The 53,719-nt window shown below is 67.3% G+C and carries 54 protein-coding genes (1 of these 54 running past the window's edge); 25 read left to right on the plus strand and 29 right to left on the minus strand.

Translation table 11 applies throughout. The annotated features are described in order from the left end of the window. From GGQ61_RS14920 to GGQ61_RS14930, 3 genes are all read left to right on the plus strand, one after another. Positions 1-120: the 3' end of an ATP-binding protein gene (locus GGQ61_RS14920; RefSeq protein WP_183774267.1), read on the plus strand. Its footprint begins 1,281 nt before the window's first position; only the last 120 of its 1,401 coding nucleotides appear in the window; its start codon lies off the left edge, out of view; its stop codon occupies positions 118-120. Next, a complete protein-coding gene (locus tag GGQ61_RS14925; protein ID WP_183774270.1) occupies positions 117-635 on the plus strand; it encodes a dihydrofolate reductase in 519 nt (172 codons plus the stop codon). The genes GGQ61_RS14920 and GGQ61_RS14925 overlap by 4 nt, the downstream gene beginning before the upstream one ends. A 61-nt stretch (positions 636-696) precedes the next feature. Further along, a complete protein-coding gene (locus GGQ61_RS14930) occupies positions 697-1,608 on the plus strand; it encodes an SMP-30/gluconolactonase/LRE family protein (protein WP_183774273.1) in 912 nt (303 codons plus the stop codon). A gap of 119 nt (positions 1,609-1,727) precedes the next feature. On the opposite strand, the gene GGQ61_RS14935 is transcribed toward GGQ61_RS14930, so the two are convergent. Beyond that, positions 1,728-2,828: an NADH:flavin oxidoreductase gene (locus tag GGQ61_RS14935; protein ID WP_183774867.1), complete on the minus strand. Its 1,101-nt coding sequence runs from the start codon at positions 2,826-2,828 to the stop codon at positions 1,728-1,730. A 167-nt stretch (positions 2,829-2,995) separates the two neighbouring features. Between GGQ61_RS14935 and GGQ61_RS14940 the strand changes: the two genes are divergently transcribed. After that, the gene (locus GGQ61_RS14940) at positions 2,996-4,273 is read left to right on the plus strand and encodes a cytochrome P450 (protein ID WP_183774276.1); all 1,278 of its coding nucleotides are present in this window, start codon (positions 2,996-2,998) and stop codon (positions 4,271-4,273) included. Positions 4,274-4,381: 108 nt separating this feature from the next. Beyond that, entirely contained in the window at positions 4,382-5,233 is an 852-nt protein-coding gene (locus tag GGQ61_RS14945) for a hypothetical protein (protein ID WP_183774279.1), read from the plus strand. A gap of 1 nt (position 5,234) precedes the next feature. Here GGQ61_RS14945 and GGQ61_RS14950 read toward each other — a convergent pair whose 3' ends face one another. Together GGQ61_RS14950 and GGQ61_RS14955 are read right to left on the minus strand one after the other, a co-directional pair. Beyond that, positions 5,235-6,422: an OprO/OprP family phosphate-selective porin gene (locus tag GGQ61_RS14950; RefSeq protein ID WP_183774282.1), complete on the minus strand. Its 1,188-nt coding sequence runs from the start codon at positions 6,420-6,422 to the stop codon at positions 5,235-5,237. 141 nt (positions 6,423-6,563) lie between these two features. Further along, positions 6,564-7,511: a LysR family transcriptional regulator gene (locus tag GGQ61_RS14955; protein WP_183774285.1), complete on the minus strand. Its 948-nt coding sequence runs from the start codon at positions 7,509-7,511 to the stop codon at positions 6,564-6,566. Between the two features lie 150 nt (positions 7,512-7,661). Between GGQ61_RS14955 and GGQ61_RS14960 the strand changes: the two genes are divergently transcribed. The 3 genes from GGQ61_RS14960 to GGQ61_RS14970 are packed head-to-tail and all read left to right on the plus strand — an operon-like array spanning position 7,662 to position 11,717. Beyond that, entirely contained in the window at positions 7,662-8,741 is a 1,080-nt protein-coding gene (locus GGQ61_RS14960) for an HlyD family secretion protein (protein ID WP_183774287.1), read from the plus strand. Then, a complete protein-coding gene (locus GGQ61_RS14965) occupies positions 8,738-10,270 on the plus strand; it encodes a DHA2 family efflux MFS transporter permease subunit (protein ID WP_183774290.1) in 1,533 nt (510 codons plus the stop codon). Before GGQ61_RS14960 ends, GGQ61_RS14965 begins: the two co-directional genes overlap by 4 nt. Continuing rightward, positions 10,254-11,717, plus strand: coding sequence for an efflux transporter outer membrane subunit (locus tag GGQ61_RS14970; RefSeq protein WP_246370941.1), 1,464 nt, complete (start codon positions 10,254-10,256; stop codon positions 11,715-11,717). The genes GGQ61_RS14965 and GGQ61_RS14970 overlap by 17 nt, the downstream gene beginning before the upstream one ends. 36 nt (positions 11,718-11,753) lie before the next feature. On the opposite strand, the gene GGQ61_RS14975 is transcribed toward GGQ61_RS14970, so the two are convergent. Next, positions 11,754-12,281: a VOC family protein gene (locus GGQ61_RS14975; RefSeq protein WP_183774293.1), complete on the minus strand. Its 528-nt coding sequence runs from the start codon at positions 12,279-12,281 to the stop codon at positions 11,754-11,756. Between the two features lie 187 nt (positions 12,282-12,468). Here GGQ61_RS14975 and GGQ61_RS14980 point away from each other — a divergent pair, with 187 nt between their 5' ends. Then, positions 12,469-13,311, plus strand: a complete 843-nt coding sequence (locus GGQ61_RS14980) for a class I SAM-dependent methyltransferase (RefSeq protein ID WP_221221057.1) — start codon at positions 12,469-12,471, stop codon at positions 13,309-13,311. A gap of 32 nt (positions 13,312-13,343) precedes the next feature. Here the strand turns inward: GGQ61_RS14980 and GGQ61_RS14985 are convergent, their stop codons facing one another. Beyond that, positions 13,344-14,324, minus strand: coding sequence for an NAD(P)H-dependent flavin oxidoreductase (locus GGQ61_RS14985; protein ID WP_183774297.1), 981 nt, complete (start codon positions 14,322-14,324; stop codon positions 13,344-13,346). 114 nt (positions 14,325-14,438) lie between these two features. On the opposite strand from GGQ61_RS14985, the gene GGQ61_RS22050 reads away from it, so the two are divergent. Both GGQ61_RS22050 and GGQ61_RS14995 read left to right on the plus strand, forming a co-directional pair. After that, positions 14,439-14,612, plus strand: coding sequence for a hypothetical protein (locus tag GGQ61_RS22050; protein WP_221221058.1), 174 nt, complete (start codon positions 14,439-14,441; stop codon positions 14,610-14,612). 109 nt (positions 14,613-14,721) lie between these two features. Continuing rightward, entirely contained in the window at positions 14,722-15,504 is a 783-nt protein-coding gene (locus tag GGQ61_RS14995; RefSeq protein ID WP_183774300.1) for a DeoR/GlpR family DNA-binding transcription regulator, read from the plus strand. Between the two features lie 268 nt (positions 15,505-15,772). On the opposite strand, the gene GGQ61_RS15000 is transcribed toward GGQ61_RS14995, so the two are convergent. The 5 genes from GGQ61_RS15000 to GGQ61_RS15020 all read right to left on the minus strand — a co-directional run bounded on the left by GGQ61_RS15000 (position 15,773) and on the right by GGQ61_RS15020 (position 21,715). After that, the gene (locus GGQ61_RS15000) at positions 15,773-17,386 is read right to left on the minus strand and encodes a long-chain fatty acid--CoA ligase (RefSeq protein WP_183774303.1); all 1,614 of its coding nucleotides are present in this window, start codon (positions 17,384-17,386) and stop codon (positions 15,773-15,775) included. Positions 17,387-17,590: 204 nt separating this feature from the next. Next, positions 17,591-18,313 (minus strand): ATP-binding cassette domain-containing protein, encoded by a 723-nt coding sequence (locus tag GGQ61_RS15005; protein WP_183774306.1) that lies wholly within the window; start codon positions 18,311-18,313, stop codon positions 17,591-17,593. Then, on the minus strand, positions 18,310-19,515 hold the full coding sequence (locus GGQ61_RS15010; protein ID WP_183774309.1) for an ABC transporter permease: 1,206 nt from the start codon (positions 19,513-19,515) through the stop codon (positions 18,310-18,312). Before GGQ61_RS15010 ends, GGQ61_RS15005 begins: the two co-directional genes overlap by 4 nt. Positions 19,516-19,519: 4 nt before the next feature. After that, entirely contained in the window at positions 19,520-20,518 is a 999-nt protein-coding gene (locus tag GGQ61_RS15015) for an efflux RND transporter periplasmic adaptor subunit (protein ID WP_183774312.1), read from the minus strand. 183 nt (positions 20,519-20,701) lie between these two features. Next, positions 20,702-21,715 (minus strand): hypothetical protein, encoded by a 1,014-nt coding sequence (locus GGQ61_RS15020; RefSeq protein ID WP_221221059.1) that lies wholly within the window; start codon positions 21,713-21,715, stop codon positions 20,702-20,704. A 443-nt stretch (positions 21,716-22,158) separates the two neighbouring features. Here GGQ61_RS15020 and GGQ61_RS15025 point away from each other — a divergent pair, with 443 nt between their 5' ends. Then, the gene (locus GGQ61_RS15025; protein WP_183774318.1) at positions 22,159-22,740 is read left to right on the plus strand and encodes a hypothetical protein; all 582 of its coding nucleotides are present in this window, start codon (positions 22,159-22,161) and stop codon (positions 22,738-22,740) included. 393 nt (positions 22,741-23,133) lie between these two features. Continuing rightward, the gene (locus GGQ61_RS15030) at positions 23,134-24,018 is read left to right on the plus strand and encodes a LysR family transcriptional regulator (RefSeq protein WP_183774321.1); all 885 of its coding nucleotides are present in this window, start codon (positions 23,134-23,136) and stop codon (positions 24,016-24,018) included. Positions 24,019-24,078: 60 nt separating this feature from the next. On the opposite strand, the gene GGQ61_RS15035 is transcribed toward GGQ61_RS15030, so the two are convergent. From GGQ61_RS15035 to folE2, 4 genes are read right to left on the minus strand one after another with little or no spacing between them, the layout of a single operon-like run. Next, complete coding sequence (locus GGQ61_RS15035; RefSeq protein ID WP_183774324.1) at positions 24,079-24,816, minus strand: SDR family NAD(P)-dependent oxidoreductase; 738 nt, start codon at positions 24,814-24,816, stop codon at positions 24,079-24,081. Next, a complete protein-coding gene (locus GGQ61_RS15040) occupies positions 24,813-25,256 on the minus strand; it encodes a DUF3429 domain-containing protein (RefSeq protein ID WP_183774327.1) in 444 nt (147 codons plus the stop codon). Before GGQ61_RS15040 ends, GGQ61_RS15035 begins: the two co-directional genes overlap by 4 nt. Then, complete coding sequence (locus tag GGQ61_RS15045; RefSeq protein WP_183774330.1) at positions 25,253-25,660, minus strand: thiol-disulfide oxidoreductase DCC family protein; 408 nt, start codon at positions 25,658-25,660, stop codon at positions 25,253-25,255. Before GGQ61_RS15045 ends, GGQ61_RS15040 begins: the two co-directional genes overlap by 4 nt. Continuing rightward, positions 25,639-26,427 carry a GTP cyclohydrolase FolE2 gene (folE2, locus tag GGQ61_RS15050; protein ID WP_246370967.1) on the minus strand — a complete coding sequence of 263 codons (789 nt, stop codon included), beginning with the start codon at positions 26,425-26,427 and terminating at the stop codon, positions 25,639-25,641. The genes GGQ61_RS15045 and folE2 overlap by 22 nt, the downstream gene beginning before the upstream one ends. Positions 26,428-26,532: 105 nt before the next feature. Between folE2 and GGQ61_RS15055 the strand changes: the two genes are divergently transcribed. After that, a complete protein-coding gene (locus tag GGQ61_RS15055; RefSeq protein WP_221221060.1) occupies positions 26,533-27,447 on the plus strand; it encodes a MerR family transcriptional regulator in 915 nt (304 codons plus the stop codon). Positions 27,448-27,651: 204 nt separating this feature from the next. Here the strand turns inward: GGQ61_RS15055 and GGQ61_RS15060 are convergent, their stop codons facing one another. Genes GGQ61_RS15060 through GGQ61_RS15070 form a run of 3 tightly spaced genes read right to left on the minus strand, consistent with a single transcriptional unit; the run spans position 27,652 to position 31,675 of the window. Beyond that, a complete protein-coding gene (locus GGQ61_RS15060) occupies positions 27,652-27,849 on the minus strand; it encodes a hypothetical protein (RefSeq protein WP_183774336.1) in 198 nt (65 codons plus the stop codon). Then, the gene (locus tag GGQ61_RS15065) at positions 27,846-30,257 is read right to left on the minus strand and encodes a YbcC family protein (protein WP_183774339.1); all 2,412 of its coding nucleotides are present in this window, start codon (positions 30,255-30,257) and stop codon (positions 27,846-27,848) included. Before GGQ61_RS15065 ends, GGQ61_RS15060 begins: the two co-directional genes overlap by 4 nt. After that, complete coding sequence (locus GGQ61_RS15070) at positions 30,254-31,675, minus strand: proton-conducting transporter transmembrane domain-containing protein (protein WP_183774342.1); 1,422 nt, start codon at positions 31,673-31,675, stop codon at positions 30,254-30,256. Before GGQ61_RS15070 ends, GGQ61_RS15065 begins: the two co-directional genes overlap by 4 nt. A 297-nt stretch (positions 31,676-31,972) precedes the next feature. Here GGQ61_RS15070 and uraH point away from each other — a divergent pair, with 297 nt between their 5' ends. Continuing rightward, positions 31,973-32,419, plus strand: a complete 447-nt coding sequence (gene uraH, locus GGQ61_RS15075; protein WP_221221061.1) for a hydroxyisourate hydrolase — start codon at positions 31,973-31,975, stop codon at positions 32,417-32,419. Positions 32,420-32,784: 365 nt separating this feature from the next. On the opposite strand, the gene GGQ61_RS15080 is transcribed toward uraH, so the two are convergent. From GGQ61_RS15080 to GGQ61_RS15100, 5 genes are all read right to left on the minus strand, one after another. After that, on the minus strand, positions 32,785-34,008 hold the full coding sequence (locus tag GGQ61_RS15080; protein WP_183774345.1) for an acyl-CoA dehydrogenase family protein: 1,224 nt from the start codon (positions 34,006-34,008) through the stop codon (positions 32,785-32,787). A gap of 5 nt (positions 34,009-34,013) precedes the next feature. Then, positions 34,014-34,304, minus strand: coding sequence for a putative quinol monooxygenase (locus GGQ61_RS15085; RefSeq protein ID WP_183774348.1), 291 nt, complete (start codon positions 34,302-34,304; stop codon positions 34,014-34,016). A 73-nt stretch (positions 34,305-34,377) separates the two neighbouring features. After that, positions 34,378-34,845, minus strand: a complete 468-nt coding sequence (locus GGQ61_RS15090; protein ID WP_183774351.1) for a GNAT family N-acetyltransferase — start codon at positions 34,843-34,845, stop codon at positions 34,378-34,380. A gap of 11 nt (positions 34,846-34,856) precedes the next feature. Further along, the gene (locus GGQ61_RS15095; RefSeq protein ID WP_183774354.1) at positions 34,857-35,150 is read right to left on the minus strand and encodes a hypothetical protein; all 294 of its coding nucleotides are present in this window, start codon (positions 35,148-35,150) and stop codon (positions 34,857-34,859) included. Between the two features lie 102 nt (positions 35,151-35,252). Further along, a complete protein-coding gene (locus tag GGQ61_RS15100; RefSeq protein WP_183774356.1) occupies positions 35,253-35,948 on the minus strand; it encodes a J domain-containing protein in 696 nt (231 codons plus the stop codon). A gap of 70 nt (positions 35,949-36,018) precedes the next feature. Between GGQ61_RS15100 and GGQ61_RS15105 the strand changes: the two genes are divergently transcribed. The 4 genes from GGQ61_RS15105 (at position 36,019) to GGQ61_RS15120 (ending at position 44,459) form a co-directional block, all read left to right on the plus strand. Then, entirely contained in the window at positions 36,019-39,642 is a 3,624-nt protein-coding gene (locus tag GGQ61_RS15105) for a hydantoinase B/oxoprolinase family protein (RefSeq protein WP_343056150.1), read from the plus strand. Positions 39,643-39,663: 21 nt separating this feature from the next. Further along, positions 39,664-40,263 (plus strand): hypothetical protein, encoded by a 600-nt coding sequence (locus GGQ61_RS15110; protein WP_183774361.1) that lies wholly within the window; start codon positions 39,664-39,666, stop codon positions 40,261-40,263. A 230-nt stretch (positions 40,264-40,493) separates the two neighbouring features. Further along, entirely contained in the window at positions 40,494-41,177 is a 684-nt protein-coding gene (locus tag GGQ61_RS15115) for a ParA family protein (RefSeq protein WP_183774363.1), read from the plus strand. 399 nt (positions 41,178-41,576) lie between these two features. Further along, entirely contained in the window at positions 41,577-44,459 is a 2,883-nt protein-coding gene (locus GGQ61_RS15120; RefSeq protein WP_183774366.1) for a TonB-dependent receptor, read from the plus strand. Positions 44,460-44,525: 66 nt separating this feature from the next. On the opposite strand, the gene GGQ61_RS15125 is transcribed toward GGQ61_RS15120, so the two are convergent. Next, the gene (locus tag GGQ61_RS15125) at positions 44,526-45,455 is read right to left on the minus strand and encodes a LysR family transcriptional regulator (protein ID WP_183774368.1); all 930 of its coding nucleotides are present in this window, start codon (positions 45,453-45,455) and stop codon (positions 44,526-44,528) included. A 111-nt stretch (positions 45,456-45,566) separates the two neighbouring features. On the opposite strand from GGQ61_RS15125, the gene GGQ61_RS15130 reads away from it, so the two are divergent. Further along, entirely contained in the window at positions 45,567-46,172 is a 606-nt protein-coding gene (locus GGQ61_RS15130; RefSeq protein WP_221221062.1) for an FMN-dependent NADH-azoreductase, read from the plus strand. A 71-nt stretch (positions 46,173-46,243) separates the two neighbouring features. Here GGQ61_RS15130 and GGQ61_RS15135 read toward each other — a convergent pair whose 3' ends face one another. Beyond that, positions 46,244-46,744 carry a GNAT family N-acetyltransferase gene (locus tag GGQ61_RS15135; protein WP_183774373.1) on the minus strand — a complete coding sequence of 167 codons (501 nt, stop codon included), beginning with the start codon at positions 46,742-46,744 and terminating at the stop codon, positions 46,244-46,246. 157 nt (positions 46,745-46,901) lie between these two features. On the opposite strand from GGQ61_RS15135, the gene GGQ61_RS15140 reads away from it, so the two are divergent. Next, positions 46,902-47,555, plus strand: coding sequence for a DsbA family protein (locus GGQ61_RS15140; protein WP_183774376.1), 654 nt, complete (start codon positions 46,902-46,904; stop codon positions 47,553-47,555). On the opposite strand, the gene GGQ61_RS15145 is transcribed toward GGQ61_RS15140, so the two are convergent. From GGQ61_RS15145 to GGQ61_RS15155, 3 genes are all read right to left on the minus strand, one after another. Next, positions 47,542-47,751, minus strand: coding sequence for a dodecin (locus GGQ61_RS15145; protein ID WP_183774379.1), 210 nt, complete (start codon positions 47,749-47,751; stop codon positions 47,542-47,544). The two genes, GGQ61_RS15140 and GGQ61_RS15145, sit on opposite strands and share 14 nt — an antisense overlap. Positions 47,752-47,834: 83 nt before the next feature. Next, positions 47,835-48,596: an outer membrane protein gene (locus tag GGQ61_RS15150; protein WP_183774382.1), complete on the minus strand. Its 762-nt coding sequence runs from the start codon at positions 48,594-48,596 to the stop codon at positions 47,835-47,837. Positions 48,597-48,863: 267 nt separating this feature from the next. Next, positions 48,864-49,226 (minus strand): nuclear transport factor 2 family protein, encoded by a 363-nt coding sequence (locus tag GGQ61_RS15155; RefSeq protein WP_183774385.1) that lies wholly within the window; start codon positions 49,224-49,226, stop codon positions 48,864-48,866. Between the two features lie 135 nt (positions 49,227-49,361). Here GGQ61_RS15155 and GGQ61_RS15160 point away from each other — a divergent pair, with 135 nt between their 5' ends. Then, positions 49,362-50,081, plus strand: coding sequence for a dienelactone hydrolase family protein (locus GGQ61_RS15160; RefSeq protein WP_183774388.1), 720 nt, complete (start codon positions 49,362-49,364; stop codon positions 50,079-50,081). Position 50,082: 1 nt separating this feature from the next. Next, positions 50,083-50,445 carry an EthD domain-containing protein gene (locus GGQ61_RS15165; protein WP_183774391.1) on the plus strand — a complete coding sequence of 121 codons (363 nt, stop codon included), beginning with the start codon at positions 50,083-50,085 and terminating at the stop codon, positions 50,443-50,445. A gap of 240 nt (positions 50,446-50,685) precedes the next feature. On the opposite strand, the gene GGQ61_RS15170 is transcribed toward GGQ61_RS15165, so the two are convergent. Next, entirely contained in the window at positions 50,686-51,126 is a 441-nt protein-coding gene (locus GGQ61_RS15170; protein ID WP_183774394.1) for a DUF983 domain-containing protein, read from the minus strand. Positions 51,127-51,206: 80 nt separating this feature from the next. Between GGQ61_RS15170 and GGQ61_RS15175 the strand changes: the two genes are divergently transcribed. Continuing rightward, positions 51,207-52,580, plus strand: a complete 1,374-nt coding sequence (locus tag GGQ61_RS15175) for an aminotransferase-like domain-containing protein (RefSeq protein WP_343056151.1) — start codon at positions 51,207-51,209, stop codon at positions 52,578-52,580. Positions 52,581-52,582: 2 nt separating this feature from the next. Here the strand turns inward: GGQ61_RS15175 and GGQ61_RS15180 are convergent, their stop codons facing one another. After that, entirely contained in the window at positions 52,583-52,966 is a 384-nt protein-coding gene (locus GGQ61_RS15180; protein ID WP_183774398.1) for a hypothetical protein, read from the minus strand. 242 nt (positions 52,967-53,208) lie between these two features. Between GGQ61_RS15180 and GGQ61_RS15185 the strand changes: the two genes are divergently transcribed. Continuing rightward, positions 53,209-53,463 (plus strand): DUF3297 family protein, encoded by a 255-nt coding sequence (locus GGQ61_RS15185; protein ID WP_183774401.1) that lies wholly within the window; start codon positions 53,209-53,211, stop codon positions 53,461-53,463. Positions 53,464-53,719 lie beyond the last annotated feature (256 nt).

Genomic DNA, 53,719 nt, shown 5'->3' on the forward strand with positions numbered 1-53,719 from the left:
AAGCTGCATGGCGGCGCCCTCGAACTGGAAGACGCCCATCCCGGCCTGCGCGCGGTGATCGGCCTGGCCGACAATCGGCTGGCTCGCCCACATCCGGACTCTGCTATGACCGGGGCATGAGCACTCCGATCCTCACCGCCGGGCCCATCGCCCGCGACCGCAACGGCGTCATCGGCAAGGACGGCGCCCTGCCCTGGCGGCTCAAGACCGATCTCGCCAACTTCCGGGCCGTGACCATGGGCAAACCGGTGATCATGGGTCGCAAGACCTGGGAGAGCCTGCCCAATAAGCCGCTGCCCGGCCGCACCAACATCGTGCTGACCCGCGACGGCTCGTTCGAGGCCAAGGGCGCGGTGGTCTGCGACAACTTCAGCGAGGCGGTCGCAATCGCCCGCGAACAGGCGGCCGAGGACGGCGTCGACGAGTTCTGCGTCATCGGCGGCGCCTCGCTGTTCGAGCTGGCCCTGACCCGCGCCCAGCGCATCTACCTGACCGAAGTCGACGCCGAGGTCCCCGGCGACGTCACTCTCTCGCCCATCGACGAGAGCCGCTGGACCGAGGTCGCCATCACCTCGCACCCGGCCGGCGAAGGCGACGAACACGCGTTTAAAATTCGGGTGTTGGAACGCCGCTGATCGGTCATAGTCGCCTCCTCAACGCCACCGATGCGAGTGGCGAGCCGCAGGAGGGACGACCATGGACATGCAGCTTGTCGCCGAAGGCTTCGAGTTTCCCGAGGGCCCCATCGCCATGAACGACGGCTCGGTGATCCTCACCGAGATCAAGGCCGGGCGCCTGACGCGCGTCCATCCAGACGGCCGCAAAGAAACCGTGGTCGAGACCGGCGGCGGCCCGAACGGCGCGGCCATCGGCCCGGACGGCGCCATCTACATCACCAACAACGGCGGCTCGTTCACCTGGCCGACCCAGGACGGCCTGACCATTCCCGGCCCGACCCCGGACACCCACAAGGGCGGTTACATCCAGCGCTTCGACCTCGCCACCGGCGAACTGAAGACGCTCTACGACAGCTGCGACGGGCGCCCCTTCGTCGGCCCCAACGACTTGGTGTTCGACAAGCAGGGCGGCTTCTGGTTCTCCGACCACGGCGCCAGCACGCCTGACGGCCGCCGCTTCGGGGCCCTTTACTACGCCAAGATCGACGGCAGCCACGTAAGCCGCCAGCGCGACCACCTGATCGCCCCGAACGGCGTCGGCCTCTCGCCTGACGAAAAGACCGTCTATCTCGCCGACACCCAGCTCGGCCGCCTCTGGGCCTTCGACGTGGTCGAGCCCGGCGTGCTCGCCCCGCCCCAGGGGTTCGCGCCCGGCCGCTCGATCTGCAATCTGCCGGGCGTGCAGTTCCTCGACAGCCTGGCGGTCGAGGCCTCGGGCAAGGTCTGCGTCGCCACCATCCTCAATGGCGGCATCACAGCCTTCGACCCGAACGGCACGGTCGAGCACTATCCCGTGCCGGACTTCATCACGACCAACATCTGCTTCGGCGGGCCGGATATGAAGACGGCCTGGATCACAGCCTCCTCGACCGGCAAGCTCTACAAGACCACCTGGCCGCGGCCGGGTCTGAAGCTGAACTTCAACGCCTAGTTTAAGTCGTCATCCCCAGCCTTGTACCGGGGCCCCATACGCTCGATGCACTCAAGCAAATCCTGAAGCCCCGAGCGTATGGGTGGCCGGGACAAGCCCGGCCACGACGAGCCTCGAGGTCAGTAAAGCTTCGCGAGCGCCTCGCGTTCGAAGTTCTTCAGCTCGCTGGTGCGGCCCTCGCGGATCTTCACGACCCACTCGGGATCCTGCAGCAGCGCGCGGCCGACGCCGACTAGGTCGAAGTCGCCCCGGTCCAGACGGCGCTCCAACTCTTCGAGGGAGGCCGGCTTGGAGCCCTCGCCCGCGAAAGCGGCGATGAACTCGCCCGACAGACCCACCGAGCCGACGGTGATCGTCGGCACGCCGGTCAGCTTCTTGGCCCAGCCCGCGAAGTTCAGGTCCGAACCCTCGAATTCCGGCTCCCAGAAGCGGCGTTGCGAGCAGTGCAGGATGTCGGCGCCGGCGTCGACCAGCGCGCCGAGCCAGGCTTCCAACGCCTTCGGGTCCTGGGCCAGCTTCACCTCGTAGTCCTGCTGTTTCCACTGGCTGATGCGGATGATCACGGGATAATCCGGTCCGACCGCCTTGCGCACCGCCTTCAGGATGTCGGCGGCGAAGCGAGACCGGCCCGGCAGGTCTTTCGAACCGTAGGCGTCCTCGCGCAGGTTGGTGCCTTCCCAGAAGAACTGGTCGATGAGGTAGCCGTGCGCCCCGTGCAGTTCGATGGCGTCGAAGCCCAGAGCCTTGGCGTTGGCGGCGGCTTCGGCGAAGGCGCGGATGGCGTCGGCGACCTCTTCTTCGCTCATCGGCGCGCCGAATTCCTTGCCCGGGCGCGACAGGCCGGACGGGCTGTCGTAGGGGCCGGGCGGGTTCCATTCTGGGTCGCGGGTGCGCACGTTGCCGACGTGCCAGAGCTGCGGCGCGATCAGGCCGCCGACCGAATGAACCTCATCGACCACATGCTTCCAGGCGGCGAGCTCCTTTTCGCCGTGGAAGCGCGGAACATTCTTGTCGTTCAGCGAAGCGGGCCGGTCGACCCCGGTGCCTTCGGTAACGATCAAGCCGACCTGCGCCGCAGCGCGCCGCTTGTAGTATTGCGCAACCTCGTCGGTCGCCACGCCGCCCGGCGAGAATGAACGGGTCATCGGGGCCATGACCACTCGGTTGGGAATACGCAGACCCTTGAATTCAAAGGGCTTGAAGAGGACTTCGGCCGACATGGTCGCTCCGGTTTCAAACAGGTGTTCGTAGCGCTCGGATTTACGCACGACCGGTCGTTTTGTCAGTTCAGATTTTCTGTTGCACGCCAGCAACTTCCCCTGAAGCCATTCCGGCGCCATTGTCAGGTGAACAGCGGTCACTCAAGGCCGGACTCGGAGGAAATGTGATGAGCGACGGCGCCGTCGATCTTAAGTCTGAAGCTCGCGCCAAGGCCTACGCCCTGCCGCTTGACGAGTTCCATGTGGCCGACCCGGAGCTGTTCCGCTCCGAGACCATGTGGCCCTACTTCGAACGCCTCCGGAAGGAGGATCCGGTCCACTACCACAAGGAAGGCCTTCACGAGGACGGCCCCTACTGGTCAGTGACCAAGTACAACGACATCATGGCGATCGACACCAATCACGAGGTGTTCTCGTCCGAGCCGTCGATCACGATCTTTGATCAGAAGGAGGACTTCACCCTCCCGATGTTCATCGCGATGGACCCGCCCAAGCACGACGTCCAGCGCAAGACCGTCAGCCCTATCGTATCCCCGGCCAACCTGCACATGCTCGAGCCGCTGATCCGCGAGCGCATTCAGCGCACGCTCGACAGCCTGCCGATCGGCGAGGAGTTCGACTGGGTCGACAAGGTCTCGATCGAACTGACCACCCAGATGCTGGCCACGCTGTTCGACTTCCCCTGGGAGGACCGCCGCAAGCTGACCCGCTGGTCGGACATCGCCACCGCCGGGCCGGAATCGGGCCTGTTCAGTTCCACCGATCCGGAGGTCGCCGAGCAGGAACGCAAAATGGAGCTGTTCGAGTGCGTGGACTACTTCACGCGCCTCTGGAACGAACGCGTCAACGAACCGCCGCGCGGCGACCTGATCTCCATGCTCGCCCACGGCGAGGCGACCAAGAACATGGATCGCATGGAGTATCTGGGGAATCTGATCCTGCTGATCGTCGGCGGCAACGACACCACGCGCAACACCATGACCGGCTCGGTACTGGCCCTCCACCAGAACCCCGACCAGAAGAAGAAGCTCTACGACAACCCGGCGCTGATCCCGTCGATGGTTTCGGAGACCATTCGCTGGCAGACGCCGCTCGCCCACATGCGCCGCACCCTGACCCGGGATTTCGAATTCCAGGGCAAGCAGATGAAGAAGGGTGAGAAGGTCATCATGTGGTACGTCTCGGGCAATCGCGACGACGAGGTCATCGACCGGCCGAACGACTACATCATCGACCGCGAACGGCCCCGCAATCACATGTCGTTCGGCTTCGGCATCCACCGCTGCGTGGGCAACCGTCTGGCCGAACTGCAGCTAAAGGTCCTCTGGGAAGAGATCCTTCAGCGCTTCCCGTCGATTGATGTGGTCGAAGAGCCAAAGCGGGTCCTGTCGTCCTTCGTGAAGGGCTACGAGACGATGAAGGTGGTCATCCCCTCACGCTATTGATCGCCTCAAAGGCGGCCTACGTCGAAGCGTAGGCCGCCTTCGCAGATGGAGCATTGAAGGGCGCCGAGCGCCAACCTATCGGCCACCGGTCAATCACCGGAGCCGCTCATGCGCCACCTGATCGCCGCCCTAGCCCTTCTCGCCGCCGCTCCCGTGGCGGCTCAGGAAGTTCCGATCGTCCAGACCGGAGCAGAAGGACGCTTCGAGCGCCAGATCGACGTCAAAACCAAATCGGAAGGCTTCGGGCCGGCTCAGGTGACGGCCTTTCGCGCCGCGATCACGCCGATCATCGACCAACTTGCGACCATGCCGGCGGTGAACACGCCGCCCGCCCCGCTCTGCCACCGCCTCAAGTCCTGGATCGAACTGATCAATCCGCACGGCGTCATGGGCGCGGAAATCGCGGTTATGAGCCCGATAAACTATCAGAACGGCCGCTGTAACCGGATGACCGGCGGCGGCGTCATGCTGAACGTCAACATGCCCGGCGTCGGGCTCAACCCCAGCCGCGCCGTCGTCCGCGGCGAAACCCGCGCCGGCGACTGGTACGTTCTGCCCATCGCGCCGTCCCGCGATCCGAAGATCCTCGAGTTCGAAACGAATGGCGATCGTCATGTGGCGCTGACCCACGGCCGAGCGCCGCTGTTTCGGCCGGTCAGCATGGAGCGCTACGTGAGCCGGGCCATGAACCAGACGGTTCTCGCCCCGGACCAACGGACGGCGCCGGCCTGCATGACCCCGACGGGCGAACTGCGGGCCGACACGGCTTGCCCGCCGAGCCGCACTCTGGTCGAGTTGAACCCCGAGTACTTCGACCGTGCTCGCCCCGCCGACGTTCAGTTGCTCGTGCTGAGCACGCCGGCGGACCGCTATCATGGCGAAGACGACGCCAAGTTCGCCGCCCGCACGGCGGTCTGGAACAGTCTTGATCGCGCCGCCCTCGCGGCCCGCGTCCGCTGAGTCAGAAGGCGATCTGCAGCCGCCCGGCCAGACTGTCGCCGTCGTCGACGCCGATGTACTTGCCCGTCCGGTGCGTGACCTCCCAATGGCTGAGGTTGATCATCAGCCGCAGCCAGTCCTCCAGCCGCCAGTTCACGCCGACCTCGGCTTCCTGCCCCTTGCCGCCCAGCGGCGCGTCGGTGTTGTCCAGGGTCTGGTAGCGCACCGCCACCTCCCAGGCCCCCGGCCCGCCCTTTGAGACCGGCGAGCGCGGCCCGATCTTCACGAAGGTCCCGCCACGGCTCGAATAGGCGGGGTTCTCGCCGGTGATCATCCAGCCGGCCGTCCAGGCAGTGACCTCTGCGGTGACATGGTCGGTGCGGGTGTCGATCACCCGTCGCCCGGCCTCGAAGAAGCCCCAGACCGGCCCGCGCGCGCCGCCCAACTCCACACCGTATCCGGCTCCGTAGACAGGATCCGTAAGCATGCCGATCGGCACCTGGACTTCCTTGTTGATATGCCCGGCCCAGGGAGTATTGCGCGAGTGGCTCGACAGGTCCGGCGGGAAATCCTCGTAGAAGCCCCAAGCCCCCAGATGCACGACGCCCGCCGATGACTTCACCGGGTTCCAGTGCGCACGGACCAGATAGGTGGTCACATCCTTGGCCACACCCAGGTTGCCGGGGTCGTCGCCCGCCACCTGGGTCGTGACGTGCCAGTCGCCGCCATAGACCTTGGCGATGCCGCCCCAGCCGTAAAAGCCCTTCAGCGGAATGACCGCCAGCGCCACCGCATTGCGCTCCAGGAAAGGCGTGCCGTCCGAGCTGCTCGACCCGTCCAGCCCGCGCTCGCTCAGGCGATTGCCCAGCACCAGTTCGACGTCCTTGCCCGCCCAGCGGTCGCGCCAGGCCACGTAGGTCCCGCGCAGGATCGCCTTGTCGCCGGCGAAATCTCCCTCGGCGGTGTAGAACAGATGCTCGCCGACCATGCCTTCGACGCCCAACCGCAGCGCGCGGATTTCGTCGCCGACGACGTTGCGGGCGGCGAAGGCCGACCCGTCGGTCGTCGAGGCGTCCAGCAGCAGACGCCCTTTCGGCCGCAGGCTGAAACCGCCGTCGGCGGTCACGAACTGGCGCCCGTCCCAATGGAAACCCACGTCCGAAGCGGCGGCAGGCGCGGCGCAGACCGCAAGCGCCGCGGCCCAGGCCATGGCTGACAACTTGAAAATGACGACGTCCCCCAGCGGCCTGCTCGACTTTGAGCCCCGCCGCAGCCGGCGTACCTGCTCGTCCATAAGACGCAGCGGATCAAGGTGTCAGCACCGGACCGCGCGATCTAATCGTCGCGGCGCCTAGATCTTCCGCCCGACCTCGGTGATCAGGTCCAGAAGCCAGGCCACCGCGCCCCGCTCGCCGCGTCGCACCACCGCCCCCAGGGTGAACGGCGGCGAGGCCCCATCGGACTCGATCACGACCACCCGGCCGGCCTGCTCGGCCAGCATCGCGAGCCGCCGCGGCATCAGCGCCGCCACGTCCGTCTCCCCCACCATGACCAGGGCCGAATAGGCGTCGGGCACGCTGACCGGACTGTCGACCTCCCGCAGCGCCACCCCGCCCAGGGCATAGGAGTCGTGCCAGTTGGACAGCCGCTGCAGGCCCAGTCCCCGTCCCCGGGGCGGTTCGCGCGGCTCGACCCCCGAGATCAGCAGCCGCGGCAGCTTGGCCAGCACCTCGTCGGATATTCCGGGCGACAGCGCCGGATGCCCGGTGCGGATCACCCAGACCCCGGTCTCGTCGAACAGCGGAACATGCTCGAACCGGTCGTCGACATGGTCGAAAGCGCCGATCACCACGTCCAGCCGTCCGCGGTCGAGATCGTCCACCACGTTCGAGGTCGGCGACACCAGATGCAACTTGGCGCCAGGGGCCTCGGCCAGGACCCGGCGCACCACCGCCGGCATGATCACCGAACTGGCGTAGGGACTGGCGGCGACATGGAACAGTCGATCGGTCGTCGCCGGATCGAACCGGTTCGGCGAGACGGCGTCCTCCAGCATCTTCAGGGCCGCGCCGATCGCCGGCGCCATCTCCAAGGCGCGCGGGGTCGCCTGCAGGCCCGACGCGCCGCGCTCGAACAGCTCGTCGCCCAGCGAGGCGCGCAACCGTCCCAGCGCATGGCTGACCGCCGACTGTGTCAGGCCCAGCCGCTCGCCCGCCCGGGTGGCGCTCTGCTCTTCGAGCAGGGCCTGGAAGACCCTGAGCAGGTTCAGGTCCAGCGTATTGAAATGCAGATCATTCATATCTGAAGTGCCAAACTATCATTTGGCTCATGAGATGTGGAGGCATATCTGCCGCGCTCCAGGTTGGGCCTCCCCGCCCTCCTCTAATGACAAGTCAGAACCCTGCGCGGACGGCGATCAACCGGCCGCGCACAGACGTTGGAGCAGCGCGTGAGCGACGCGGAAGGCTATCAGGCGATCGCCGAGGCCGAACAGGAAGCGGCCAGCCAAAGGCCGCCGGAACGCACCCTTGGCCAGAAACTGCGGCTACCGCTGATGATCGGCGGACCGGTCTTAGTGCTGGCCGCGGTCGGGTACTTCGTGCTGACGGGCGGGCGGTTCGAGACCACCGACAACGCCTACGTCCAGACCGCCCGCACAGCGATCAGCCCCAGCATCGACGGGCGGGTCATCGAGGTCGACGTCAAGGAGAACCAGAAGGTCCGCAAGGGCGAGGTGCTCTTCAAGCTCGACCCGGCCGACTATCAGGTCGCCGTCGCCCAGGCCGAGGCCGCCCTCGCCGCCGCCCGCTTCGAAGTCGAGAGCACGCAGGGCGTCTACGCCCAGCGCCGCGCCGACCTCGCCGCCGCCCAGGAGCGGGTCAGCTACACCGAGCGCGAGGCCGTCCGCCAGAAGGGCCTGGCCGCCGCCGGCGTCTCGACCCAGGCCCAGGCCGACCAGGCCGCCCACGAGGCCGAGCAGGCCCGCCGCCAGGTAGCGGTCGTGCGTCAGCAGATGGCCTCGGCCCTCGCCGACATCGGCGGCCGCGCCGGCGCCTCGCCGGACGAGCACCCCAAGGTGCTGCAGGCCAAGGCTGAGCTGGAACGCGCGCGCCTGAATCTCTCCTACACGACCGTGGTGGCCCCGGCCGACGGCGTCGTCGCCAAGGTCGAACAGCTCCAGGCCGGCAACCGCGTCGCCACCGCCCAGACCCTGTTCTGGCTGATTTCCGGCACGCCCTGGATCGAGGCCAACTTCAAGGAAGACCAACTCGCGCACATGCGGGTCGGCCAGCCGGCCACCGTCAAGGTCGACGCCTACGACCGTGAACTGAAGGCCCATGTGGCCAGCTTCAGCCCCGGCACGGGCTCCAGCTTCGCGCTGCTGCCGGCCGAAAACGCCACCGGCAACTGGGTCAAGGTCGTCCAGCGCCTACCCGTGCGTCTCGCGCTCGACGAGGCCGCCCCGAATCTCAGCGGCGGGCTGAGCGCCACCGCCAAGGTCGACGTCCGCTCGGCGCTCGGGAAATGACCGACTCCGCCGCCAACAAGGGCGATGGCGCCAACGTGGCGGCGATCACCATCTCCGTCATGCTGGCGACGGTGATGAACTCGCTGGACACGACGATCGCCAACGTCGCCCTGCCGCACATCCAGGGCAGCGTCTCGGCCTCGGCCGACCAGATCACCTGGGTCCTGACCTCCTACATCGTCGCGGCCACGATCATGACGCCGCTGACCGGCTTCCTGTCCGACCGGCTTGGCCGCAAGACCGTGTTCCTGGTCTCGATCGCCGGCTTCACCGTCGCCTCGATGCTCTGCGGCATCGCCGGCAACCTCGTCGAGATCGTGCTCTTCCGCCTGCTCCAGGGCCTGTTCGGCGCCGCCCTGATCCCGTTGTCGCAAGCGGTTCTGCTCGACATCAACCCGCCCGAGAAGCACGGCCAGGCCATGGCCGTCTGGGGCGCAGGCGCGGTGCTCGGCCCGATCCTCGGCCCGGCGCTCGGCGGCTGGCTGACCGACAATCTCGACTGGCGCTGGGTGTTCTTCATCAACTTGCCGATCGGCATCCTCGCGTTCGCCGGCGTCTTCCTGTTCCTCTCCGAAAAGAAGAGCGCCGAGAAGCGGCCGTTCGACGCCATCGGCTTCGCCACCCTGGCCCTGGCCATCGGGGCCTTCCAGATGATGCTCGACCGCGGTCCGGGCCAGGACTGGTTCGGCTCGGCCGAGATCTGGACCTATCTGGTCGTGGCGATCATCGCGGTCTGGATGTTCGTCGTGCAGATGGCCACTGCGTCCAAGCCGTTCGTGGCCCGTGCGCTGATCGCCGACGCCAACTTCGTCACCTGCTGCGTGTTCGGTTTCTTCATCGGCATCCTGCTCTATTCGACCCTGGCCCTGCTGCCGCCGATGATGCAGACCCTGCTCGGCTATCCCGTGGCCTTCACGGGCCTCGTCAGCATGCCGCGCGGCATCGGCTCGTTCATCGCCATGTTCGCAGTCGGCCAGCTCATCGGCCGCGTGAACATCAAGCTGATCCTGCTGGCCGGCCTCTCGATCAGCGCGATCTCGCTCTGGCAGATGACCCACTTCAGCCTGGGCATGGACACCCACCTGATCATCGTGTCGGGCTTCCTGTCGGGGGTCGGCACGGGCCTGATCTTCGTGCCGCTGTCGACCATCGCCTTCGCCACCGTGCGGCCTGAGCACCGGGCCGAGGGCGCCGGCCTCTTCACCCTGATCCGCAACATCGGCTCGGCGGCCGGCATCTCGATCATGCAGGCGCGCTTCGTCAGCGGCATCGAGGTGCACCATGCGACCCTCGTCGAGCACGCCCGGCCGGACAACCCGCTGTACCAGGCCTACGCGCCGCTCGCCTTCCACACCCAGAGCGCCATCGCCGGCCTCAACGCCATGATCACCCGCCAGGCCTCGATGCTGTCCTACATCGACGACTTCCGGCTGATGCTGGGCATCACCATCCTCTGCGCGCCGCTGATCCTGCTGATGCGCTCCCCCAAGACCAAGACCGAGACGGACCACCATGTCGCTGTCGACTAGTTCCCGCCCGCGCGCCCTGCTCGGCGCGAGCCTCTCCATCCTGCTGACCGCCTGCGCGACCGTCGGCCCCGACTTCAAGTCGCCGAAAGCGCCGACCGCCGGCGGCTACGCCATGGCCGGCGACGCCGCGCCCCAGGCCGCGAGGCTCGACCCGGCCGCCGCCGCCAGCGGCCCCTGGTGGGGTGCGCTCGGCTCGCCTGAGCTCGACGCCGTCATCCGCCAGGCCCTGGCCGGCAGCCCGACCCTGGCCGAGGCCGACGCCACCCTGCGCCAGGCGCGCTCGGCGCTCGCCCAGGCCCGCGGCGAGGCCGGCCCCCAGGCCGACCTCAACGCCGGCCTGCACCGCGAGCGCGCCAATCTCCAGGCCTTCGGCTTCACCGGCTTCGGCGACGTGCAGCTGGAGAACCCGACCTTCACACTCTACTCGGTCGGCGGCGGCGTCGGCTACGACCTCGACCTGTTCGGCGGCGAGCGCCGCCGCGTCGAGGGCGCGGCCGCCCGCGCCGAGGCCCAGGCGCGCCGCGCCGAGGCCGCCTATCTCACCCTCACCGCCAACGTCGCGCTGCAGGCGGTGACCATCGCCACCCTCCAGGCCCAGATCGACGCCACCGAGCAGATGATCGCCGCCGACCAAGCCAATGTCGAACTGGTGCGCAAGGCCAACGAACTCGGGGGCTCGACCAGCACCGCCCGCGTCGCCGCCCAGAGCCAGCTCGAACAGGACCGCACCCTGCTGCCGCCGCTGCGCGCCCAGCTCGCCGCCGCCCGCCACGCCCTGGCCGTGCTGGTCGGCCAAGCGCCGGCCGACTGGACCGCCCCGGACTTTCAGCTGATGCACCTGACGCTCGCCGCGCCCATCCCGGTGGCCCTGCCCTCCGAGCTCGTTCACCGCCGGCCCGACATCCTCGCCGCCGAGGCGGACCTGCACGCGGCCACCGCCGACATCGGCGTGGCGACCGCCGATCTCTATCCCAAGCTCCAACTGACCTCCTCGATCACCCAGGGTTCGCTGAAGGGCGCCAACCTGTTCGGCTACGGCGCCACCGGCTGGGACATCGGCGCCGGGCTCACCGCTCCGCTGTTCAACGGCGGCGCGCTGAAGGCCCGCCGTCAGCAGGCGCGCGAAGCGGCCGGCGCCGCCTCGGCACGCTACCAGCAGACCGTGCTCACCGCCTTCGCCCAGGTCGCCGACGCGCTCACCGCGCTTTCTGCCGACGAGGACTCGCGCGCCGCGCACCAGCGCAGCCTGGATCAAGCCGACGAGAACCTGCGCCTGACCAAGGTCGCCTACGAACGCGGCGGCGGGGCCTTCCTTGACGTGCTCGACGCTCAGCGCCGGGTGAACGAGAACCGCGCATCCCTCGCCCGCGCCGAAGGGCAGCGCCTGGCTGACGCCGTGCGCCTGTTCGCGGCGACCGGCGCCGACTGGCGAGCCGCCGGCGGCTGAGTCCGGTTAGCGGCTCGCCCGCGCCGTCCGGCCCTCTTACTTGAACGTGCGGATCGGATCGCCGCCGTCCCATCCTTCGGCCGCCTTGCGGATATGTTCGAAGGTGCGGCCCTTCGTGCCGCTAATGTCCGAGATTTCGACGATCGTGCCTGGATGCGCCTGCGTGTCGAAATAGGCGAAGCGCCCCTTTTCGCCGCCAATCGCGCCCTCGTGGCCGACCACGTAGCCGAGCGACAGCGCCTTGTCGTAGAGCCCCTGATAGTCGTGGGTCCAATAGGACATGTGCTGCAGGCCCTCGAGCCCGGCGTCCAAAAACTCCTTGTACATCGACGGCGCATCGTTGCGCTGCTGGATCAGCTCGATCTGCAAATCGCCCGAGTTCGCCAGGGCGATGGACATCTTCACGTCGGAGTCGATCCCGCGGTGCTTGAACCAGTCGGTCTTGACGTCTTCGATATAGAACCAGGGGCCCACGCCCATCACGTCGATCCAGTGCGCCATCGCCGCTTGGATATCGCGCACGACGTAGCCGTTCTGGCAGACCTTCCCGAAGATCCGGCTCATGGCTTCCCCCTGCATTTACGAAAGCCGTAACGAAGGTTCGTTCGCACGACAAGGATGGGCGCGGCCCATTCGTCCCGCGCCTCATGAGGCTGAGGATCGCCCTCGCCAACGCGAGCTTCGTCGACAACTTCCTGCGCTGTTCGCACCTGCGGAGCACGCCTGATGGCGTCAGCGCGCAGAAGATAGTATGGAGAACGATGTTATCTCGGAGCTTTACAAGATGAATGCAAACAAGGCTCTGTGGGAAAAGGGCGACTTCACGCGCCTAGCCTCCACCATGCGCGAGAGCGGCGAAGAAATAGTCGCCAGCCTGGACGTCGAGGCGGGGATGGACGTCCTCGACCTCGGCTGTGGCGACGGCACCACCGCCCTGCCCTCGGCCCAGCGCGGCGCGAATGTGCTTGGCGTCGACATCGCCTCCAACCTGGTCGCGGCCGGCCGCGAGCGGGCCAAGGCGGCCGGTCTGTCGAACCTGCGCTTCGAGGAAGGCGACGCATCAAACCTCGAAGGGATCGCCGACGACAGCTTCGACCTGGTGGTCAGCATGTTCGGGGCGATGTTCGCCCCGCGACCGTTCGATGTCGCGCGCGAGATGGTCCGCGTCACCCGCCCGGGCGGCCGAATCGTCATGGGCAACTGGATTCCCGGCGACCCGACCCTGATCGCCAAGATACTTCAGACCAGCGCCGCCTACACCCCGCCGCCGCCGGAAGGCTTTATCAGCCCGGTCACCTGGGGACTCGAGGACAACGTGCGCGACCGCTTCGGCCAGGCCGGCGTCCCCGCTGACCGAATCCAATGCGAGCGGGCGACCTACACGTTCCGTCACCCGGGGCCGCCCGACAGCTTCCTGGCCGTGTTCCGCGACTACTACGGGCCGACCATGAACGCCTTCGCGGCCGCCAAGGACGACGGCCGGGAGGCGCAGCTTCAGTCGGAGCTGTCGGCCTTGTTCGAAAGCCAGAACCGCGGCGACGCCGGACGGACCGAGATCCCCGCCACCTTCCTCAAGGTGACGGTGACCCCCTAGGCCGGCCCGACGGTCCGCGGCGCCGTCTCCGCCTACGCAGCCTGGAGACGGCGCGCGCTGCGCTCGAGCACCTGTTCGGCTTGCCCCATGATGTTGCGCACCATCTCGGCGACGGTGGGGATGTCGTGGATCAGGCCCTGGCTCTGGCCGACGGTCCAGATGCCGTCGTCGGTATCGCCCTTGCCCATGACGTTGGTGCGGCCACGGACGCCGGCGACCAGGTGGCGCACGTCCTCGATGGTCTTGGTCGGGTCCTGCTGGATGCGCACGACCTCCTCGGACACCGCATTACGCGCCACGCGGCTAGTGTTGCGCAGCGTGCGGTTGGTCAGCAGCGTGTCCCGCTCGGTGTTCTCGACGATCTTCTTCTTCACGTTCTCATGGATGGCGCACTCCTGGGTGGCCATGAAGCGCGTCCCCATGTTGACGCCCTCGGCGCCCAGCGCCAGCGCGGCGGCCAGGCTGCGGCCGTCGGCCATGCCGCCCGAGGCGATGACCGGGATATCGACCGCATCGACCGTCGCCGGCAGGAGCACCACCAGGCCGACGTCGTCCTCACCCGGGTGACCGGCGCACTCGAAGCCGTCGATCGAGATTACGTCCACGCCATGCTTGGCGGCGGTGACGGCGTGACGGACCGAAGTGCACTTGTGGATCACCTTAACGCCCGCCTCCTTAAAGGCCGGCAGGTGGTCGGTCGGATTGCGCCCGGCGGTCTCGACGATCTTGATCCCGGATTCGATGATCGCGTGGCGGTACTCGTCGTAGGGGATGGGATTGAGCGACGGCAACAGGGTCAGGTTGATCCCGAACGGCTTGTCGGTCAGGTCCTTACAGCGCTTGATTTCCTCCCATAGCGCCTCGGCGGTCGGCGAGTGGTGCGCGGTGATGAAGCCCAGCGCCCCGGCGTTGGCCACGGCGGCCACCAGCGGCGCATAGCCCACCCCGGTCATGCCCCCCATGATAAGCGGCGTCTCGACGCCGAACATCTCGGTAATGCGGGTCTTGATCATGGCGCTCCTCCCTGTTTCGCCTGTTCGTTGACCTCAAGCCCTAGAGGAAGCTGGGCTCGGGGCCAAGGCGGCAAGCGTCGACCAGTCGCACAACCTCACGACCCGATCGAGAGAATGCTGGCCTCGGCCGAGGCGATCGTCGGCGCCTATGCCAAGGCTCTGCTGGTCGACCGCGCAGCGCTGAAGGAGGCTCGGGAGGCCGACGACGTCATGATGGCCTTCCAGACCCCGTGCGGAGCCCATCGCACGCGGCCGCAGGGCCGAGGAACGCCGCGCCCGTGGGGCTAGGCGCGGACATCGTGTGAACATGACGACGCATTATGATTGAAATTGCTTGCTTGTTCGGGCCCCGGCGGAAAGAAGTGGGTTGCCCGTCTGAAGGGGGAGTATCTACCCAATGCACGCCACGGAGCGCGAGCGGCTGATCCTGGAGCTGATGCAGCCGCGAGGCTTTGCGTCCTACCAGGAGTTCATCGCCAACCTCGACGCCTCGCCGGCCACCATTCGCCGCGACCTCGAACGCATGGCCCAGGAAGGTCAGCTCGTCCGCGTGCGCGGCGGAGCCAAGTTGCCCGGCCAGCCCGGCGGTGGGGGCGCGGTGCCGATGCTCAGCGGCGTGCCGTTCCACGCGAACATCTGCCACCACCGCAGTGAAAAGGCGGCTATCGGCAAGGCCGCGGCCGCGCTCTGCGCGCCCGGCGAGGCGGTGATGATCGACGGCGGCTCGACGACCCTGCAGATGTGCCCGCACATAGAGGGCCTCCACCTGCAGGTGCTGACCAACTCGCTGCATATTGTCGACGCCCTGCTGCCGCAGCAGGAAACCCGCGTGCTGGTCCCAGCAGGCTCGGTGTTCCGCGAGCAGAACATCATCCTGTCGGCGGCGGGCGAAGAGAGCATGCCCCGCTTCCATGCGCCGAAGCTGTTCATGGGTGCGGCGGCTGTCGGCCCGCACGGCATCATGCAAGCCGACGTCGTGTTGGTCGCCGCCGAGCGCCGCCTCATCGAGCGCGCCGAGCAGATCGTCCTGCTGGTCGACAGCTCTAAGTTCCGCGGTCCGTCGGGCAATGTCGTCTGCGGCCTGGAAGAGATCGACATCGTCATCACCGACTCCGGCGTCACCGACGACGAGCGCCGCATCGTCGAAAAGGCCGGCGTCCAGTTGATTATCGCCGAATGAGGCCGTCCCACGCAGGGGGCGGCCCTTTGCATCAGCGCGCCTTCAGAAACCCGGCAGGCCTCCGGCAGCCACGCCTCGACATTGATCAGCGAGCCGGCCGCCGGCGAGGTCTGCGCTTTCACCCGGCAGAGCGCGGCCGCCGGTCTATTGGCCGACTAGGTCTTCGCACCGGGGCCTGCGCCTGGGCGAGCGGCCAGAGCGCCGCGGCGGCCCCGAGCGCACCGGCGCCCAGGCGAAGGGCCGTCTTCATGCGCGCGCCGCAGAACTGTCAGGATTCCTTGTTGGTCAGGTGCTCGCGGTAGGCATCGCGCAGCACCTTCTTGTCGATCTTGCCGGTCGCGGTCAGCGGCACCCGTGCGAACACCACGTCGTCCGGCGTCCACCACTTGGCGATCCGCGGCGCCAGATACTCGCGCATCTGGTCGGCGGTGACCTCGGCGCCGTCATGGGCCTCGACGACCAGGATCGGCCGCTCCTCCCACTTGGGATGATGCACGCCGACCACCGCAGCGATCTTCACGCCCGGACAGCCGACGGCGACGTTCTCCAGGTCGATAGAGCTGATCCACTCGCCGCCCGACTTGATGACGTCCTTGGTGCGGTCGGTGATCCGCATGAAGCCTTTGGCGTCGATGGTCGCCACGTCGCCGGTGTCGAACCAGCCGTCCGGCCCGGCCGCATCATGATCCTGGCGGAAGTAGCGCTGCACCACCCAGGGGCCGCGCACCTGCAGCGCGCCGGGCGTCTCGCCATCCCAGGCCAGCACCTGCCCTTCTTCGTCGACGATGCGCAGCTCGACGCCGTACTGCAGGCGGCCCTGCCGCGACCAGATGGTCTCGAGCATCTCCTCCTCGCCCAGCTCGGCCAGGGCCGGCGTCGGCGAGGAGATGACGCCCATCGGCGCGGTCTCGGTCATGCCCCAGATCTGCAGGGTGTCGACGCCGTAGCGGCTCTTCAGCGCCTCGGCCATGGCGCGCGGCACGGCCGACCCGCCGATCATCACCCGCTTCAGCGCGCCGGGCGCCTCGCCGGTCTGTTCCAGGTGCGCCAGATACATGGTCCAGATGGTCGGCACGCCGCCGGTAAAGGTCACGCCCTCGCCGGCGATCAGCTCCTGCAGGCTGGCGCCGTCCATCTTGTCGGCCGGCAGCACCAGCTTGGCCCCGCACATGGGGGCCACGAACGGCAGGCCCCAGGCGGTGGCGTGATAGAGCGACGAGCACGGCAGCACGACGTCGAACGCCGTGAACCCGAACGCCGCATTCAGTCCCGCGCCCATCGCATGCAGCACCACCGCGCGATGGGAATAGAGCACGCCCTTCGGATCGCCCGTCGTCCCTGACGTGTAGCAGAGGAAGGCGCCGGTGTTTTCGTCGAACACCGGCCAGTCGAAACCGTCCTCCTCCGCCGCGATCAGGTCCTCGTAGCAAAGCGCCCCGGCCATCGGTTCGGCCGTCAGGCTGACCAGCGTCCGCACCGTCGCCAGCTGCGGCGCGAGCCGCTCCACCACCGGCGCCAGGTTGCGCTCGAACAGCAGCACCGCGCTCTCGGCGTGATTGACGGTGTAGGCGATCTGCTCGTCGAACAGCCGCGGATTGGCCGTGTGCAGCACCGCGCCCAGGCCGGTCACCGCATAGAACAGCTCCAGGTGCCGATGGGTGTTCCAAGCCAGCGACGTCACCCGGTCGCCCGGCTTGACGCCCAGGCGCCGCAACGCCTTGGCCGCCCGCTCCACCCGCTTGGCGAAGCGCGCATAGTCATAGCGCCAGACCGGCTCATCGATCTGGCGCGAGACGATCTCGCGGCCGCCATGCGCCTGCTGCGCATACCGAAGAATGCTGGCGATCTGCAGCTGCGTCGGCTGCATGAGCCCGAGAACCATCGACGTTTTCTCCGCTGGCGCGCCGGCTGCATTGGCCGTGCGCATTTTTCTTCAGATGCAATCACTTCTAGTCACGAGTGGACCTAAGTTCAACATGGAACGGCCGCCCGCGCGAAAATCAGCTGCGACGGACCGTTAGTCGGTTTCGCCGCGCGGCGTGCGCGCCGTTGTCCGCCAGCAGAGATACGGCGACCTGCTCTGGGGTCAGGAAGAGGGCTGATCCGCCTGACTGGCGCCGTCGACCGCATCGTTTGAGATCAGCAGGCCATCGCTCAAGGTCAGGCGGCGCGTGCAGCGGGCGGCGACGCCCTCGTCATGAGTGCAGATCAGGAAGGTCGCCCCCTCCTCCCGGTTCACCTCTCGCATCAGGTCCAGAACACGCCCCGCCGACTCCCGATCCAGATTGCCCGTAGGCTCGTCGGCGATGATCAGATCCGGCCGGTTCATCAATGCGCGGGCGATGGCGACACGCTGCTTCTGCCCGCCCGACAGACGCGTGGCGGGATAGTCGATGCGATCCTTGAGCCCGACGCGCGCCAGCAGGTCGCGGGCGCGATCGCGCATCCCGCGCGAAATGCCGCCGGCAGGCGCCGCGGCTGGAAAGGCTACGTTCTCCATCGCTGTGAAATCGGGCAGCAGATGATGGAACTGGAAGACGAAGCCCAGCCGCTCGTTGCGGAACCGCGCCCGCCGGGCCTCTGAGAGTCCGTCGACCGCTTCGCCGCTGATCGACAGCGACCCGGCTGACTGACGCAACAGCAGACCGACGATCGAAAGCAGTGTGGACTTTCCAGAACCGGACGCCCCCAACAGGGCGACAAGTTCCCCCCTGTCCAGGTCCAGGTCGACACCTTTCAGCACCCGGGTCTCTTCCTCGCCGTTGCGGAAGACCTTTTCGATGCCTCGCGCCTGCAGCACGCGGGTCACTGCTGAATCGCCTCCAGCGGATCGACCCTGGATGCCGCACGGGCCGGCAGGATCGAGGCGATCACCGCGCCCAGAGTCGTCAGCACCAGCGCCGCGAGATAGCCGCCCTTCTCTGGCGCGATGGGCAGCGCCGAGGTTCCGTCGCCCCTAACAATTCCCTGCAGCCAGAGGCACAGCCCATAGCCGCTTGCGCAGCCGATCAGGGCCCCGCTCAGCCCGATGATCAGCCCCTGAAGCAGGAAGACCCACAGGATGAAGCTGCTTGGCAGACCGAAGGCGCGCATGATCCCGACCTCGCCGCGCCGCCGGTAGGCGGACAGCACCAGAGCGCTGGCCACGCCGATGACGATGGAGATCAGCGAAAAGAGCTGGATCAGCGTTCCCGTTTGTCCCTGCGCCCTCAGGGCGTCTTCCAGGCTCAGGTTCTTTTCCTGCCAGGGCGTGGCGCGCAGCCCCGTCGCATCGGCCAGGAAGCGTGCGACGGCTCGGGCCTCGCCCGGATTCTTCAGCTTCACCTCGATGTTTGTCACTCCCTCGGGCAGGAGGAACAGAGGGCGCGCCGTCTGCAAGGCCATGAAGGCCACACGTTCATCCAGGCTCTGCAGGCCAGTACGGAACACGCCCTTCACCCTGAGCTGCCGCTCCACCCCACGGTCGGTCCGCAGCAGGATCGGCTGCCCAGCGCTCAGGCCAAGACTTTCGGCCATGCGCACGCCGATCAGCAGGCCATCGGCGCCCAGATCGCCGTCGCCGCTCACGATCTTCGGCGTGATCTGGGAGATGGCGTCGATCCCAGCCGGATCCACGCCCAGGATCGATACCGACGCCACCGCTTCGCCCCTCACTAGGAAGGCGCTGCCCGAAATTTGGGGGCTTATGGCCGACACGGCGGGATCGGCCCGCAGCAGTTGCACGATCATCGGCCAGTCGCGGATCTGCTGGCGCTGGAAGGTCGAAACCAGGGCGACCGACTCAACCGGGATGTCCGGACCCGGGAGCACCCGCGCCACCCGCGTCGGTGGCTCCAGACTGATATGAGCACTATCGCCTGTGATCTGATCGGTCAGTCGATCGGCCAGGCCGGCGACGAGGGCGGTGATAAAGACGAAGACCGTCACCCCTAGCGCCACCCCGGCTATCAGCAGCAGGGTCTGACTTGGGTTCGACAGCAGATATCTACGGGCGACTGTAAAGGCGAACACGGGCTCAACCGCGCGACTTCGGCGACACCGGGCGGACGCGGGCGCCGACGCGCACCGAGGCGCTGTCCAGAACGACCCGCTCCCCCGCGGTCAGACCTCGCTCGATCACGGCGTTGGGCGTCGGCCAGCGCGCCAACACGACCGGACGCGCGCGCACGATATCGTCGTCATCGACAACATAGACCTTGGGCACGGCGGTCACGTCCGCGACGGCGCTGCGCGGCAGCACGATTGCGTCGGCGCGCTGGCCGACCACGATAGTCACATCGATGGAGCGACCAGGCGACGGGGACTGGTCCGCCTCGGGCGTCAGCTTCACCAGGCGACCGCCAGTGGCCGCATCGACCCGCGGCGAGACCTCCGTAACGCGAGCTGGAAATATGGTCGATGATCCGGACAAGGCCGCGCGGGCGCTCATGCCGGGGCGAAGCGCGTCGGCATAGGCTTCATCCACCTCGGCGTGGATCTCCACGCCTGTAGACGATCCCAGTTCGAAGAGGGTTTCGCCGGCCGCGACCACCTGGCCGTTGTCGATGGGCCGCACCAGCACCACCCCGCTCATCGGCGCCCGTATGACGAATTCCCGGGCCCGCTCGGCCGAGGCACGCACGGCGGCGGCGGCGGCGGCGGCGTTGGCCTCGGCTGCCTGCAGAGTGGTCCGGGCCGCGTCCAGCGCCGCCGCAGCGGCGAAGCCCCGCTCGCTCAGGGTTCTTGTTCGAGCAAACTTCAAGCGGGCGTCAGCGAGCTCGGCGCGAGCGGCGCGCTCACGCGCAAGATCAGCCTCGATCTGGGCCTGCTCCACAGTCGCAAGGATGACCGCCAGAGCCTCGCCGCTCGCAACACGATCGCCATCGTCATGCATCAGGCGCACCACCTGCCCCGGATTGGGCGAGGCGACCTGCACCAGATCTGAGGGCCTTGCCCGCCCAACGACCGAAAGCGAGAGCTCCACCTTCTGCGGCCGGATCGGCGCCACCGCGACTTCCATGGGACGGCGCCACATGACCACCGCCGTCACAACAAGGCCAACAAGAACGGCCGCGACGATGAGCTGCTTTGGATTGGGCCGCATAAGGTTCTCTGACAGTCGCGGTCGGCGACGAAACGGTAAACGGCAAGCCCGCAGGGCCGCAACGCCCCCGCCGAAAAGGGCCCCGGAGCCGATCATCGGCCCCGGGGCCTCGGCTTAGAAGGCGAACTTGGCCCGCACGGTGACGGGCACGTAGGTCCGTTCGCCGGCGCCGTTGATCGAAGATAGACCAAGGCCGCCGATGGCGCTGTCGTCGTCGCTGAGGCTGGAGATATAGCGAAGGCCCGTCTCGGCCTGCAGCGACAACCGATCATTGACAGCGTAGGACACGCCTACGTCCAGGCCGGCCGTCAAGCTGGTGGAGCTGTCGTAGAAGGGGACGTTGGCGATTGTGATGGCGGCGTCCGGAATCTCGAAAGTGGCGTTGATCTTGTCAGTGAAGACTGCGCCCAGGCGCCCGGCGACGTAAGGCTTCATCGCGCCCGCGCCGAAGTATTGCCGATATCCGGCTTCCAGGGCGTAGGCCTCATACTTGCCGAACGTTCCGTAGACCGGCAGCGTCGCGTTGAGCGCCGGCACAAAGGCGCCGCCCACCTGAACCTTCCCCTCGTCAGCCTGCATGTAGCGGAAAGCCCCGAAGACTTCGGCGTTATCGCTCATGCCATAGGCGAACTCGGCGCCCAGGTTCATCCCCTCTCCGTAGATGTCGTCGAAGCTGCGCGACTGGATTCGGAGCTCGGCGTTCACGCCAGCCAAGGCCGGGTTGAGCGGCCCTAGGTTTGGCACCGCAGCCGTCGCCCCGCCATGAACTTCGCCACTGGTCGGGAACTCGGCACCGCCTTCCAGGCTGAACGTCCAGCTGCCGGGCCCGGTCTGCGCCTGCGCGACTCCAGCCGCGCAGACCGCGACGACCGATGAAAACAAAATCGTCTTTAACATCTCATCCCTCATTTCTCGACGCCGATCGCGCTTCGCCAACCGCCCCGCTGCAAAGCGGGGTGGCGGCGCGAACGCGACCGCGGCCGATGTGCCAAGTGACTTCTCGCCGGTGCGCAACGCGGTTGCATTGTCAGGCACCGCTCCATTTACGCGGGACGCACGCAGGCAGATCAGTCCTCGCAAAAATCCTTCGCTTCCCCCCAAACCGGCCCCCGCAAGAAGGCGGATCATTCCCAAGGGGCGGAGGCTGACCCCGCAAAGTCCGCTCCCCAGACCGCAGCGATCGACCGCTCCGCCTTCTCCACGGGCGCAGGCAGATGGCGGACCATCAGCCGGTTTGTCAGTTGATCAAGCCGAAGTTGGTCCGGGCATCGGATGGGCTCCGAGCTCCGCCGCTCCAAGGAAATCCATCGCCTGGTGAAGGACGTCGACGTTTATGCCATGACGCCTAAGTGGTCGGCGACGTGAGGCCTCTGGCGCCGTGCTCAGAGCGCGATATTGGCTGAGACGGCTGTCGGCTCTTCTAGCTTCATCGTCACTATCGTCTTCTCCTTGGCGTGCGGCGAGGCGTTTGACCTCCATCAAGATCGGCTCGGATTAAAGGGTGTTGGCTTCGTTCAGGCGCGGCCCCGTGACCGGCCGACTGAGGATCAAACCCTTTCCGGAGCTATCGAATGCCTAGACAACACCGCTTCGTATTTGTGGCCCTTGTGGCGGCGGCCGCGCTCCCCGCCGCCTGCCAGCGCCAGGACGCTCGCCCCCCTCCGAAGGACGCAGCGGTCACGCGTACGGAAGCGAACCTCGCTCCAAAGGACGTCGCGCTCGCCGGCGCAGGGCGACACCAGCTCTGGCGCATTGAAGTGATGCAGAATGGACAACCGGCCCAGCCGCTTGAGATCTGCGCCGACCAGGCGATCGAGGCTTCTTTCAGCCGCCCGGTCCCAACGATAGAGGGCCGCGAATGCGTGCGGGTGGACGACCCGACAGACACCGGCGCGACCTACTCCGTCAGGTGCCGTATCGACGACCAGCTCTACCGCGTCGGATCCGTCACCAACGGTGATCGGGCCCGCGAGTTCACGGTCGAGATGGCGGTCAGCCGTCAGGATAAGAAAGGGCCAAGCTTCGAACAGGTCCGACGCTATACGCGGGTCGGAGCGTGTCCTGCCGGCTGGAAGATTGGCGACTCTGCCGCGCCCGGCCAGACGCAGGTCACCAATACGCTTTCGGGAGAAAAGCGGACCATCGCCCGATGACTGAAACCCTTGTTGCGGGGCAGGTGGCGTGCGTTTGAGCCGATCGTGGCGAAGGCAAGTCCTCGGCGCTTGGACACGGTCGTGGCGACGCTCGCTCTGCAATTCGGACGCGCGGGATATTCGAAGGCTCGAACGGGCGAACCGCGGGCGGAACGGTCGGCTGCGGCGGCTTATGGCATCTACGAAGAGCGACGGATGCGGGATCACGATCTGCGAGTAGAGGGTCGCTCTGCAGCCCACGAGGTTGGTGAGCGGCTCAGCGCAGCCACCAAGCCGGGCCGGGTCGCAAGTTGTCTCCTGGATGGGAAGGCGACCTGACTCGAGACCATGATCGCGCGCACGCGGAAGTTCATTGTTTGAATGGCATTGTTCGCTTTCATAGAATTAGAACCAATGGCGCAGCTGAACTACAATCACCTTCGGTACTTTTGGATGATTGCTCACGAGGGCGGGCTCACCCGCGCCGCGGCCCGTTTGAACGTGACCCCGTCAGCGCTCTCGGTTCAGTTGCAGAAGCTTGAGCGACAGGTAGGTCACCCGCTCTTTGATCGCGTCGGTAAAAAACTCAGGCTCACCGAGGCGGGGCGTGTGGCGCTCGACTACGCCGATACCGTCTTCAAGACGGGCGATGAGCTTTTGAATACGCTGCGCGGCCGCTCCGATCTGGAGCGGAAAGCCCTTCGGGTCGGGGCGATCCCCACCATGTCACGCAACTTCCAGTTGGAGTTCCTGCGCCCTCTGATCGGTCGAGAGGACATCGAGCTCGTGGTCCGCTCCGGCTCACTGCGCGATTTGCTGCACGACCTGGATGCGCTGGTGATCGATGTCGTGCTGTCCAACAGCCCGGCGCCTCAGGATGCTCGGTCCGCCCTGCGAAGCCGGCTGCTCAAAGAAGAGCCGGTGGCGATCGTCGGGCGACCGGGACTGGGGCCCTTCAGGTTTCCCATGGACCTGGACGGAGCGCCGATCCTGCTCCCTAGTCTGGGAAGCGAATTGCGCACGGCCTTCGACCGCCTAATCGATCTGGCCGCAGTGCGGCCTGTCATAATGGCCGAAGTCGACGACATGGCCATGCTACGCCTGCTGGCGCGCGAGCGCCGCGCTTACGCGCTGGTCCCCCCTATTGTGGTTCGGGACGAACTCGAAAACGGACTGCTTGAAGAGTTGCACCGTATCGATGGGTTAGCCGAGCGATTTTACGCGATCTTGCAGGATCGGCAGTTCCCCAACGCACTTCTGCAAGACTTGATGCCGTCCTCAGGGCTCAGAGCTGATTAGCACATTCCCGCTCCCCTCTCTCATCGCTGTCGGGATGAGCCGCGCGCCCAATGTTCTCGCCTACCAAGGGATTGTTGTTCCGTCCCAGGCGTAGAACCCGCCGCTCGACAGCGGGCTCAGACCGTCCACGACGCGCAAGATATGGTCGGCGGCGACCTGCGGTGTGAAAACGGTCCTCGTGGACTTCTGCAGAAACGGACGACTTAGCGCCGTCGAGACGGTGCCTGGGTGGATAGCGACGCAAACGCCAAGCGGGTGGCTGCGGGCATGTTCGATGGCGGCGGTGCGGATCACCATGTTGAGCGCGGCCTTGGAGGCGCGGTAGCCGTACCACCCGCCAGTGGCGTTGTCGGCTATGCTCCCCACTCGCGCTGAGAGAGCCGCGAAAACGCTGATGCTGTCCTTGGGCGCCAGGCAAAGGAATTGCTGGGCGACGAGCGCAGGGCCGATCACGTTGACCTGGAACGCCCGGTCAAGGGCTTCAAGGTTAAGGGCACGAAGAGACTTTTCCGGCGCGAGGCCTGGACCATGCAAAGCGCCGGTGGCCACGATGACACGCGTGGGGGAGCCTAAGGCCTTCACCTGGCGCGCCGCCTCAAGCAGGCTGGGCGCGTCCAGAATGTCGGCTTGAATCCAACTGCGGCGTCCGTCGTCCGCAAAGTCGGAGGGCCGTCGCCTTGAGAGACCGACAACATGCTCGTATCTCGCGTCGTCGCACAACGCCGCAACAAGAGCCCGGCCGATGCCGCCGCTGGCGCCTACGACAACAGCGATATCGCCCTGCGACACCGCGCTCACCAGCCAAGCTCAAAGGCGCTTAGGATAAGGCCCCCGACCGCGCCCAAGGTGAGCCAAGTCCTGAGAGGCCCGTACCAAGGCGGCAGGTCTGCGGACGTCGCGTCCCACAGCCAACTGAAGATGAGAGCGGCGGCGAGACCAAGAAGCTGTGAGCGGACCTGGCCGTGCATCAAAACGAGGATCGCCAAGCCCGCCAGAGTTGGCGTCATCGTTAAGCCGATGACAGCAGGCTTGGGCGAAGGTCGGCCCAACGCCAGCCCCCAACGCGCGCCGCCCAGAAAAGAGAGGATCAAGGCGGCGTAGACCGCCTCAATGGACGCGGCGGGGCCGATCCAGCCGGGCGCGAGAAGCACTGCCAGGGGAAGCGACCAAAAAGGGATGATCCCCAAGAGCCCAAAGACCCAAGCGCCTAAAGGCGCAGATTGCGGTCTTGCGATCATCCCGCTCCCCCGCCCCGCGCGGTAAGCCGCCGCCGAACGATCGCTTGCAACCCAGGACGCATCCGAAGGAACAGGCGATAGGCGCGCTCGAGCAGCCACAGCGCCGGTGGGTTGGACGCCGCCGCGGCCAGCAGGCGCGTGTTCGGAAGCACGCGCCACATGGCGACGAAGGCCGCCGCGCCAGATACCATCGGGCCGCCGCTAGGCTGGGCGTGAAGCCGAGACAACCGCGCCGCCTTGTCGCTCGGACAAGCTCCCGGAATCGTCAGGTCAACGAATTCGATCGCAGCGGCGCGATCGAGGCGGCGGATCAGCTGGATTTCCGCCGTGCAGATCGGGCATTCGCCATCAAACCAAACAGTGAGGCGCCGAACCGGGTCAGCTACTGGGGTCCTGAGAGCCATGCGAACGCTGAGTGGTTGTGAATGGACTCGAAATTTTCCGAAGAGACCTCAAACCGAGCTATGCGGGGGTCAGCAGACAGCGCGACAGCGATATCGCGCACCAGATCCTCGACGAACTTGGGGTTTTCGTATGCGCGCTCGGTGACGAACTTTTCATCGGGCCGCTTAAGCACTCCCCACAGCTGGCACGAAGCGCTCGATTCCGCGATCTCAATGAGATCTCGCACCGGCAGCACTGCGTCCTCCGCCAGAGTCGCGGCGATAATGATGTGCGAGCGCTGGTTGTGAGCGCCGTAGAGCGATATCTCTTTCGAGCAGGGGCAGAGGCTGGTGACCGGGGTCTGGATCTGCTGGGTGATCGTAATAGGACCGTTGGCCTTCTCGGCGCGAAGGGTCAGTTGGTGATCCAGCAGGCTGGGCGCTCCGGAAACCGGCGCCGTTTTACGGACAAAGTAGGGCATCCGCAGCTCGATCATGCCGCTATCGGCGTCCAGACGGGACAGCACGAGGCTCATCAGCGTCGAAAGAGATTTCGACGATAGCGGGGCGTTGAACTCCTCCAGCACTTCCAGGAACCGCGACATGTGCGTGCCCTTGGCCTGGGCGGGAAGGCTTACGTACATGTCGATGGTCGCCACAGAGGGTTGCACGCCATCTTCCGTGGCGATGCGCACGGGGTAAGTGACTGACTTAACGCCGACCTTCTGTATGACGATGTTCCGAGAATCTTCGCTGGACTGCACATCCGGCAAAAGCGCAGCGTTCATGATGTTCAAGGCAGCCTCCGCAAAGTTGTCCTGGACAAAATGGCATACGTGCAGAAATGTCCAGGGAAAATCTATGATTTGCCCATGGCAAATTGAGGAGCCGGCTTGACCTCCCAGTTGATGAGCATCGCCGCGGTGGAGCGCGACTGCGGCCTGCCCAAGGAAACGCTGCGGGTCTGGGAACGCCGATACGGCTTTCCCAGTCCACTCAGGGACGCCCATAACGAACGGCTTTATCCCGCCGACCAGGTGGCGACCTTGCGCACGTTGCGCCGGCTCATCGAAGCTGGTCACCGTCCGGGAAAAGTCGTTGGTCGGTCGGACCTTGAGCTTTCTCGCTTGGTTGGCGAGTTGGGCGACCAGTCTGGCAAAGTCATGCGCTCAGAGACCCGGGAGGTCCTCGCGCGCCTGCAGGCTCATGACGCCGCCGGGCTAAGGGAGGTTCTAAACGGGGTTGTTCTACGTTCAGGACTGGGCGCGTTCGCCGCTGAAATCGGGCCGGAACTGGCCGAGGCGGTCGGATCGGCCTGGTCTCGGGGCGAGCTCGAGATTCATCAGGAACACCTGTTCACCGAGCAGTTCACGACCGTTCTACGCGCCGCCATCAACAACGCCCAAGGAGCCGTCTTGCCCCGCAGGCGCCCCCTCGTGCTTTTCAGCACCTTGCCGCAGGAACCGCATGCTCTGGGATTGTTGATGGCCGAGGCGGTATTCACCTTGGAGGGGTGCCTGGCCGTTTCTCTTGGCGTACAGACCCCGGTCGTCGAGATCGCCGCCGCCGCAAAGGCGTACAATGCCGACATTCTGGCGCTGTCGTTTTCATCTGCAATCCCGTCGCATCAGGCGCTCGCAGGGCTCAACGATTTGCGTGCGCTTGCCCCCGCTAGGATCGAGATTTGGGCGGGCGGCGCCTGCCCCGGACTGCGAGCCAAGTCAGGCGTTTTGGTTCTACGCGAGCTTTCGCTCATTTCGACGGCGGTCGCCGATTGGCGAGCCCGCGCGCTCGACGCGGCGGATTAGCCGCGCGTGAGATTGTCCGCCAAAGCCGTCACTAAGCTTCGATGACGACCGCACCTTCATTCCGCAAAGCCACGCGTTGCTGCACGGCGCGAACGGTTTTCAACAGCGCCAGGGCGCTGGATCGGCTCAGCAGCCGCGGTTCGAATTCGGACCTCGGCGCCTCCAACCTTTCAAGGTGCGTAAGCGAGCTGGTCACGCTGTTCCCTATGGAACATCGACCACGACCAAGTAGCGGACGCGCGGGTCTTCAGCGTCGTTGAGATCCCCAGCGCTCGCGCGCGCAGTCAGATAGTCGCGATACGGACCATAGACGCGCGGCCAAGGCAGATAGTCTTCCGCCTCATCCCAGCGCCCGCCGAGCACCCAGTACCGTTCGGCTACGACCGGAGGCTGCTTGCTCATGACAGCGCCTCCCAGGCGAGGGCGCCGGCGTAGCGGTGGGTGGTGCGCCCCACGTCATCGAGCGCGAAGAGGAATATCCAATCGTTGTCGAACAGCGCCCGCACCTGAGGCTGCCTCGCCAACACCTCCGAAATCGAGTCGGGGCTAGCGGCGATGAACACGCTCAGTCGAAGCGGCTCGTGAACGTAGCGTTCGCCGTCGTGGATCGATTGAAGCGGAAGGCCCGCCCGCAGGTCGCCTCCGTTGCCCTCCAGCACTCCGACCCGCCCGCAGACATTGTGAAGTGTTTTGTCGCCTGCTCCGAACGCGGCGTTGTCCACCGTCGAGCCGTAGTATTGCAGACTGATCCAGCTGGCGACGACCATCGGCGCGGTGAGAATCAGCTCAAGCACCTTCAGGTCAGGGTCGCGGCCGCGATCATAGCTGTGCAGGAACGCCCGACCTTCCAGATTGCGGCCGGCCGTAAGCGACCGTGGAGCTGCGATGAAGGCGGCGGCACGTGCGAGGCCCCACTCGGGACGCACCTGCGACCAGTCTCCACTTCGGGCGAAGATCTGGCCGGCTCGCGCCGCCGAAAGACCGAGCAGCGGCGCCCGCTCGGCCCGCGCGAGCCTAGAGGCTTCTTCGAACTTCGCCGCGGCCTCGGCGAGATCTCGGGCATGTGTAGCCGGCGCAGCCGCCTGGTCCGTCAGTTGGATTGCGTCTGTCGTGGTGTCATGGAGCGCCGCAGCGAACCAGGTGTCCTCCGGGATCGCGATGCCGCGCCCCTCCAAGCCGTTGCGAACTTCCACGTCGTTCAGAAGCGCAGCTGCGTACTGCGCGTTTGGAGCGCCGCTGCGTCCTCCGCAGGCCCCGCAGTTGAGGCTCGCGGCGTGCGGGTTGTTAGTCGTGCTCGCGCTATGACCAACCAGTACGACCAGCCTTGCGAAGCTCTTGGTAAGCGACATGCCGCGCAGCGCGCCTTCGGCGAGGTCGACGCGCTCGTCCAGAGCAAGGCCGTCCGTCAGAAAATTTGGTCCCGCCAGGAACCCCTTGCCCGAGCCGCCGCCGACGGCCGCCGCCGCCAGCTTGCCCCCGTAGGTCAGGCCAAAGGCCTCGACGAACGCAAAGCAGGATATAGCCGACTGCTTCAGTTCGCCCCATATCGCGCCGGCTCTGCGTAGCACCTGGCGGCCGACCTCGGGGGTCGCGGAGGCCGCCTGCACGTGGAACGCCGGACGCAGCAGCACTGGGCAGTGCGCTTGCGCCGTTTCTCCATCGCAGTCATAGGCGAGCGGCATTCCGAAGAAGCCCGCAAAGCCGAGCGTTTCCGCCCGAGGCGAGACGGTCTCAAGGGCTCGTCTATAGACCTCCGAACGGACGTCGATGCAGAAGACAGCCTGCAGATCTGGGCGCTGAGCGCCGTCATCCTGCGGCCCGGCGGCCAAAGTCTCCATCATCCGCCGTTGGAATGCGTGTTCGTAAGCTCTTTGGAGAACCAGATCGAGAGAGAGGTCCTCAGCGGGCGCAAGCTCGCCCCCTCCAGCGCGGGAGGCGTTCAGCGCGGCTTTCCACGCAGAGAAAAACGCCTCATCCGTGCGCTGCCGAAACAATGCGTAGCCCCAGACGAGCCGGATGGCCAGCAACTCGGTCAGACGAGCATCCGGCCGCCCCGCGAGTTCGGCCTCCCAGTCGAGCCGGCGCACATAGGCGGCCCAGCCGCGCACATCGTAGAGCGCGCGGAACAGGTAATCCGACCACTGATCCTGCGGAATCTCGAGACGGTGGAGAACCTCGGCAATGGCCTTGCGCGGCTCGGGCGACAAGGACGCGACCGTCTCGGCCAAGCCCTTCACGCCCATAGCCTTGGCGTTGCCGTCGAACTGGGCCGACCAGCGCCAGGCCGCATAGATATCCATGGATCGCCAAGGCGCGGGCCAAGAAGCTTGACCTTGATCGAAATAGGCCGCGCACCACCTTGAAATCTCGTCGATCATAAATGCGGTTCGCGAGACCTGCCGGTCGCCGTCCGACAAGTTGTCCAGGACCTCAGCCACTGTGGCCACACGGGGCGCGGGTTTCGGATCGGCGACCACTGCCCGAAGCAGACTGTCGCGCGTCAATCCAGCGGCCCGTGCATCGGACATGGCCGCCGCCAGATCATTCGGGGTGATCCGACCCTCGTTCATTGCGTCGCGATAGAAGGCCCTCGGCATGAGCAGCCGCGCGCCAGTCAACCGTCGCAGGTCCCCCGCCGCACGCTCGAACGGCGTGTCGGCGAAGCCGAGAAAGGGATTTACGGCCACGAAGCTCGACAAAGGCCAAAGCGGAGCCAGCCGGCGAGCGGCCTGTTCCGTGGCCTTGTCGAGGGGCTCTGAGTCCCAGCCGCGCATAGAAACGCCGTCGGCCGCTTCCAACGAAACTCTCATACTGACGCTCCTTTGGTTTTTGGAGAGGCGGGCCAAAACCGCAGCACCCAGCGATTGGCGAAGGTGTTGAGATGGAAGCCGCTGGAAACGATCGCGTAGGCCCGTCCCCAAGCAGCGGAGCTGGGCCGCCCCGGCGCCCGCAGTTGCAGGCAGACGACGCCTGTCATGACGATGACGACAGCGATTGAGACTGAAATGGAGGTGAAAGTCGGCGCCGCGAGCGGAGGCCCAAGGTCCCCGACCAATCTGGCGAAGATCGCCTGTCCGGCCGCGTAGGCGACGAGCAGTACGCCGCTCAGTATCGCCGCAGCGACCAGGCCATGAGGCTGGCGACGCTCCACCATAGTTCGGGCGAGACTGAGCACCACGACGGCCGACAGGACAAAGACGCCGGGTTGCTGCGCCGGTCCTGCGCCCATGCCGCTCATCGCCACAGCAGCCAACGCTACGATGGCGGGCACGGAGGCGACATAGAACGCAGGCGTCGGCGCGCTGACCACCGATCGCTTCGCGGCGGCTGCACCGCCGGCCGTCAGAAAAGCGTGCGCCTTGTAGAGCGCGTGCGCGACAATGTGCAGAAGCGCCGCCGAGTAGGCGCCGAGCCCGCACTCCAGGAGCATGAAGCCCATCTGGGCGATGGTGGAGTACGCCAGCGCAAGCTTAACCGACGTCTGGGTCAGCATGACCAGCGAACCGAACACTGCGCTCGCCGCGCCGATGACGATCAGAAGTCCAAGAGCGGCGGGATGTGCGCCGACCACGTCGGCGAAGCGCAGCACCAGGAAGCCGCCGGCGTTGACCACGCCGGCGTGCAGAAGGGCGGACACCGGAGTCGGGGTCTCCATCACCTCCAAGATCCAGCCATGAAACGGCAGCTGAGCGGCGCTGAAGATCGCGGCCAGTGTCAGAAGCACCGCCACCAAGCCCCATGGCCCGCCGGTCGCCTGCTTTGCGGCCGCCAGCACCGCGCTGATGTCGCCGCTGCCAGCCGTACGCCACAGAAGCACCGCTGCAGCGATCAGCGCGGCGTCGGCGAGGCGAGCGACCAGAAACCGCTTGCGCGCCGCAAGGACTGCGGCCTGTCGTTCAGGTCTGAACAGCAGCAGGCGGTTCACGCAGAGGCTGGCGGCGATCCAGCACACGACGAGCTGCGCCAGATTGCCCGACAAAACCAACCCCTGGAGCAGGCACAGCGCCAAGCAAAGCTGACGTATGAAACGTTCCTGACCTGGATCGCCCGCCAAGTAATTGCGGCTGTAGGCGACCACGATCAGGCCAATGAAGGCGATCAGGCCGCACAGGACCCCGCTCAGCGCGTCCACGTGTATGGAGGCGCCTAAACCGGCGGCGCCGAGCGTTGGCGAGGTCGCGGCCCCGGCGGCTAGAACCGCCGCCAGGGCGCCGCCGGCGGCGGCCAAAGAAACCCAGCCCGCAGCCAGCGCGCCCGTGTTCGCAGAAGAGCGGCTCCAAGGCGCAAGCCAGGCCAAGAGATAGGCGAGCGGCGCCAGCGCGGCGAGCCAGGCAATCCAAGTCACGTGTCGTCTCCGTCGTGAAGGCGACCTGTCTCCTATGCACGTGAAGCCATTCTTGGAAATTCATTGTGTGGAGAAAATCGTTCGCTTTTATAGAACGATGCGAACGGCGAGCATGCGCTGCGGAATGACGAGCTTGGCTAGCGCCATGGCCTCGGGCCCTCACACGGCCATGCTTACGACATGGTCGCAGACTACCGACGCAGCGCGTTGTCATTGGAGGTCTCGATGCGATCTTATGCCTTGGCTGGCCTGTGCGCCGGCCTGTCCCTTTCCGCCACGGCCGCCTCGGCGGAGGGCATCTCGACCCATGTGCTGGACTTGGCTCGCGGGGTCGGCGGACGGGACGTGCCCGTGACCCTTGAAATCAAGCAAGCCGACGGCAACTGGCGTGAACTGGCCAACGCCAAGACAGACGAGAACGGCCGGGTACGCTCCTTCGGCGACGCCATTCAGGCCCAGGCAGCCACCTATAAGCTGACCTTCGACATGTCAGCTTATGGAGCGACGGGCGCCACGGCTTTCTTCCCTCAGATCGATGTCGTGTTTCGCGTGACTGACCCCACGCTTCACTATCACGTTCCCGTCGTTGTCAGCCCGTTCGGCTACAGCACCTATCGCGGCAACTGAAACCGCCAAGTGAAGCCACAGCCGCCGCCCCAGCGCGGACCGCGGCGGCGGCTACCCGATCGAGGCCCCTCGTTGGGAATTAGGTGGGTCCAGCCAATAGCTCCCGCCATTTTGGGGCGTAGATCAGCCATAAGCAGCACGGGCCATCGATGTGCTCTCGCCCCCTCCCGGCCCGCGCAGCCGACAGCCCGAACTCCCGAGAGTAAACTCCGATCGTGAGTTTGATGGCTGCGACGTTCACTCGATTTGCGACCTGGCGGCTAGATAGGCCGCAAACAGGTCGCGGGCAGCGCACCCAAGCGAAACAGCTTTTTCATTCGTTTTCAGCAGGTTACGGGCAACCCGCAACCTGCCGAAACCGCCCGCTACAGCCCCAGCACCATCTTGGCCATGATGTTGTGCTGGATCTCATTGGAGCCCGCGTAGATCGAAGTCTTGCGGTAGTTGAAGTAGGTCGGCGCGATGGTCGCCGCATAGTCCGGACCGGCCCGCGGTTCGTTGCGCTCACCGCGGATCTCGGCCCAGGTGTCGCGCACGAACGGCTGGGCGTAGATCCCCGCTGCCTCCAGCGCCAGTTCGGTCACCGCCTGCTGCGCCTGGCTGCCTTCCAGCTTCAGCATGGAGGACGCCGCCCCCATCGCCTCCCCGGAGGAGCGCGCCGAGAACATCCGCAGCTCGGTGGCGTTCAGCACATCCACCTTGATCTGCATCTCGCTGAGCTTCTTGCGGAAGTCGGGGTCGTCGATCATCCGCCCGCCGCCGTCCGAGGGCTCAAGACTGGCGATCTTGCGCACCTTGTTCAGCTGGTTGGTCAGACCCGCCGCGTACGGATTGCCGCGCTCGAACTGCAGCAGGTACTTGGCGTAGGTCCAGCCTTGGCCTTCCTCGCCGATGCGGTTGGAGACCGGCACCCGGACGTTCTCGAAGAACACCTGGTTGATCTCCTGGTCGCCCTCGGGCGGGCCGTCCAGGGTCGGCAGCGGCACGATCGTGATGCCGGGCGTGTTCATCTCAAGCAGCAGGAACGAGATGCCCTTCTGACGGATATCCTCGTTCGAGGTCCGCACCAAACAGAACATCCAGTCGGCCCACTGGGCGTACGTTGTCCAAATTTTTGAACCGTTTAGGACGTAATGATCACCGTCCCTCTCAGCTTTCATGGACAGCGAAGCGAGGTCCGACCCCGAACCCGGCTCGCTATAGCCCTGGCACCACCAGACGTCGGTGGAGAGGATCTTCGGGAGATGCTGGGCCTTCTGCTCGGGGGTCCCGAAAGCCATCACCACCGGGGCGCACATCTTGAGCCCCATGTTCGAGGTCGAGGGCGCGCCGGCCAGGGCCATCTCCATGTCGAAGATGTACTTCTGGGCGTGACTCCAGCCGGTGCCGCCGTATTCCTTCGGCCAATCAGGGGCGATCCAGCCCTTCTCGTTAAGCCGTTTGAGCCAGCGGACCTGGCCCGCCTTGTCGATGTGGCCGTTCTTCGACTGCGCAGAACGGGCGCGCATGTCGTCATCGAAGGCCTCTGCGATAAAGGCCCGAACCTCGTCACGGAACGCCAGGTCTTCCTTCGAGAATTCGAGATCCATGATCCCTACTCCACGGCGTCGAGGTATTCGATCTCGGGGCGTCCACCCATGCAGGGGCCCATCTTCGCGCCGGCGGCCTTGAAGTAGTCGGTGCCGCCGTGAGCCTTCAGGGCGTCCTCGTCCTTGTAGAGCTCCAGCACCTTGTAGACTGTCGCGTCGGTGCGGCTCTTGGTCAGCTGATAGACGATGTTGCCCGGCTCGTTGGCCCGGACCTGCTTGGCGAGATCGGTGAAGATCGCCTCGAATTCTGCTTGCTTGCCGTCCTGGACCTTGAGGGTCGCCACCACGCCGATCATGCCGTTTCTCCCAACGATTGTTTGAATGGGAGCCTAGAGGCGGCGTGGCCGTCGGGCAAGCGGCGACGCTGGGTCAACCCAGCGGCTTTTCCAGCAGCAGCGTCGTCAGGCCGCTCTCCCATTCCAGGTCGGGATAGCTGTCGATCTCGCGATAGCCCAGCGCCGCGTAGAACGCCCGCGAACGGGTGTTGAAGGTGTCGGTCTCCAGCCGCGCCGAGACCTCCCCCGCTGCAGCCATCGCCTGCTCGGCGTGGGCCAGCAGCGCCTTCCCGACCCCGCGCCGCTGGGCCGCGCCGACGACGTGCAGCGCGTGCACGAAGTCTCCCGCCCAGTGGACCATGCCCAGGACCTGGTCGCCCTCGACCGCCAGGACGAAGGCCGCGCCCATCTCCGCCACATAGGCCCTTGCCGGCTGCTCGCGGCGGCGGCGGGCCAGCACCTCCGGCAGCAACTGAGGACCCCAGGTGGACTCGAAGGTGTCGTCAAGCACGGCGATCACCCCGGCTTCGTCGCCGGGGCGGAAGGACCTCAGGATGTACATGGGATCAGGGCCTAGCGGCCCTGGCGCTCGTTCCAGCCGTAGGCCACCCAGTGGTGACCGCCCAGGTGGCGCGCTTCGATCACGCCATCGTCGCGGCGCGTGGCGCGGGCCTTTTTGGCGCGCAGGGCGAGCCCCGCGAGCGCCAACAGCGCCGAAGCCATGACCGCGATCACCACCACCGTGGCTGCAAAGAAGACGGCGAGCACCGCACCGACCGCGATGGCGGCGACGGTGGCCAGAGCCCCTCCGACCGCTGCGAGACCGCGAAGGGTGGACCCGTGCTTCCTGGCGAATTCGCGAACCATGAGCTTCCTCAAGGGCGCCGCTTGTTACGGCTAAACGGATAATTCCGTCGGACGATCCCCGACGTCAACGAGAACCGGTCAGAACACAATAAAGTGGCGGCATCATGCCGCCCCTTCGAGCGCCATCGCCCGCCGTTCGCGCATGATTTCGTCAAACGCGGCGTTGATCGCCGCAGACTTGGCTTCGGCGACCTCGATGAACTCGCTGGGCAGGCCGCGGGCGCGGGCCCGGTCGGGGTGCGCCTCCGACAGCGCCGCCTTCCAGACCGCGCGGACCTCGGCGTCGGAGGCGTCGTGCGCCACGTCGAGCACGCCATAGGGGTCGTCCGCGCCGATGCCCAGGTGCACGGCCTTCAGCCGGCGAAACACCAGCGGCGAGAAGCCGAACAGGTCCGAGACCTGCTCCAGGTATTCGAGCTCGTCCTGGCTCACCACGCCGTCGGCGGCGGCGATGTGGAACAGGCCGTCGAGCACGTCCTCCAGCAGAGTCGGGCAGCCGGCGTAGCGCTTGGCCAGTCGCCGCGCATAGCTCTCGAAGCCGCGCGTCGTTTGGCGGGCTAGGTCGTACAGCCGGTGGATGTTGCGCTCGGACGCGGCGTCCGGCTGGAACACCTGCGAAAAGGCGTCGAACTCGCCGATGCTGGCGCGGCCGTCGGCCTTGGCCAGCTTCGCGCCGAGCGCGGTGACGGCGGTGGAAAAGGCGGGATCCTCGCCCGGCCGGGTGGCAGGACAATCGGCGCAGTCGCCCGCATCGGGCTTCTTGACTGCGAGCCCAGCAATGTTGCGCCAGAAGCTCATGGGAGTATCCAAGCTGTAAGGCCCGGAGTCGGTCCTGACAATGCAGATCGCCCCCGCGAAAGGTTACAGTTTGGACAGGCTTTGGAGCTTCTGGATCGATCGCGGCGGCACGTTCACCGACGTGATCGCCCGCGCCGACGACGGCCAGGAAGTCTCCTTGAAGCTGCTCTCGGCCTCGCCAGCCTATGCCGACGCCGCCGTCGAGGCGATGCGCCGGGTGCTGGGCGCGAAGGCCGGCGAGCCCTTCCCCGCCGCGCGCGTGCGGGCGATCAAGATGGGCACGACCGTGGCCACCAACGCCCTGCTGGAGCGGGCCGGGGCCAAGACGCTGCTGGTCGTCACCGAGGGCTTCGCCGACGCCTTGGTCATCGGCGACCAGGCCCGCCCCGACCTCTTCGCGCTCAACATTGAGCGGCCCGCCCCGCTCTATTCCAGCGTGGTCGAGGCGGCCGAGCGGCTGGCCGCCGACGGTTCGGTGGTCGCCGCGCTCGACGAGGCCGCGCTGATGGCGTCCTTGCGCCAGGCCCGCGCCGAGGGCTTCACCTCGGCGGCCGTCGCCTTCCTGCACGCCGACCTCAATCCCGCCCACGAGCGCCGCGCCGGCGAACTGGCGCGCCAGGCGGGCTTCGATTTCGTCGCCCTCAGCCACGAGGTCTCGCCCCTACCCCGCTTCGTGCCGCGGGCCGAGACCACCGTCGCCGACGCCTACCTGACCCCAATCCTGCAGGCCTATGTCGAGCGCGTGGCGAGCGCGGTCCAGGGCGCGCCGCTCTACTTCATGACGTCGGCCGGCGGCCTGGTGCACGCCCAGGCGTTCCGCGGCCGCGACGCGGTGGTCTCCGGCCCGGCCGGCGGCGTGGTCGGCGTCGCCCGCACCGCGCAGATCGCCGGCGCCGAGCAGGCGCTGGGCTTCGACATGGGCGGCACCTCGACCGACGTCTGTCGTTACGCCGGCCTGCTGGAGCGCCGCGACAGCGCCAAGGTCGCCGGCGTCAAGCTGCGCAGCCCGATGCTCGACGTCGAGACCGTCGCCGCTGGCGGCGGCTCGATCCTGGCCTTCGACGGCCTGCGCGCCCGCGTCGGCCCGCAGAGCGCCGGCGCCGATCCCGGCCCCGCCGCCTATGGCCGCGGCGGCCCGGCCACCGTCACCGACGCCAACCTGGTGCTCGGCCGGCTGGACCCGCGCTTCTTTCCGTCGATCTTCGGGCCCAACGCCGACGCCCCGCTCGACATCGCCGCCGCCCGCGCCGCGCTGCAGAAGCTCGCCGACGCCATGGGCGCTGAAAGCGTCGAAGCGGCCGCTGAGGGCTTCGTCGCCATCGCCGTCGAGCAGATGGCGCGGGCCACCGACCGCATCTCGACCGAACGCGGCTTCGACCCGCGCGACCACGTCCTGACCGCCTTCGGCGGCGCCGCCGGCCAGGTGGCCTGCGAGGTCGCCGAGGCGCTGGGCCCCTCGCAGGTGATCTGTCCGCGCTACGGCAGCGTGCTCTCGGCCTGGGGCATCGGCCAGGCCCAGCTCGCCAGCCTGCGCCAGGTCGGCCTGGGCGCGCACCTCGACGTCGCCGGACTGGAGCGCGCCCGGACGGCGGCGGAGCAGGCGCAGGCCGCCGCGCGCGCCGCCCTCGCCGAACAGGGCGCAGAGGCCGGCGAGATCCGCCGCGTCCTGCGCCTGCGCTATGACGGCGCCGACGCCGAACTGCCCGTCGCCCTCGGCCCGCTGGAGCGGGTCCGCGCCGAGTTCGAGACCGCTCATAAGCGGATGTTCGGCTTCATCGAGGCGAACCTCCCGATCATCATCGCCTCGGTCGAAGCCGAAGCGGTAAGCGAGGCCGCCAATTCCTCCCCCGCTGTGGGAAGTGGATCGCCGCAACGCGGCGAGACGGAGGGGCAACCTCAGAATTCCCCGTCGGTCGCCCGGTCGGCCGACAGCTCGCCCAACGGGGGAGCAATTGAGCACACCCGCATGTTCTTCCACGGCGCCTGGCGCGACGCGCCGATCATCGCCGCAGACGAGCTCACCGCCGCCGAAGGCCCGGCCCTGATCGTGCGCGCCGACACCCAGATCGCGCTCTCCCCCGGCTGGACCGCCGCGCCCGGCCCTGACGGCATGGTGCGCCTGGAGCGGGCAGGCCGCCGCGAGGTCGCGGCCCTGGCGCTCGACAAGCCCGATCCGGTCACGCTCGAGCTCTTCAACAAGCGCTTCATGGGCGTGGCGGAGGCCATGGGCGCGGCGCTGGAGCGCACCGCCCACTCGGTCAACATCAAGGAGCGGCTCGACTTCTCCTGCGCGCTGTTCGACCTGGACGGCGGCCTCGTCGCCAACGCCCCGCACATGCCCGTGCACCTGGGCTCGATGGGCGCCAGCGTCCGCGCCGTCCGCGACCGCCACCCGACCCTGAAGCCAGGCGACGCCTTCGCGCTGAACAACCCCTACGCCGGCGGCACGCACCTCCCTGACATCACCGTCGTGATGCCGGTGTTCGTGGCCGACGCAGCCCGCCCCGCCTTCTACGTCGCCGCGCGCGGCCACCACGCCGACGTCGGCGGCGTCCAGCCGGGCTCGATGCCGCCCTTCTCCCATACGCTGGAGGAGGAAGGCGTGCTGCTCGACGCCTTGCCGATCATGAGCGGCGGCGTCTTCCTGGAGGACGCCGTGCGCGCGGCCCTGACCGCCGGGCGCTATCCGTCCCGCGCGCCGGACCGCAATCTCGCCGATCTCAAGGCCCAGATCGCCGCCTGCCAGGCCGGCGCCGCGGCGGTCAGCGGCATGATCGAGACGTTCGGCGGCGACGCAGTCGCGGCCTATATGGGCTTCGTCCAGGCCAACGCCGCCGCCTCGGTCCGCCGAGCGGTCGGCAAGCTCAAGGACGGCGTCGCCCGCGTGCCGATGGACGGCGGCGGCGAAATCGTCGTGCGCACCACAGTCGATGCGGCCGCCGGCGAGGCCGTGCTCGACTTCCGCGAGTCGGCCGGCCAGCTCGGCTCGAACTTCAACGCTCCCTCGGCGATCGTCGACGCCGCCGCGCTCTATGTCTTCCGCAGCCTGGTCGACGACGACATCCCACTGAACGCCGGTTGCCTGGAGCCGCTGAAGATCCTGACCCGCGAAGGCTCGATGCTGGCCCCTCATTATCCGGCCGCGGTCGTCGCCGGCAATGTCGAGACCAGCCAACACGTCGTCGACGCGCTCTATGCGGCGCTGGGGGTCATGGCCAACGCCCAGGGCTCGATGAACAACTTCACCTTCGGCGACGAGACCCGCCAGTATTACGAGACCATCTGCGGCGGGGCAGGCGCCACCGCGCAGCAGGCCGGGACCAGCGCGGTGCACACCCACATGACCAATTCGCGCCTGACCGACCCGGAGATTCTCGAGCGCCGCTTCCCGGTCCGGGTCGAGGCCTTCGCCATCCGCCGCGGCTCGGCCGGCGCCGGCGCCCGGCCGGGCGGTGACGGCGCGCTCCGCCGCATCCGCTTCCTGGCCCCCATGGAGGCCGCCCTGCTCTCCACCCGCCGCGACCACCCGCCCCAGGGAATCGCCGGCGGCGGGGCCGCCTTGCCTGGCGTCCAGCGTTTGATCGGCGCCGACGGCGCGGTAAAGGAACTGCCGGGCTGTTTTTCACTTACAGTCGAGCCCGACGACGTCATCGAGATCGAGACCCCCGGGGGCGGGGGTTTCGGGGCCGCCTGATCCAGTCTTCAACGAGGTTCCATGCCAGCGCTACTCATCGCTCTCGCCCTTCTGGCCGTCGACCAGGCCGCCGAGCCGGCCGCCGCGGCTGCGCCCGCGACGCCCGACGGGGTCGCCGACTTGCCCTGGCCGGTGGGCGCGCCGCGCGACGACTACGGGCTGGTCTCCTGGTGCCACGGCGCGCTGAGCGGCTATCTCGACCTCCACGACCAGGTGATGCCCGAGGTGACACGCATCGAGAGCACCTATCGCCCGCCGGGCCGCTCGCTGGCGGAGGACCTGAAGGTCTATGCCGACATGCAGAAGCAGAGCCGCAAGGACCTGAAGACCTTCGAGCGCGCCATCGAGACCGCCGAGAAGGCCAGCATCCGGCCGCTCGGCCCGATCGGCGCGGCGGCGATCAAGAAAGGCCAGGCGGTCTGGGCTGGCGCCCCGAACCTGACCAAGGCCCGCCTCGCCCAGGAATGGATGAGCTGGTCGCTGCCGGTGCGCTGCGGCCCCACCGCCGAACGCCTGGAAAAGAACGCCAAGCTGCTGGGCGCCGCTTTCGACCCGACCGCCGGGCTGGAAGCGGCCGCCGCGCCGGAGGCCCCGCCTCCGGCCGAAGCCCCCACCAGCTGATCGGCGCGACTCCTCTGGGGACGTTTCGCCGCGGAGCTTGACTCCTCCACGGCGGAGCGCTCCCTCTGCGTATCGGCGTTATGCGCCGCGCCGCCCCTCCCCCGGGTGGATCCGAACCGTTTCAATCACGCCTAGGACAAAGTAGCGCCCCATAGCGTCTCGATAGTCTGGGCGCGGACCTTTATGGTTGACGTCCAGGCCCGGCGGGGGCGCCTCAAAGAGAGACCGGCTTGCCGACAGTCGCCTTTGTCAATCCGAAGGGAGGCGCGGGGAAGACCACCGCCGCGCTGCTGCTCGCCCTCGGCCTCGTCGAGCGCGGGCATCGCGTGGCGATGATCGATTCCGACCCCAACAAGCCGCTGGTGCACTGGGCCTCGCTGCCCGGTCGGCCGGACAAGGTCAGCATTCATCCCGCCCCGACCATGGAAGACATGCGCGACGCCCTGCGCGAGGCCCAGCGCAAACAGCCCGACTGGCTGATCCTCGACACCGAGGGGTCGATCCGCGGCGCCATGGCCTTCACGACCATGCGCCTGGACCTGGTGGTCACCCCGCTCGCGGCCTCGCAGCTCGAAGCGATCCAGGCGATCAAGGCCGCCGAGATGGTCACCCAATTCGGGCGCAGGGCCGGCCGCCCCCTGCCCCATCGCTGCCTGCTGACCCGCGTGCCGGCCGCCCTGCGCCCGCGCTCGCTGAAGGAGGTCGTGGCCCAGCTGCGAACCAGCGAGATCGAGATCCTGCCGACTCCGCTGATCGAAAAGGAAGCCTTCCGCACTCTGTTCGCGGTCGGCGGCGGCTTCGACCGGCTCGAAGCCAGCGGAGTCAGCGGCGTTCCCGCGGCCCGCGCCAACGCCGAGGCCTACCTCGTCTCGGTGCTCGATTTGCTGGCGAAACCTACCGAAGCGTCAAACTAATCCGCCTGGCGGAATCCTGAACGCTCGCCAGGATTCTCGGCGAACAGTGTCTACACGCCTGAACTTGCAGCATACCGGGCCGTTGAAGCTGAATCTTCGCAGCTGTGGCGCGGAAGCGACATTTTCGGGCGCCAGAGCCAATTCGACGGACAGATCAAAACTGCGCACTGATTTTTATGAGGAAATTCGTGCCAATTTCGAATCACCGGTACGATTTAGCGTTTACGTCGAAAATTCGAACGCCGTTTTTGCGATAACGGCATTCGATTACGTCGATCTAGCGGCGTTATTCTATCCGTGACGGAAAAGAGACTTGCGTTTCCGGGGCTTCGCCGCTCTTTCATCCGCCACGTTAAGACGACAATTCGACGTATAACGTAGTTATATTAGGGGAAACGTATGTTGCATTGTAGGTACCTCGCAGGAGCCTCCTCCCTCGCGCTCCTGGCGGTCCTCGGGCTCGCCGGCCCTGCCAGCGCGCAAGACGAAGCCACGGCGGTTGAAGAAGTCGTGGTCACCGGCTCGTTCATCGCCGGCACGCCTGAAAACGCCGCCCTCCCGGTCAACGTGATCGGCCAGGACGAAATGCAGAAGCAAGGCTCGCCCAGCACGGTCGACCTGCTGAAGTCGATCCCGGCGGTGTCCGGGGTTCTCGGCGAAGCCAACCAGTACGCCGCCGCCCAATCCACGGGCGTGGGCAACGTCAACCTGCGCGGCCTCGGCGCCGAGCGGACCCTGGTGCTGATGAACGGCCGCCGCATGGCGATCTCGCCCGGCGCGATCTATGTCGACACCAACATGATCCCGACGGCCGCCATCGGCCGCGTGGAAGTGCTGAAGGACGGCGCCGCCGCGACCTACGGCTCCGACGCCGTCGCCGGCGTCGTGAACTTCATCACCCGCAAGAACTTCTCGGGCCTCGAAGTCGCGGGCAACTACTCGTACATCGACGGCACCGACGGCGACTATACGGTCAGCGCCGCCTACGGCTGGCAAGGCGATAACGCCGACATCCTGCTGACCGCCGGTTACCGCAAGCGCACCCCGCTGCCGGTCACCGAGCGCGACTTCGCGATGCGTTCGCTCACCGACAACCCGCAAGGCGGTTGGTCGAGCTTCGGCAACCCCGGCCTCTACCTGACCAGCGCCAACGGCGGCGTGACTTACACCAACCCGCTGCTCGACCCGGCCTGCGCCACCATCTCGGGCCCGGCCACGTCGACCGGCTGCCAATTCCAGTTCATCGGCTTCAACAACCTGATTGAAGAAGAAGAACACTGGCAGCTGTACGGCGAGATCAACTTCGACCTCACCGAGAAGACCAAGTTCCACGCCGAAGTTCTGTACGCGGCGCACGACGTGCCCCAGGAACACTCCTCGCCGTCGTATCCGCCGAACAACTATCCGACCTCGGCGCTGACCGGCAAGATCCAGCCCAACGGCTTCTTCATCCCGGCGGCCAACCCGGGCCTGCAGGCGCTGCTCGGCCAGATGACCCCGGCCCAGGCCGCGGCTGCGGCCAACGGCCTGTTCACCACCGTGGCCTGGCGTCCGATCGGCGTCGGCGGCAACGACCTGTTCGGCGGCGGCGCCAAGCACGACCGTCGCTACTTCGAGACCTACCGCCTGTCGGCCGGCCTGAAGGGCGAGTTCGACTTCGGCGGCGGCATCGGCTGGGACGCGGCCGTCACCTACATGGACTCCAACTCCGACGTGGCGACGTCCGACATCCTGGTCGGCAAGCTGCAGCGCGCGATGATGGGCTTCGGCGGCGCCAACTGCCAGGGCACGACCCCGGGCGCCAACGGCTGTCTGTGGTTCAACCCGTTCTCGACCGGCGTCGAAGGCAACGTGATCGACGGCCGCACCAACCCGGGCTACGTCGCCTCCACGGCCAACAGCCGCGAAGTGCTCGACTACATCTTCGGTGAGTACGGCTACAAGCAGCGCTCGCGCATGTTCACCGCCGACCTGGTGTTCAACGGCGAAGTGGGCAGCGTCGACTTCGGCGCCGGCCCGCTGGCCTGGGCCGCGGGTGCGCAGTACCGCTGGAGCGGCGTGGAGCGTCAGAACAACGACGACACCAACATCGCCGTCAGCCCCTGCGCCGACTCGTCGGTGAACCCGGGCGCGACCTGCGTGGCTCAAAACGGTCCGTTCAGCTTCTTCGGCGCCCTGGCCGACTACGACCTCGACTACTCGGTCGGCGCGGCCTTCGTCGAAGCCCAGATGCCGTTCACCGACAGCCTGACCGGCACCCTGGCGATCCGCTACGAGGACTACGGCGGCAACATCGGCGCGACCACCAACCCGAAGGTCGCTCTGAAGTGGCAGGCCACCGACTGGCTGGCGTTCCGCGTCTCGGCCGGCTCGACCTTCCGCGCCCCGCCGCAAACCCAGATCGCTCCGACCGCGACGACCAACCTGTCGTACACCACCGCGGCCGGCGGCTATCGCGCCTATGACCTGTGGGGCAACCCGAACCTGGAGCCGGAAAAGGCCAAGACGCTGAACCTCGGCGCCCTGTTCGACTTCGGCGACTTCCGCGCTTCGGTCGACTACTGGTCCTTCGACTTCGAGGGTCCGATCCGGTCGGAAAGCGGCTCGCAGATCGTCAATGCGATCTTCCCGAACGGCTCGGCGGGCGCGAACAACTGCGGCAACCCGGCCTACGCCGCGCTGCAGAACCGCATTTCGTTCACCGGCGCCTGCTCGGCCGCGAACATCAACCGGGTCCGCCACTACTTCGTGAACGGTCCGGACGTGAAGACCAGCGGTATCGACCTGTCGGCCAACTACACGGCCCGCGATGTCTTCGGCGGCGACATGAACTTCGGCGCCGACGTCACCTACGTCATCGAATACGTGGTCGCTCAGAACACGATCGAGGGCATCGTCACCGCCAAGGAAACCGACTACGTCGGCACCATGGACTACCTCGGCTACGGCTCGCAGCCGCAGTGGAAGGGCAGCGCCTTCGCCGAATACAACCGCGGCGACCACAACCTGCGCTGGACCGTCCGCTACGTTGACAACATGGTCGACACCCGTGGCGGCTCCTCGACCTTCGCGACCAACCAGAACGGCCGCAAGATCGACGCTTTCATCACGCATGACCTGGCCTATCGCGTGTTCCTGCCTTGGGACACGACCCTGACGGCCTCGGTCATCAACGTGCTGGACGAAGATCCCCCGTTCGCCCGTCTTGACCTCAGCTACGACCCGTTCACGGCGAACCCGCTGGGCCGGTACTACAAGCTGGGCGTCACCAAGAAGTTCTAGAGGTCTTCCCCCTCGAGAACGCTGACTGGGGCGGCTCCTAAGGGAGCCGCCCTATTTTTTTGGCCGTCAGACCGGCAGGCCCTCGGCCACCCGCCGCGCGTAGCAGGCGTCCCAGAACGGTTCGCCTCCGAATTTCTCCAGCATCAGTTCGGTGAGCGCGCGCACCTTGCCCGACATGTGCGCGGCCGGCGGCGGGCGAACGACGTAGAGACCCAGAGGCGGGGCCGGGAAGTCGAGCAGCAGCGGAACCACCTCGCCCTTGTCGATCGAAGGTCCGACCAAGAAGGTCGGCAGCATCGCCACCCCCAGGCCCGCGACCGCCGCGGTCAGGATCGCCGGCCCGTTATCGGCCTTGAAGCGTCCTTCCGGACGGACGGTGATCGTGCGTTTGCCGTCCTGAAAGCGCCAGACCTCCGAACCGCTCATTACCGCCGGCAGACCGTCGAGGTCTTCAGGCCGCTCAGGCACGCCGTGCGCCTCCAGAAAGGCCGGGCTGGCGATAGCCGCAGCGCGGATCGGCGCGATCTTGCGCGCCACCAGGCTGGAATCCTCCAGCACCCCGATCCTCACCGCCGCGTCGTAGCGCTCGCCGATGAGGTCGACGAAACGGTCGCTGTAGGAAACCTCGACGTGCAGCTTGGGATGGCGCACCGCCAGCTCCGCCAGCACCGCCGACAGGTGGGTCATGCCGAACGACAGCGGCGCGGAGATCCGCAAGCTGCCGACAATCTCCTCGCCGCGCTGGGCCAAGTCGTCGCGCGCGGCCTCCAGCTCGGCCAGCACCCGGTCGGCGCGCTCCTTGAACTCGATCCCGGCCTCGGTGACCGAGACCCCGCGCGTCGTACGGCTGAGCAGCTGGGTTCCCAGTTCCGCCTCCAGCCTCGCCACGCGGCGGCTGATCATCGACTTCGACAGCCCCAGCCGCTGGCCCGCGCGCCCGAAGCTCTGGGCCTCCGCCACTTCCGCAAAGGCCTGGATATCCTCGAGGTCGAGCATCTGGCGTTCCCATCCATGCAACAATCTGGTGCGGAATATCGGGCTACTGTTGCGCCTTTCAAGACCTCACCTCTGTCGGCGTCGAATTCACTCAACGCCTTGGAGGGCGCCTTGACCCACATTCTCGTTCTCAACAGCAGCGTCAGCGGCGAGGCCTCGATCTCGCGCCTGCTGGTCGCCGACGCCGTCGCCGAGCTGACCGCCCGCGATCCCCACGCCCAGATCGTCTTCCGCGACCTCGCCGCCGATCCCATCCCGCACCTGCTGCCGTCCACCGTCGCCGGCGTCCGCGCCCAGCCGTCGAGCCCGGCCGAGCTAGAGGCCCGCGCCCTCTCCGACAAGCTGATCGCCGAACTGCGCGCGGCCGACGTCATCGTCATCGGCGCGCCGATGTACAATTTCAGCGTACCCACGACCCTGCGCTCCTGGTTCGACCACGTGCTGCGCGCCGGCGAAACCTTCCGCTATTCCGAAGCTGGTCCCGAAGGCCTGCTGACCGGCAAGAAGGTGATCGTCGTCGAGAGCCGCGGCGGTCTCTACAGCGAAGGCCCGGCCCAGGCGCTGGACTTCCAAGAGCCCTACCTGCGCCAGTTGCTCGGCTTTGTCGGCCTGACCGACGTGACCTTCATCCGCGCCGAGAAGATCGGCTACGGCCCTGATGCTCGCGACCAGGCCGTGGCCGACAGCCGCGCGGAACTGGCCAAGCTCACGGCCTGACAAGATCGGCGCCTCGCGCCGAGACTGGAGGGGGACCGCCCGCATCGGCCCAGACAGGCGGTCCCCCTCGGTCACACTTCCCGACGCATGAACACGCGCGCAGTCTCATCGAGTCCGCGCGCTTCGTGTTCGGCCCGGATCTGAACCATGCCCGGCGTCAGATCCTCGACTACGCGAAAGCCCAGCCGTGCATAGTACGGCGCATTGAACGGCACGTCCCTGAAGGTCGACAGCGTCAGCGCCGGCCAGCCGCGCCGCCGCGCCACGTCCGCCACGGCGTCCAGAAGCGCCGCCCCGATCCCACGCCGCGCATGGCTGGGCAGCACGTCGATCTGCTCGACATAGGCGCAGCCGTCCTCGGGGCGGAACATCACGAAGGCGACCGCCGCGCCCTCATCCTCGGCGACCAACAGCCCGCCGGCCGCGATCCGTGCGGCGAGGATCGCGGCGTCGGTCGGTTCATCGTGCGCCAGCCAGGCCCGGTCAGTTCCGAGAAACCGGCTCGCTGAAAGCCGTTCGGTCTCACGCACGCGGTCGATCTCGTCGGCGCGGGCGGGGCGGATATGGATCATCTGGAAACCCGGTCAGGAGGGATCGCCGCGCCGGCCCGGCGCGGGTGAGGACTGGTTCGCGATGGGCGCGGCGTCAGGCCTTCAAGGATCGTGGTCTCCAAGCGGCTCGCCCAGGCGGCCCCTGCGCATTACATAGATGCGACGAGAGGATGCCGCCATGCAGACGCCCCGCCTGATCTACTTCGCCGACCCGATGTGCTCGTGGTGCTACGGCTTCTCGCCGGTGATCACCCAGATCCGCCGCACCTTCGGCCGCGCCCTGCCGATCCAGCTCGTGATGGGCGGCCTTCGCCCTGGCAACGACAAGCCGACCACCGAACAGGCGAAAACCGAACTGAAAATTCACTGGGAGCACGTGCACGAGGCCACCGGCCTGCCGTTCGTCGACGCCGTTCTCGACCGCCCGGGCTTCCTCTACGACACTGATCCGGCCGCCCGCGCCGTCGTCCGCGTCCGGCGCGAAGACGGTGAGAAGGCGGTGCAGTTCCTGGCCCGCCTGCATCACGCCTTCTACGCCGAGGGCCTCGACGTCACCAAGGCGGAGGTGCTGGCCGACCTCGCGGCCGAGTTCGGCGTCGATCGCGACGCCTTCCTCACCGATTTCGAGACCGACGACCTCAAGCACGAGACGTGGAACGACTACGCCACCGCCCAGCGCGCCGGGGTGACAGGCTTCCCGACCCTGGTCGGCGGGCCGAACGAGGAAGGCCACTACGGCATCGTCAACCGCGGCTACCAGCCGGCGCCCGCGGTGCTGTCGGTTCTGCACCAGTGGCTGGGCACGGAGCCGGACGCCGCTACTCCAGCGTAAAGCCGACCTTCAGCAGCACCTGATAGTGGGCGACCTTGCCCCCCTCCACGTGGCCGCGGACCTGGATCACCTCGAACCAGCGGATGTTGCGCACCGTGGCGCTGGCCTTGGAGACCGCCGTCTGGATGGCGTCCTCCACGCTCGAGGTCGACGACCCCGCCAGTTCCAGAAGCTTGTAGACATTGTCGTCGGCCATGGCGGGCCTCCCTTGTCGCTGCAGGGAGGAACGGCCGCATTGGCGCGAAGTTGCGGCCGGCGACGGACGCCGGCCGCCAAGGGTCAGAACTTGTAGTCGATCCCGACCCGCAGCAGGTTCGCCCGCGCGTCGGCCTCGGTCGTGAACGCCGCGTAGCCGTTCGGCGTCACCCAGGAAGCCCGCACGTCGCCGAAGTCGGTGTAGAGCCACTCGCCGCGCGCCGACAGGTTGTCGCTGAAGGCGTACGCGCCGCCGATCCCGGCCGCCCAGCCGGTCTTGGTGCTCTTGTCGCTGTAGCTGCCGGCGTTCCCCAGCGCGCGGTTGTCGGCGTAGCTCGCCTTCACCTCCACCTGCGACATCGCCAGACCCGCGGTGCCGTAGAGCATGTACGGACCGCTCGCCCAGCCGATACGCGGACGCAGCGTCCAGACCCAGTCGGTGCTGACTTCCTGGCTGATGGTGGCCATGATCGGCGGGTTGATCACCGACGGCAGGACGAACGAGTTCGAGCGGCTCTGCCCGATGTCCATCCAGCCGACGTCGGTTTCCAGGCCGAACACCCAGTTGCCGCTCTGATAGTTGTAGCCGCCCTGGATCCCTCCGGTGAAACCCGTGTCGTTGTCGTCCGAGGAGATCGGCGCGTTGAGCGCGGCGACGTCGCGTGGGTCGATGGGCGCGGCCCCGTTGCCGCGCTCGATCCTGGTCTTGATCGAAGTGTCGCCCCAGCTCGCGCCGAGGTTCCCGCCGAAATAGAAGCCCGTCCAATCATAGTCCTGGGCAAGCGCCGAGGCGGGCGCGAGCAGGCTGGCGCAGCCGGCGGCCGCCAAAACAAGTCTGAGAGACATCACTATCCCCTCTCGTTTTCACGTTGTGAGATCGCGCCCGGTGGTGGGACCGCCGCCGACGAAGGAGCGCCGGGGTCGAGCTGGGCATCCTCGTGCGTTGCGCTCGAAGGCGTGGCCGGAATTGGTCTCCAGCATCTTCATTGTGGCGCCGCGCCCCGTCGGCGCACAGATCGGGTTGATGCCCGAGGGAACGCTCAGGCCCGACGCAGCATGCGCGCGCGGCGTGCTCCGGCACGCCGCGCCCCAACGATGAACGGGTTGGCGTCCTCAGCCAGGAACCTGGTCCAGGAAGCCGGTGACGGTCTTCAGCCGGCCGTCCTCGACCCGCACATAGTCAGTGCCCTTGATCGGCGCGTCGGCGACTCCGTCCGGCCCGAGACCCCAGGAGAAGCGCACATGGTCGCCATGGCCGTCGGGCTCGCCGATCAGGGCGAACCGGAAGCCCGGGAAGCGCTCCTGCACCCCTGCGATCAGGGCGTCGACCCCGGCGTGGCCTTCGACGGCGGCCAGCGGATCGACATAGACCGCGTCTCCCGTCCAGGTGTCGGCGATCATCGCCCGGCGGGCGGCGACGTCGGTCTCGTTCCAGGCGGCGATGTAGATTTCGGCGATGTCGGCGGCGGTGGTCATGGGTCAGCTCCTTGTTGACGCCCCGACCATGCCGGCCGCGCGAAGGCTGCGCGATTACCCGTCAGGTAACGTGGCGGCCGCCTTGCGAAACCCGCCGCCCAGCGCCTAGCGTCGCGCAAACGGGAGGAGCCGGGCATGCAAAGCCACATCCGCACGATCGAATACCATCGCGACGACGCGCTGCACGACGGGGCCCTGGTGCTGCCGGACGGCGCCCACGAACCGCTGCCGGGCGTGCTGGTGTTCCACGGCTGGGAGGGGCGCTCCGAAGGCCAGGAGCATTTCGCCCGACGCCTGGCCGGCCTTGGCTACGGCGCCTTCTGCGTCGACCTTTACGGCGAGGGCCGGCGCGGCTCGACCCCGGCCGAGTGCGAGGCGCTGATGACTCCGCTGGTCCAGGACCGGGCCGAACTGCGCCGGCGGCTGCTGCATGTGGTCGAGGTGGTCGCCGCCCTGCCCGAACTGCGCGCCGACGCTCTGGCGGCGATCGGCTTCTGCTTCGGCGGCCTCTGCGTGCTCGACCTGGCCCGCGCCGGCGCGCCCCTCAAGGGCGTCGCCAGCTTCCACGGCCTGTTCACCCCGCCGGGCCTGCCGACTGTCAGTCCCATCAAGGTCAGGATCGCGGCCTATCACGGCTGGGACGACCCCATGGTCCCGCCGGCAGACGTCGTCGCCCTCGGCCAGGAACTGACCGCCGCGAAGGCCGACTGGCAGCTCCACGCCTTCGGCGGCGCCAAGCACGCCTTCATGAACCCGGGCGCGAACATGCCCGACATGGGCATCGAGTATCACGAGGCGACCGCCCACCGGGCCTGGACCGCCATGGCCGGCTTCCTCGGCGAGGCGCTGGCCTGACATGCTCAAGCTCACCTTCGCCCTTGTCCGCCGCCCAGAACTGACCCGCGAGCAGTTCCAGGACTATTGGCTCAACACCCACGCGCCGCTGGTGGCCAGCGTCCGCGAGACGCTGCGGATCCGCCGCTACGTTCAGTTGCACAGCCTGCCGGCAGAGACCTCGGCGGCGCTGCGCGACGTGCGCGGCGGGCCGGAAGGTTTCGACGGCGTCGCGCAGCTCTGGTGGGACAGCTTCGAGGACATGGCGAGCGCCGAGCCCCGCGCGGCCCGCGAAGCCGGCGCCCTCCTGCTGGAGGACGAAAAGCGGTTCGTCGACCTGTCCCGCTCGCCCCTCTGGTGGGGCCACGAGCACGTCATCTTCTGAGGCGGAGCAAAGAAAAGGGCGCTCCCGACCGAAGCCGGAAGCGCCCTCTTAGCCTGTCCCCACAGGCGGACCTCGTCGCCGTCCTCGGCGCCGCGTCGAAACGATGGCGTCTTTATGACGGACGGAATGAGTCGATCCAATTAACATTCTTGTCGCAGTTGTTCCGCAGACGCACCTGCCACCACAAAATGCGGGAACGTGGCGCCTAGAACACCCTACCTCAGGTCGAATTGGATTTGATTACGCCGCTCGGTCGCGCGCCTTGCCGCGCAGCCCGAAGCCGCCCTCGCCATGCCCACCGAGGCTGGAGAACCGCGCCTCCTCCGCCTTGTGGAAGAACTGCGAGGCGACGAGCCAGGCCTTCACCGGCCGCAGCGTGCCCAGGCAGCCGATGATCAGCGCCGGAAACACCGTCACGACGTGGAACCATATCGGCGGGTGATAGACCACCTCGACCCAGGTGAAGACCGCGATGACGATCATGCCGATGGCGGTCATTACGAAGAACGCCGGGCCGTCCGCCGGGTCGGCGAACGAGAAGTCGAGCCCGCAAGCCTCGCAGCTCCGGGCCATCTTCAAGAAACCGCTGAACAGCTTGCCCTTGCCGCAGCGCGGGCAGCGGCAGGTCAGACCCGAGATGATCGGCAGCGGCGGGTCATAGGTTTGGTTGGCGTCGGCCATGGCCAGGTCCTACATACAATCGTTGCATTTATGCCTACAATTAAATATCAATGTATGGATTTCGGAGCGAGATAGCAAGCATGGCCGGCCCTGCGACCTTCTGGCTGCGGCGCGTCGAACGCGGCGGCGGCCCGATCTACCTGGCGATCCTGCGCGCGCTCGAGGCGGCGATCACCGACGGCGAACTGCAGGCCGGCGAGCAGCTGCCGCCCCAGCGGACCGTAGCCGCCGTGCTCGGCGTCGACTTCACCACCGTCACCCGCGCCTACGCCGCCGCCCGCGCCCGCGGCCTGGTCGAGGGCGCGGTCGGACGCGGCACCTTCGTCGCCGGCCGGGCGGCCGAGGACGAAGCGGGCCTCGTCGATCTGTCGATGAACCTGCCGCCGCCGCCCAAGGGGCTCAACCTCGGGAAACTCCTGAAGGAGACCGCCGGCGCGGTGCTCGATCGCACCGACCCGCAGGCGCTGATGGCCTATCATCCGTCCGGCGGATCGCTTGCCCAGCGCGCCGCCGGCGGCGTCTGGCTCGCGCCCTGCCTGGGCGAGGTCTCCCCCGACCGCATCGTGGTGGCGCCAGGCGCCCAGGCGGCGCTGGCCGCAACCCTGGCCTTGCTGACCCGGCGCGGCGACGTGATCATCGTCGAGCCCCTGACCTTTCCGGGCGTTCGGTCAGCCGCCGCACTGCTCGGCCTGCGCCTGGTCGCCTGCCCGGTCGACGATGAAGGCTTCGATCCGGCCGCCCTCGCCCGGCTCTGCGGCGAAACAGCGGCCCGGGCGATCTATTGCATCCCGACCCAGCAGAACCCGACCGCCGTGACCATGGGGGAAGCCCGCCGCCGCGAGGTGGCGCAGATCGCCCGCGCCGCCGGCGTCCCGATCATCGAGGACGACGCCTATGGCCGGCTGCCGTCCGCCCCCCTGCCCGCCATCGCCGCTTTCGCGCCGGAGCACGTCTGGCATCTGGCCACCACCGCCAAGGCGCTGTCGCCCGGCCTGCGCATCGCCTATGTCGCCGCCCCCGACGCCGGCGCCGCCCAGCGTCTGGCCGAGGCCCTGCGCGCCACCACCTTGATGCCCGCCCCGCTCGGCGCCGCCATCGCCACCGCCTGGATCCGCGAGGGAACCGCCGACAAGGTGCTGGCCGCGGTCCGCGCCGAGGCGGGCGAGCGCCAGGCCCTCGCCCGCCAGATCCTGCCCGCCGCTCACGGCTCGCCGGAAGCCATCCACATCTGGCTGGACACGCCCGATCACTGGCCCGGCGATCGCCTGCGCGACACCGCGCAGAGCCGCGGTCTGTCCCTGGTCACCGCTGAGGCCTTCGCCGCCGCGCCCGGTGCACGGTCCGGCCTGCGGATCTCGCTGGGCGGTCCGGCCAAACAGACCGTCCTCGCCCAGGCCCTGCGCGGCGTCGCCGCCATCCTCGGCGGCGAGCCGAGCGGCCGGCTGGTGGTGTAGCTCTAGGCCGGGAACGTCAGGTAGCCGCGCTCAACCATGCGCCGCATGGCCTCGTACGCTTCGGTCAGCTCCTCATAGGCGCTGCGCAGCGCGCCAAGCCGCTCGGTTTCCTGAACGGTCAGCAGATGCGGGGTTTCGCTCAGGGCCAGCGCCTCCGACACCCACTGGCTGCGGGCCAGGGCCGCGGCCACCGCCAGCTTCTGGAACTTAGCAGCGTCGGCCTGGCCGAGCATCTGGCCGATCACCTCGCGGTTGGACGCGTAGGCCGTGTAGTCGATCTGTTCGATGTGGCCGCGCAGGCGCTTTTGGGCCTGCGGGTCGAGCGAGCCGTCCGGCTCGAAATGGTCGTGAGACCGCCGCACGCTGGACGTCCGGGTCACCGACATGCCGACCTCCCAGGTCGCAAGACCCCTGTCTCGCAAGGGCCGGGCCATCCTGGCGGGGCGCTGCTTAAGAGGGCGTTGACGCGGTTCGGAAGAATCTCTTGGCCTCTCTGCGGGGATGCCCTGTCGCCGCACGCCGGCACGAGCATCGACACCGTCCAGGACGAGGTGCGCTAGTGGCTGACCAGCGCCTTCACCGAGCAGCCGGACTAGGCAATCTCGCCAAGGAAGGCTAATCGGGCGCGATGAGCGACAAGCCGACCACTCCGCCCGACCGCCTCTCGGTCAACCCCGCCAGCCCGCACTACAACGAGGAGGCCCTGGCGCGCGGCGTCGGCGTCCGCTTCAAGGGCGTCGAGAAGACCAATGTCGACGAATACTGCGTCAGCGAGGGCTGGGTGCGGCTCAGCGTCGGCAAGACCGTCGACCGCAAGGGCAACGCCATGACCGTCAAGCTTCAGGGCACGGTCGAGCCCTACTTCCAGGACCTGGCCGAGTAAGGCCTCGCGGCGCGGCCTGCGCGGCCGTTCCCTACAATCCACCAAGCGGCGCTAGTGCGGCGCCGACAGGCAGTGCAGGTCGTCCGGCACGGCCTCGCTCGCGGCTGGTCGCCGGCCCGCAACAGCCTGACGGATGGCGCGCTTGCGCCCCTCCTGCCCCAACATCTCCTGCAGCCAAAGGACCCAACCAAAGGGAACATCCTTATGCAGTCTGTGTAGTTCTTCCATCGCCCGCTCCTTCCTCTTCGCTTGACGG

Origin of the sequence: Phenylobacterium haematophilum (genome assembly GCF_014196295.1) — a bacterium.
GTDB classification, from domain to species: Bacteria; Pseudomonadota; Alphaproteobacteria; order Caulobacterales; family Caulobacteraceae; genus Phenylobacterium; species Phenylobacterium haematophilum.

What these genes read in the sequence shown, in the direction of transcription:
- GGQ61_RS15080 (WP_183774345.1), bottom strand. Translation starts at nt 34,008, where the DNA reads ATGGATCTCGAATTCTCGAAGGAAGACCTGGCGTTCCGTGACGAGGTT.
- GGQ61_RS15150 (WP_183774382.1), bottom strand. Translation starts at nt 48,596, where the DNA reads ATGTCTCTCAGACTTGTTTTGGCGGCCGCCGGCTGCGCCAGCCTGCTC.
- GGQ61_RS15085 (WP_183774348.1), bottom strand. Translation starts at nt 34,304, where the DNA reads ATGATCGGCGTGGTGGCGACCCTCAAGGTCCAGGACGGCAAGCAAGCA.
- GGQ61_RS15160 (WP_183774388.1), top strand. Translation starts at nt 49,362, where the DNA reads ATGCAAAGCCACATCCGCACGATCGAATACCATCGCGACGACGCGCTG.
- GGQ61_RS14940 (WP_183774276.1), top strand. Translation starts at nt 2,996, where the DNA reads ATGAGCGACGGCGCCGTCGATCTTAAGTCTGAAGCTCGCGCCAAGGCC.
- GGQ61_RS15155 (WP_183774385.1), bottom strand. Translation starts at nt 49,226, where the DNA reads ATGACCACCGCCGCCGACATCGCCGAAATCTACATCGCCGCCTGGAAC.
- GGQ61_RS15145 (WP_183774379.1), bottom strand. Translation starts at nt 47,751, where the DNA reads ATGGCCGACGACAATGTCTACAAGCTTCTGGAACTGGCGGGGTCGTCG.
- GGQ61_RS15095 (WP_183774354.1), bottom strand. Translation starts at nt 35,150, where the DNA reads ATGGTTCGCGAATTCGCCAGGAAGCACGGGTCCACCCTTCGCGGTCTC.
- GGQ61_RS15045 (WP_183774330.1), bottom strand. Translation starts at nt 25,660, where the DNA reads ATGGCTCTCAGGACCCCAGTAGCTGACCCGGTTCGGCGCCTCACTGTT.
- GGQ61_RS15030 (WP_183774321.1), top strand. Translation starts at nt 23,134, where the DNA reads ATGGCGCAGCTGAACTACAATCACCTTCGGTACTTTTGGATGATTGCT.
- uraH (WP_221221061.1), top strand. Translation starts at nt 31,973, where the DNA reads ATGGTCGCAGACTACCGACGCAGCGCGTTGTCATTGGAGGTCTCGATG.
- GGQ61_RS15000 (WP_183774303.1), bottom strand. Translation starts at nt 17,386, where the DNA reads ATGGTTCTCGGGCTCATGCAGCCGACGCAGCTGCAGATCGCCAGCATT.
- GGQ61_RS14980 (WP_221221057.1), top strand. Translation starts at nt 12,469, where the DNA reads ATGGAGAACGATGTTATCTCGGAGCTTTACAAGATGAATGCAAACAAG.
- GGQ61_RS14945 (WP_183774279.1), top strand. Translation starts at nt 4,382, where the DNA reads ATGCGCCACCTGATCGCCGCCCTAGCCCTTCTCGCCGCCGCTCCCGTG.
- GGQ61_RS15060 (WP_183774336.1), bottom strand. Translation starts at nt 27,849, where the DNA reads ATGAGCAAGCAGCCTCCGGTCGTAGCCGAACGGTACTGGGTGCTCGGC.
- GGQ61_RS15165 (WP_183774391.1), top strand. Translation starts at nt 50,083, where the DNA reads ATGCTCAAGCTCACCTTCGCCCTTGTCCGCCGCCCAGAACTGACCCGC.
- GGQ61_RS15015 (WP_183774312.1), bottom strand. Translation starts at nt 20,518, where the DNA reads ATGTGGCGCCGTCCCATGGAAGTCGCGGTGGCGCCGATCCGGCCGCAG.
- GGQ61_RS15100 (WP_183774356.1), bottom strand. Translation starts at nt 35,948, where the DNA reads ATGAGCTTCTGGCGCAACATTGCTGGGCTCGCAGTCAAGAAGCCCGAT.
- GGQ61_RS15020 (WP_221221059.1), bottom strand. Translation starts at nt 21,715, where the DNA reads ATGATCCGCCTTCTTGCGGGGGCCGGTTTGGGGGGAAGCGAAGGATTT.
- GGQ61_RS14930 (WP_183774273.1), top strand. Translation starts at nt 697, where the DNA reads ATGGACATGCAGCTTGTCGCCGAAGGCTTCGAGTTTCCCGAGGGCCCC.
- GGQ61_RS14955 (WP_183774285.1), bottom strand. Translation starts at nt 7,511, where the DNA reads ATGAATGATCTGCATTTCAATACGCTGGACCTGAACCTGCTCAGGGTC.
- GGQ61_RS15090 (WP_183774351.1), bottom strand. Translation starts at nt 34,845, where the DNA reads ATGTACATCCTGAGGTCCTTCCGCCCCGGCGACGAAGCCGGGGTGATC.
- GGQ61_RS14995 (WP_183774300.1), top strand. Translation starts at nt 14,722, where the DNA reads ATGCACGCCACGGAGCGCGAGCGGCTGATCCTGGAGCTGATGCAGCCG.
- GGQ61_RS14935 (WP_183774867.1), bottom strand. Translation starts at nt 2,828, where the DNA reads ATGTCGGCCGAAGTCCTCTTCAAGCCCTTTGAATTCAAGGGTCTGCGT.
- GGQ61_RS15170 (WP_183774394.1), bottom strand. Translation starts at nt 51,126, where the DNA reads ATGGCCGACGCCAACCAAACCTATGACCCGCCGCTGCCGATCATCTCG.
- GGQ61_RS14985 (WP_183774297.1), bottom strand. Translation starts at nt 14,324, where the DNA reads ATGATCAAGACCCGCATTACCGAGATGTTCGGCGTCGAGACGCCGCTT.
- GGQ61_RS15125 (WP_183774368.1), bottom strand. Translation starts at nt 45,455, where the DNA reads ATGCTCGACCTCGAGGATATCCAGGCCTTTGCGGAAGTGGCGGAGGCC.
- GGQ61_RS15135 (WP_183774373.1), bottom strand. Translation starts at nt 46,744, where the DNA reads ATGATCCATATCCGCCCCGCCCGCGCCGACGAGATCGACCGCGTGCGT.
- GGQ61_RS22050 (WP_221221058.1), top strand. Translation starts at nt 14,439, where the DNA reads ATGCTGGCCTCGGCCGAGGCGATCGTCGGCGCCTATGCCAAGGCTCTG.
- GGQ61_RS15065 (WP_183774339.1), bottom strand. Translation starts at nt 30,257, where the DNA reads ATGAGAGTTTCGTTGGAAGCGGCCGACGGCGTTTCTATGCGCGGCTGG.
- GGQ61_RS14970 (WP_246370941.1), top strand. Translation starts at nt 10,254, where the DNA reads ATGTCGCTGTCGACTAGTTCCCGCCCGCGCGCCCTGCTCGGCGCGAGC.
- GGQ61_RS15140 (WP_183774376.1), top strand. Translation starts at nt 46,902, where the DNA reads ATGCAGACGCCCCGCCTGATCTACTTCGCCGACCCGATGTGCTCGTGG.
- GGQ61_RS15040 (WP_183774327.1), bottom strand. Translation starts at nt 25,256, where the DNA reads ATGATCGCAAGACCGCAATCTGCGCCTTTAGGCGCTTGGGTCTTTGGG.
- GGQ61_RS14975 (WP_183774293.1), bottom strand. Translation starts at nt 12,281, where the DNA reads ATGAGCCGGATCTTCGGGAAGGTCTGCCAGAACGGCTACGTCGTGCGC.
- GGQ61_RS14925 (WP_183774270.1), top strand. Translation starts at nt 117, where the DNA reads ATGAGCACTCCGATCCTCACCGCCGGGCCCATCGCCCGCGACCGCAAC.
- GGQ61_RS15025 (WP_183774318.1), top strand. Translation starts at nt 22,159, where the DNA reads ATGCCTAGACAACACCGCTTCGTATTTGTGGCCCTTGTGGCGGCGGCC.
- GGQ61_RS15110 (WP_183774361.1), top strand. Translation starts at nt 39,664, where the DNA reads ATGCCAGCGCTACTCATCGCTCTCGCCCTTCTGGCCGTCGACCAGGCC.
- GGQ61_RS15185 (WP_183774401.1), top strand. Translation starts at nt 53,209, where the DNA reads ATGAGCGACAAGCCGACCACTCCGCCCGACCGCCTCTCGGTCAACCCC.
- GGQ61_RS15120 (WP_183774366.1), top strand. Translation starts at nt 41,577, where the DNA reads ATGTTGCATTGTAGGTACCTCGCAGGAGCCTCCTCCCTCGCGCTCCTG.
- GGQ61_RS15175 (WP_343056151.1), top strand. Translation starts at nt 51,207, where the DNA reads ATGGCCGGCCCTGCGACCTTCTGGCTGCGGCGCGTCGAACGCGGCGGC.
- GGQ61_RS14950 (WP_183774282.1), bottom strand. Translation starts at nt 6,422, where the DNA reads ATGGCCTGGGCCGCGGCGCTTGCGGTCTGCGCCGCGCCTGCCGCCGCT.
- folE2 (WP_246370967.1), bottom strand. Translation starts at nt 26,427, where the DNA reads ATGAACGCTGCGCTTTTGCCGGATGTGCAGTCCAGCGAAGATTCTCGG.
- GGQ61_RS14965 (WP_183774290.1), top strand. Translation starts at nt 8,738, where the DNA reads ATGACCGACTCCGCCGCCAACAAGGGCGATGGCGCCAACGTGGCGGCG.
- GGQ61_RS15180 (WP_183774398.1), bottom strand. Translation starts at nt 52,966, where the DNA reads ATGTCGGTGACCCGGACGTCCAGCGTGCGGCGGTCTCACGACCATTTC.